The organism is Bacillus sp. JJ1773 (assembly GCF_036962035.1).
GTDB lineage: Bacteria > Bacillota > Bacilli > Bacillales > Cytobacillaceae > Cytobacillus.
On the sequence record NZ_JBALNX010000010.1, the window covers coordinates 38940 to 96610 of the forward strand.

The following is a 57671-nucleotide window of genomic DNA, read 5'->3' on the forward strand; positions in this document are numbered from 1 at the left end:
GGAGCGCCCGTATGAGAAACGCTCACTATGAAAGGTTTATGGCACTCGTTTTGTTGGACCTTTATGAAAAATCCTCGCCATGAAGGGTTCATGACTCGCGTTTTGGAGCGCCCGTATGAAAAACGCTCACTATGAAGGGTTCATGACTCGCGTTTCGGAGCGCCGTATGAGAAACGCTCACTATAAAGCGTTCATGGTACGCGTTCCGGAGCATCCGTATGAAAAACCCTCACCATGAAGCGTCCATGAAACGTGTCTAGAAGTATCCACATCAAAAACCCTCACCATGAATTTTTTACGGAACCATTTTAGATTAAATATCTGATTCCAGATCACTTTTTTACAAATTAAATAAATCTCCCGTAATTTCGGGAGATTCTAGAATTATGTGCCAAATCGCTTTGTCAGCTCAATATACTTCTTTGATAAATGAATAAATGCCGGTTTATTGCCTTCATCAAGGGAATGGTCAATTTCTTCCATGAGATGCTTTTTTTCCTTTGTCAGCAGCACTTCTGATAGCAACATGTCAATATAAAGATCTAAAACATAGGATTCCTTCAACTTTTTCCTTTTCATGGCGTTTTTTTTCATCAGCTCTGTGTATGATTTTTCATTCACGAAAATCACCTCAACGCTTTTTACTATTATATGGGGTTCCTCCTTTTTATTCACTTAATTTATAGAAATTTTCTAAAAATATTTATGAATATGAAAATTATGAACAATTTAAGAACTTTTTGAAGAAAGTGAGTTTATTTGGTAATAATCTGGTATGGTTGATGGAATATAACTTTTGAGGAGATGAGGTAATGGTAAAAATAATAACTCCCCCTTTGATTGAAGAATATGAAATTAATCCCGACACAATGATTATTATGCCTTTAACATATGGCAGCAAAGTTTACTCGCAAATTTGGGAGCTGGAGGATGAATATGTTTCACCATTTAAACCTATTGATATAATAAAGAAAGGGTGTATTTCCTTCGGGAGCAGTTATGAGGGCAGGAAAGAGGCGACTAAACAACTTACAGGAATTACCCACAAAGCACCCATCACAGTAGACTCCACAAACTCCATTTATTTTTTTCCAACGACATCTCCGACTAACTCTCAATGCATATGGATATCTCAAGAGCATGTCCTTTTACATCGCCGTGAAGACGCAGCCAATACAAAAATTTTATTTAACAATAAAAGAACTTTGACTTTACCGGTTTCCTACAACTCCATTAATAATCAAATACTACGAACGGCTTTGTTGAAAACTACGCTTAGCAGAAGGATCGAAAATTTAGAGCGAAAGGACTGGTATTTCATTAGCGGAAGAAGAAATCTAAATGCTTCCGAGCATACTGGCAAGTATAGTGCAGGAGAAAAGGAATACAAATAATTAGTGAGGGTGATCTTAGGGGATATTCCCTATGAGTACCCCACTTTTTTTTCACTCTGTAATTCGTGAAGGTGACGCCGATATAAATAAAATTCTAATAACTCCTGAACTCTATTGCGAATACGGGGATTAAAATAATTATGCTGTTCTTCATAGCCCTTATATAGAAAAATGAACATCGTAAACGCCTCATCCCGCTTCAGCTGTTCAACCTTCAGTTTATTTTTATACATATATTGTTTTACATCTTTCAATTCCTTTTGAATAACTTTCATGGTCTCCTCAATTAAATTTAGATATGGCTGTTTAAGCTTAAAAGGGCTCTTATTAATAACGTTAAGATCCCGATTTAAAACCGTTAGTACCATCGGCAAATAAATAGCCTGCTCAATAATATTTCGATCCTCCTCAGGAATTCTTGTCATTATGCATGCCTCCCTTAGTTATACAAAAAATAAAATTTATACGAATGGGAACGTGTGTTCTGTAATTATTTTATATTTAAATATCATAATTTGCAAGTGCCTTACTTTGTCGAATATCTATACTCAGCATTTCCCAAAAATTTTAAAAAACGATCTTATCTTCAAAATAAAAAAAGAAGGGAAAATATTTCTAGTGTCGAAATAAAAAGGAGCTATATAAATGGCTAGCTCCAGAGCCCAGTGCATACGGTGCTTTACCCTAAACTAATAGGAGGGAAAAGGAATGAAGGAAAAAAGAACGATTACCCCAGAGGATCTGTATAAGCTCAAATCTGTATCAGATCCTCAGCTTGCAGCAAATGGGGAGGATTGTTTATTTGTAGAAACACAAATGCTTGAGAAGGAAAATAAATATTGCTCCAATTTGTTTTACATAAACACGAAAGAAAAGAATAAGCCTGTTCAATGGACATTTGGGGAAAACAGAAATTCCTCCCCACGCTGGTCTCCGGATGGAACGAAAATTGCTTTTGTTTCGGACCGGAGCGGAAAAGGACAAATTTATGTCATGGATGCTAAAGGAGGGGAGGCACGCCAGCTAACGAAATGTCCAAATGGAGCATCGAATCCGGTATGGTCTCCTGATGGCACTAGAATTGCCTTTAATGCAGCGCTCAAAAAAGATGAATCGGTCACTTCAGCTGAAAAGAAAGAAAAGAAGGAAGACCAACCCCCTGTTCCGCTTGAAGTTGAAAAAATGAAATACAAATCAGATGCCTCAGGATTTTGGGACGGAAAATATACTCATATCGCTTTTGTTGAAGTGGAAAATGGAAAGATCGAGCTGCTTACATCTGAAGAAAATGATTTTCAGCTTCATAGCTGGTCTCCTTGTGGAAAAAAACTAGCTATCACAGCAGATTTAAGTGAGGAAAAGGACACATCCTTTATAAATGATGTTTTTTTTATTGATATTGAAACAAAGAAGCTCCAGAAAATCACAAGTGGAACCGGAAGCTTCGGCCATGTTACATGGTCACCTAACGGAAAGTATCTTGGTATGTTTGGACACGAAAAAGAATTCAAAAATGCCACGCTATCAAAGATTTGGATTTACGAAACAGAAATGGAGAAGCTTCATTGCCTGACTGCTGATTCAGACTTATTAGTTGGCGATTATGCAATTGGTGATTTCCAACAGGGTGCTGTCACCCCGGGAATTTTGTGGGGTGAGGATAATCACAGCTTCTATTTCCTAGCAACAGACCATGGCAATACAGTTGTTTACTATGGAACTATAGATGGAGAACTTTATCCGGCTCTTTTGGATCGCCAGCATGTATACGGACTTACAACCGGCGGGAAAATTGATCGGGCGGTTGTTGCTATTAGTAGACCAGCAAAGCCAGGAGATCTGCATTTCCTTAATGTGTCAACAGGTGAGTTGGAGCAGCTGACAAATGTGAATGAAGAATTCCTTAATGGCATTGACCTTGCAGAAGCAGAGCCATTCGAGTTTCAATCTTCGGATAACTGGAATTTACATGGCTGGATGATGAAGCCGGTGAACTTTAAGGAAGGAGAGAAATACCCGCTTATTCTCGAAATTCATGGTGGACCTCATGCGATGTATGCCAATACATATTTTCATGAATTTCAAAGTCTTGCGGCACAAGGATTTGCCGTCTTATTTATCAATCCTCGCGGAAGCCATGGCTATGGACAGACTTTCGTTGACGCTGTAAGAGGGGATTATGGCGGAAAAGATTATGAGGATATTATGGATGCGGTCGATCATGTGTTAGTTTCCTTTGATTTTATTGACAGTGATCGTTTAGGGGTCACAGGCGGAAGTTACGGAGGATTTATGACCAACTGGATTGTCGGGCACACAAACCGTTTTAAAGCAGCAGTAACCCAGCGTTCAATTTCAAACTGGATTAGCTTTTACGGAGTCAGTGATATTGGCTATTATTTCACTGATTGGCAAATCAAAAGCGGTCTTCATGATGTGACAACATTGTGGAAGCATTCTCCGCTTGCCTATGTCGACAATATTGAAACACCGCTGCTAATTCTTCATAGCGAGAAGGATTTCAGATGCCCAATCGAACAGGCTGAACAATTATTTATTGCATTAAAGGATCGTAAAAAACCAACAAAGTTTATTCGCTTTCCGGAAGCTAATCATGAGCTTTCAAGAAGCGGCAAGCCGAACTTAAGAATTAGCCGTTTAAACTATATTATCGGATGGTTTAAAGACTATTTATAGGATACTAGATTCAAAGCCGCAAGCCTAAAGCAGGTTTGTGGTTTTTATTTTTTAAGAATAACGAAATACAATAAATACCAGCCTAAAATAAGAAACTTTTTAACTATGAAAGCAGTCTTATATGTTTGAAAGTAAATAACCTAAATTAAAAGGAAGGACTAGTAAAATGAGATCAGATCGATACCAACAGAAAAAACAAAAAAAGAAGAAGTGGAAATCAATTGTCCTCATTCTTTTTCTAATATGTTTCGGACTTATTGGCTATTCCTATTTTCAATATAAACAAGGGGTTTCACAATCCTTAAAGAAGGCAAACATAGAAACGAAGGAGTTTGAATTTCACGGAGACAAGGATCAGTATGGCGGCACAAATATTCTTCTTCTTGGCAGTGATGCACGCGGAAATGAAAAATCTAGAGCAGACACCATTATGATTGCTCAATACCATCCGGATAAAGGCACATATAAAGTCATTTCTATTATGAGAGATAGTTATGTAAATATTCCAGGGTATGGAAAACACAAGATTAATGCTGCTTTGGCTTTTGGAGGTCCGGAATTATTAAGAAAAACGATTAAGGAAAACTTTGATATAGACATTAAATATTACTCTATTGTTGACTTTAATGGTTTCGTTCATCTAATTGATGAAGCATTTCCACAAGGTGTAGAAATTGAGGTAGAGAAAGCAATGTCAGCCTATATCGGAGTAAATTTACAACCAGGATTACAACGGCTTGATGGCAAGCATTTACTTGGCTATGTCCGATTCCGCCATGATGCGGTTGGTGACTTCGGCAGGGTTGAAAGACAGCAAAAGGTAATTAAGGAAGTCGGGTCACAATTAAAGAGCATTCAAACAATTGCGAAGCTGCCAAAATTAGTCGGTGTGATGACACCGTTTGTGAATACAAACATGGATACAACTGATATTCTTTATATAGGCAAGGATTTTATTTCAAAAGACATTCAGGATATTGGGACTTTACGAATTCCTGTAGATGGTTCTTACAGCAATCAAAGAGTTAGCGGTTCTGGATCTGTTCTAGCAATAGATCTTGAAAGAAATAAGCAGGCAATTCACGAATTTTTGGCAAAATAACATTCTTTTTCCCAAAAATGGGTGTACAATTAAATAGAAAGAGGTAAAAATATATACGATTACACACAACAACAGCTCGAAAGTAACAAGGAGACATTAAATGGAGTTAGAATGGCTTAAAGACTGGTTTACACTTGAACATATAATGGAATTAATAGATAAATATCGTTCCTTTGGCCCGCTTCCAGGTATTTTGTTGCCCATGCTCGAAGCCTTCTTGCCATTTCTTCCGTTATTTTTATTTGTAATGGCGAATGCAAATGCTTTTGGTTTATGGCTAGGCTTCCTATTTTCATGGATTGGGGCAACAATAGGAGCGTTGTTAGTTTTCATATTAGTGCGGAAGTATGGACAGCGCCGGGTGCTGAGGATGCTTAAAAGGCATTCGCAAGTCCAAAAGCTTATGGCCTGGGTGGAAAGACATGGATTTGGTCCATTATTTATTCTTTTATGCTTCCCTTTCACGCCTTCAGCGGTAGTAAATATTGTTGCAGGTCTATCAAAAATTAGCATCGCTCAATATATGCTTGCGGTCTTAACAGGAAAGCTTGTCATGATATTTACGATCAGCTTTATTGGATCTGATATTAAATCACTGGTCACACAGCCGATTCGGTCTGCGATTGTAGGAGTTATTATCTTTATCCTTTGGTATGTTGGAAAAAGAATTGAAATAAAAATGAATTTAAAGATGGAAAGGGAAAGGGATTACCAAGAGTAAAGGCTGGAAGGGAGGAGAAAAGATGAATGAGGGAATAAAAAAGGAAGGAATTGAGTGGATAAAGGCATTTGCTATCGGAATTATTATTTTTGCTTTTATACGAACCTTTTTCTTTTCTAATTATATAGTTGAAGGTGAATCCATGATGCCGACCCTTGAAAATGGCAATAAATTAATTGTCAACAAGATTGGAACTCAGATTGGTGAGTTGCACCGGTTTGATGTCATTGTCTTTCACCATAGCAAGGAAGAAGATTTTGTGAAAAGGGTTATTGGTTTGCCGGGAGATAAGATTGAATACCATAATGATGAGCTCTATATTAATGGAGAAAAAGTATATGAACCATACCTCGAAAAGTTTCGAAAAGAGGCAATTGGAAGTATGCTGACTGGAGATTTCACTTTAATGGAAGTTACTGGTACTGAGACGGTCCCAGAAGGAAAGATTTTTGTTCTAGGAGATAACCGTGCAAAAAGCTGGGATAGCCGTCATTATGGATTAATATCTGTTGATCAAGTAGTCGGAAAAGTAAACCTTAGATATTGGCCGATTGATGAAATGGATATTTCTTTTTAAACTGCTAGCTAATATTTTCTGCGCTGGACTCGAAAACTCGAGTCCTTTTTTTGAAGGAAAATGTCTGCTCTATAGCGAAGTTAAAATAAATAATATTTTTTTAGAAAAAAGTAATCGGAAAATTAAGACTTTTGGAAGCGAGGGAAGTAATTTGTTCAAATCTATGCCTATTATCAGAACGAAGCTTCTCGTTCCAGATGTTAAAATAGAATCCATTAGAAGAGCAGCCTTAACGAAAAAAATGAAATCAATTTCGCGTTATCCTTTGACCATTATTCATTCGGGAGCAGGCTACGGGAAAAGTACGGCACTGGCACTTTTTGTTAACGATGAGAAAAAAGACTGCAGCTGGTATTCAATTTCCGCTGCTGATGATGATATTCTTCCTTTTCTGTCCTATTTAATTTCCTCGATTCAATTTTCTTTTCCAGAGTTCGGCAAGAACCTCGCTTTCATGATGAAGGATATGGACAGGTATATTAGAGATGAAGAAATCAATACGCTTAGTTCCCTATTTATTAACGAACTGCTATCTATCGAAAAAGAACTATTTATCATTTTAGATGATTTTCATCAAATTGAACAATCATATACAATCAATCGGTGGATGGAAAAATTGCTTGATCACATTCCTTCGAATATTCATTTTATTATTTCCAGCAGAAGCCGTCCCATGTGGAAACAGCTGACGAAAATGAAGGTATGTAATCAGTTAATGGAAATCACGAAAGACGATCTCATCATGACAATGGATGAGGCAGAGCTTCTGCTAAATGACTATTATGATATAAATGTTAACGAAGAGGAATTAGCACAAATTTATGCGTTAACTGAGGGATGGGTCATTGCCATTGGGATGATTGCACAGCAAATTCCGGAAAACGGTGATTTTTCGAACTTACATTCAAAATCATCACAATCTCTCCAAGATTTATTTCAATATTTGGCTTTGGAGGTTTTTGCGAAACAGCCGCCAATTATCCAGCAATTCTTAGAACAGACGTGTATTTTCGATGAACTAAGTGAAGAGATTTGTGACTCTGTATTAGGCATAACGGGTTCATCCTCAATCCTTAATCAAATTATTGAAAGGAATTTGTTTATTTATCGTATCGGAGAAAAGCAATTTAAATATCACGCATTATTTAAAGAGTTTTTAGAGAATCAATTAAAGGTAAAGGATCCAGAAACTTTTCGGTCTATGCATGAGCGAACCGCCCGTTTTTTTGAACGAAAAAAACAGTGGGAGGAGGCCTTGCTGCATTATGAGAAAATCCAGTATAGCGATGCCGTTGCTTCCGTCTTAAATGAAGTTGGCTTTAGGATGCTAGAGAACGGGAAGCTTGAAAATCTCTATGACCGGCTCATGTTTATTTCAGATACGGAAAAAGACAAATTTTATCCCCTTTGGTTTTTGCAAGGGGAGGTTTTGCGGTATTGTTCCAAATACAACGAGGCAGAGGCATGTTATATCAAAGCTGCGCAAATAGCTGAAGAAAAAAATAATTTGCTCGAAAAAAGCCGAGCACTTGAAGGACAGGCAAAAATCTATCTAGACACGATTCAGCCGCATAAAGCCGAAAGAATTCTTTTTCAGGCAATTGAAATAAGAGAAAAATATGATATTCAGTCCAAGGATGAAACGGCCAAACTCTATCACCTTCTTGCAGAAAACTTGTTAAACTCCGGTCAGTATATGAAAGCAGAAAAATGGATCAAAAGAGCCGGCAATCTGAAGGGACCTCATTTTAATAACAGCCTTGAGGCGAGATTATATTTGCGAACTGGAAGATTCAGTAAAGCTAGGAATATATTATTGAATGATAAAAAGAGAGAAGGCTCAGAAAAAACGCCCTTGCCGCAATCTCATCGGGAAACAGATATTCTTCTTTCTCTAATTGAGGGACTTACCGGAAACGGAAATCAAGCGAAGTCACTTGCACAGGAAGGGATTCAGCATGGAATAAGCATAAAAGCCCCTTACGTGGAGGCGTGTGGCTGGATGAGAATGGGTCATGCCATTCAAATTGTTAATGATTATGACCTAAGCTTAGCAGAGAAGTGCTATGAAACAGCACTTGAAATAATGACCCGGCTGCGAATCGAGAGAGGCAAGGCAGAGCCTCTTATGGGGCTTTGCTTACTATATGGGAGCAAAGGGGAATTCGAAAGAGCAATAGCAGCAGGTGATGCCGCCCTTGTCGAAACGGAAAATGTAAAGGATATTTGGTTATCGGCTCTTATTCAGCTTGCGATGGGTATATCTGCTGTTTACAGCAAGCATTATTCTTATGGATCTAAATATATTCAAAAGGCATCCAGCCATTTTAACGAGTGCGGAGATCAATATGGAAGCATGCTCTGCCTTTACTGGCAAACGTATATCTCCTTTAGCCAAAATGAACTTCCATCCCTTTTGGAACTGCTGCCCATTTTATTAAAAGAAGTGCAAACAGGAGAATATGAGTTTATTTTTAATAAAAGGACTATGTTTGGTCCAAGGGATTTGCAAATGTTTGCTCCTATTCTTATTGAGGCACAGAGACAAAAAGTCATGCCGCAATTGGTAGCAAGGCTGCTGCAGGAGATGAATTTATCAAAGGTTGACTTTCACCCTGGCTATACACTTAAAGTCAGTACTCTTGGAAGGTTTCAAATATGGCTAGGTGAAAAAGAGGTGGAAGAGAAGGATTGGCAGAGGGGAAAGGCTAAAGAATTACTGCAATTATTTATTACCCATCCTCATAAATTGATTCCAAAGGAGCAAATTTATCAGCTTCTATGGACGGATCAGGATGAAAAAAGCGCGGCACGAGATTTCAAAGTGGCATTAAATGCTCTTAATAACGTCCTTGAACCGAACCGGAAAGCAAGAAGAACACCCTTTTTTATCATGAGGGAAGGAGCAGCATACGGGTTAAATCCTCATGCCGTTCTTGAAGTCGATAGCCTGGTTTTTGAACATTGGGTGACAGCTGGTTTGGAAGAAAAGAAAACAGAAATGGCTATGAATTATTTAGAAAAGGGACTTAAGATGTACAGAGGAGACTATTTGCCAGAGCGCAGATTTGATGATTGGTGCCTGAATGAGAAAGAAAGATTATCCGTCTTTTTTATTAGGGCAGCGGAAAAGCTAGCTCAGCTTTATGTGAGAAGTGAGGAGTATGACAAAGCTATACATTGGTGCAGTAAAATACTAGAGAAGGACCGCACATGGGAGGAAGCCTATCGACTGACGATGTATTGCTATTACAGGAAAAACAACCGCCCCTTCGCACTTAAATGGTACCAAAAATGCTGTGAAATATTGGAGGAGGAGCTTGGCGTTCCCCCGCTGGATCCAACACGTCATATGTATGAAATGATTCTAGAATCAGGTAACACACTAAACTCAGTTAGGCAGCCATAAAGGCTGCCTTTTTCTGTACCCAATCGCTTCCGTTTTTCAGATGTCTAGCTCTAGCGCCTAGAGCATATGCTAGTCCTGAATACATTCAATAGACAATTCTATACTAGGTTTTCGTCACCGGTCTCTCCGAAACACTTACATTGGACAAATCAATGTTAGGGCTTAAGTCTAGATTTCTCCAAAACCCTTACATTGAAAACTTTTATGTTAGGGTTTATACTCCTCACTTCCATAAACCTGTGCATTGGATTCTAAACAAGGAACTCTCTGCTTTTCTATTTCTGTAACTCATTTGTAACCACCTGAGTTTATGATGGTTTCAATGCTAGGTTTTTATTTTGAAAAGTAGAAGGGGGAAGGAAGATGACAGCAATGTCGCGTAAAATGGGTTTTATTTGCATGCTGATCCTAGTGATGCTATTCACTAGCGCCTGCAGCGGAACAGAGAAGACTGGAAACACTGGAAACGAAAAAACGAACACAAACACAAATAATAATAACACAAGCGAGCCTGAAGAAACGAAAAACAGTGAGCCAATCAAGATCGGTGTGCTCGCCTCACAGACAGGAGGCCTTGAATCCTATGGAAAGCAAACTTTACAAGGATTCGAACTAGGTCTTGATTACGCAACGAATGGCACGAGAGAGGTAGCAGGAAGAAAGATTGAAGTATTCATAGAAGATACGGAAACAAAACCTGAAGTTGCCGTTCAAAAGGCAACGAAGCTTCTTGAAGAAAATGGAGTGGATTTCTTAGTAGGATCTTCGAGCTCAGGAGATACACTTGCTGTCCTCCCGCTTGCGGAAGAATATGAAAAGATAATGGTTGTTGAACCAGCGGTGGCAGACACGATTACTGGATCTGAATTTAATAAATATATTTTCCGGACAGCTCGTAACTCCTCCCAAGATGCAGTGGCAGGGGCAGCAGCGATTGCAGGAGATGGTGTTAAAATTGCAACTCTCGCACCAGATTATTCGTTCGGACGGGATGGGGTAGAAGCTTTTAAGGAAGCAGCAATTAAGCTTGGAGCGGAGATTATTCATGAAGAGTATGCCGATCCCGCTGCTACAGATTTCACGTCAAATATTCAAAAAATCATTGATGCTAAACCAGATTATTTATTTGTTGTCTGGGCAGGTGCAAACTCCCCATGGAATCAAATCGCTGATATGAAGGTTCAGGAAAAAGGAATAAAGATTTCGACAGGGGCGCCAGATATTCCTGCTTTATCTACAATGGAGCCGCTGATTGGCATGGAAGGATTTACCGTATACTATCATGATTTGCCAACGAATGATATTAACAAATGGCTAGTAGAAGAACATAAAAAACGCTTTAACGGTGAAGTTCCTGACTTATTTACTCCAGGTGGAATGACCGCAGCTATCGCCATTGTCGAGGCATTGAAGAAAACAGAAGGAAAAGCAGATGCCGATACATTAATTGCAGCAATGGAAGGAATGAGCTTTGAAACGCCGAAAGGAAAGATGACTTTCCGTCCAGAAGATCATCAAGCACTACAAACGCTATATGCTATTAGGCTGGAGAAGAAGGATGGAGTCTCTTATCCCGTTCCAGTGTTAATTCGCGAACTAAGCCCTGAAGAAACTGAACCGCCAATCAGAAACTAAGAATGACGGGAGATTTCCCACAGAAACAATGAACTTCGGTGTTATACCGAGGTTCATTGTTTCTATAACTAATTAAAAAGCCAGGTGGTGAATGAGAGTGAAACCAATTATAGAGACAAAGGATTTATCCATTACATTTGGCGGCCATACAGCTGTGGACCGTGTAAGTATAGCAGTTCCTGAAAACCACTTTAAGTCTATTATTGGCCCCAATGGAGCTGGTAAAACAACTTTCTTTAATCTATTAAGCGGACAGCTAATGCCAACGGAGGGGCAGATTTTTTTCAGAGAAAAAGAGATTACTAAAATGTCAACGACAGAAAGAACACGTCTAGGAATTGGAAGGTCCTTTCAAATTACAAATGTTTTTCCTAATTTAACTGTTCTGGAGAATGTCAGGCTGGCAGTACAGTCCCAAGCGGGAACACGCCTTCAAATGCTTGCTCATTATCGGAAATATAAAGTTTTTGAGGAAAAGGCAGAAGAATGGCTAGAGCTCGTTCTTCTCCAAAATAAAAAAGAGATTTTAGCTAAAAACTTAGCCCATGGGGAAAAAAGAAAGCTGGAAATTGCCATGCTATTAGCCTTGAATACAGAGGTTCTTCTCCTTGACGAGCCGACAGCTGGAATGTCCGTTGAAGAGGTGCCTGCTATCTTGGAGGTTATGAAAAAAATAAAGCAAGGGAAGGATCGAACAATCATCTTAATTGAACACAAAATGGATATGATTCTGGATTTATCTGACACTGTCATGGTTCTATTCAATGGGAGATTACTAGCAGACGGAACTCCAGAGGAAATCATGAAAAACGAGACTGTTCAGTCCGCGTATTTAGGGGGTCTGTACGATGACAGTTCAATTAAAGCTTAATGACATTGAGACGCATATTGGACAATATCATATTTTGCAGGGAGTTTCATTTGAAGCGCGAAAAGGAGAAGTAACAGTACTGCTTGGGAGAAATGGTGCAGGAAAAACGACAACCCTAAGAACCATTATGGGACTGAATCCTCCGTCAAAAGGGACGATTTTTTACAAAGGGGAAGGAATCGAAGGCTTGCCAACATACAGTGTGGCACAGAAAGGGATTGGGTACGTCCCTGAGGATCAAGGGATTTTTGCTGGCTTGACGGTTGAGGAAAATATGAAGGTAGCAATGAAAAATGAAGATGATGAAACGAAGGCAAGGCTTGAATGGATATTAGGCTTATTCCCTGATTTAAAGACATTTTGGAAGAAGCAGGGAGGGCTTTTAAGTGGTGGGCAAAAACAAATGCTGTCTATTGCGAGAGCCTATATTAATGATAATGATTTTCTTTTAATAGACGAGCCAAGCAAGGGTCTGGCACCAATTGTAGTGGAAAAGGTGATGGAAACCATTCTGCAAATGAAGGAGCAGACAACCATTGTCCTCGTTGAACAAAATTTTATAATGGCCAGTACAATTGGCGATCAATTCTACATTATTGACGATGGCCGGACAGTGAGCGAAGGACATATGGCCCAGTTAAAAGAAGATGCAGACATGCGGAGAAAGTATTTAGGAATTGCATAAAGAAAGGAGGAAAAGATGTGGATGTTTTAATCACTCTGACATTAAACGGATTAGCGACTGGAATGCTTATATTTCTGCTTGCCGCTGGTTTAACGTTAATTTTTGGTCTCATGGATGTATTAAACTTTGCTCATGGCGGGCTTTTTGCATGGGGAGCCTATAGCGGGACTTGGCTATATGCGACAACAGGCAGTTTCTTCATTGCGATTGCAGGTGCTATTGTTACAGGACTTATTCTCGGATTGCTTACTGAAAGATGGATTATCAAACCGGTCTACGGAAATCATATTCAGCAAATTTTAATTACTCTTGGCCTCATGCTAGTCTTGTCCGAGTTATTAAAGGTTGTGTGGGGACCTAATCAATTATCTGCTGCACCACCCCCATATTTGGCTGGAAGCTGGGAGATTGGAAACGTCATCATTATTAAATATCGAGTATTTATTATCGCCATTGGCTTGCTCGTGTTCGGAATTGTTCAATATATTTTGAAAAACACAAAAATTGGATTGATCGTAAGGGCTGGTGTCATGGATAAAGAAATGGTGCAATCGCTTGGCATTAACATTAAGAGAGTGTTTATGTTTGTTTTTATGGTTGGTGCGGGAATGGCAGCTCTTGGAGGAGTTATGCTTGGTCCTTATTCGGGTGTCATCTACGCAGAGATGGGCCTCGAGTTTGCTATTTTAGCTTTCATTGTTGTTGTTATTGGAGGGATGGGCAGCTTTCCGGGCTCAATTTTAGCTGCCATATTAGTAGGCTTATCCGGATCATTTATGGCGTATTACGTTCCTTCACTTTCTTTAGCTGTCAATATGCTGTTAATGGCAATCGTATTAATTTTTAGACCACAGGGCTTGTTTGGATTAAAGGGGTGAGGAAGATGAGAATATTAGCTGCAAGCAGAATGAATTTTGTGTACTTAATAACGGCAATATTTCTCCTTGCTTTGCCATTTGTCTATGAATCTAGAACACTGTTAATTTTGCTGACACAAGTGTTTATATTTGCGATTTTTGCGATGAGCTATGATATTTTACTAGGCTTTACCGGAATTGTTTCCTTCGGTCATGCCATGTTTTTTGGAATTGGCGCTTACACAATAGGCGTCTTTATGAAACGGTTTGATCCAACTATTCCGTATCTTTTATTAGCTGTTTTAGTAACGATTATTTTAACATCCATTGTGAGCTTGATACTGGGACTGCTAACTTTAAGGCTAAAAAGTCATTTCTATGCGATGTTAACACTTGCATTCTCGGGGCTTTTCCTCGTTTTGGCTGAAAAGTGGCGAACGGTTACGTATGGCAATGACGGCTTTACCTTTCGAATTCCAGAATTATTTAAAGACCGGACCGATTTTTATCTCATTTGTCTTGTCATGATGATTTTGGTATTTGCGATTCTTAAAAGATTCACGAATTCCCCTTTAGGAAGAGTCCTGCAGGCCATTCGGGAAAATGAACAAAGAACAGAATCCCTCGGCTACAGCATCCTCCATTATAAGGTCATTGCGAGTGTCATATCGGGGGTAATAGCGGGAATGGCTGGTCTTCTCTATTCTATGTCACTGCGATTTGTTAATACGAGTGTGTTTACAATGGATATAACACTTGATGCATTGCTCATGACTATAATTGGAGGAGTGGGAACGTTAGTCGGTGCGATCATTGGGGCTGGACTAATAGAATTTGCCCATCACTGGCTAACTGAATTGGCAAAGGTCCACTGGATCTTTGAACGCTGGATCATCTTCTTCGGGATTATTTATATTTTGGCCGTTATGTTCTTCCCTATGGGGATTGTAGGAACGTTAAAAAAGCTGAAACTAACGCGAAAGAAGAAAGAGGAGAGTAAAGAAGAAGAGAAAATTGCCAGTTAGGGGGAGCAGGATGGAGCAGAAACAAATTGCCTCTTTCATCGTCCGCTTTCATTTAGCAGACATTGATGAACATACCGGAAAGAAAAAATGGCGCATTAAAGTATCCCATGTTCAAGAGGATATAGAAATACTATTCGAATCAATCGAAGATGCGATGAATTTCATGAAAAATATTATTGGGGATTAATAGAAAAGCGGGGGCACCGGTACGAGATAATGAGGAATGAGGTGAGAACGTGAATATCGGCATTCTTAGTACTGGAATCTATCTGCCCGAAGAATATATAACTGGTGAAGAAATTGCATTGATGGCAGGAATTCCGCAAGAGATTGTTGAAGGTAAAATGGGGATAAAAAGGAAGACCATTCCTGGACCGGAAGATCACACATGTCTAATGGGAATTAGAGCTGCAGAAAAAGCGATTAAAAAAGCGAATTTAGATCCATTAACTATTGATCTCGTCATCTACATTGGCGAGGAATATAAGGAATATCCGCTTTGGACAGCAGGTATTAAGCTGCAGGAGGAAATTGGTGCGTTAAATGCCTATGCTTTCGATGTGGCACTTCGCTGTGGAACGACCGTCATGGCGCTAAAGGTAGCAAAAAATATGATGATCGCAGATCCGGCAATCAATACTGTTCTTTTAGCCGGCGGTTATCGGAATGGGGATTTTATTGATTACCATAACCCTCGGACAAGATTTATGTATAATCTTGGGGCAGGCGGAGGGGCGATTATTTTACAAAAAGACTGCAAGAGGAATTTATTATTGGAGACGGAGCTGCTGACAGACGGTTCTTTTTCCGAGGATGTTGTCGTTGTGGCAGGCGGGACGAAAAATCCGCTGACAAGGGAAGCGTTAGAGGAAGGGAAATATAAACTTGATGTTCTTGATCCTGCTGGCATGAGAGAGCGCCTCGAAAAAAAATCGATGAAGAACTTCCTGCATGTTATTCGTGAATCTGTCCGGAAAAGCGGATACAAGGAGAAGGATATTTCCTATATCGGGATGCTTCATATGAAGAAGTCTGCTCATGATTATGTTTTAAAGGAGTTAGGATTAACTGAAGAAGATTCAATCTATTTAGAGGAATATGGGCATATAGGTCAAATTGATCAAATTTTATCTTTAGAGCTTGCTGAAAGATCTGGGAAATTGAAAAACGGTGATGTCATTGTGCTAGTCAGTGCTGGTATTGGCTATGCTTGGGGAGCTTCTACAATTAGATGGGGAGAGTGATTCAGAAGTGACAGAAATAATGATAAAAAACGTAAGTCTGCCGAATGGGGAAACGATTTTCTATCGTGAAAGATTAGGTGGAACTAAAAAAGTTCTGCTTGTCCACGGCAATATGAATTCCTCAAAGCATTGGGATGTTGTTCTTGAAAACATGGATCCTAAATACAAGCTTTATGCAATCGATCAGAGAGGCTTTGGACTATCAAGCTATCAAAATCCGATCTATTCAATTAAAGAGCTAGCCGATGATATTGACCATTTTACGAAGGCAATTGAATTGAAGGATTTTTCAATAATCGGATGGTCTACGGGAGGCACTGTTAGTATGCAATACGTTGCCGACCATCCCGAAATGTGCGATAAAATGATCTTGCTAGCATCAGGTTCCACAAGGGGATATCCACTATATGAATCAGATGAAAAGGGGGTGCCTGACTTAAATCGGCGTGTTGAAACTTATGCCCAGACAAAGAGCGAGAAAGCAAAAGTCATCACTACCGAGCAAGCATACGCAACGAGAAATCGTGAATTATTAAGAATGATTTATGATGCTGTTATTTATACAAAAAACAAACCTGAACCAGAACGCTACGAAGAGTATATAGATGATATGCTTACCCAAAGAAATTATGCTGAAATTCTCCATGCCTTGAATACGTTTAATATTAGTCAGACATTTAATGGATTAATAGAAGGAACAGGGGATGCAGGGAAAATCAAAATACCAACACTCGTCCTCTTAGGTGACAGGGATTTAGTGATCACGAGACAAATGAATGAAGAAATCATGGAGGATATTGGGGAGAATGCAAGCTTTGTAGAATTAAAGGATTGCGGTCATTCCCCGCTGATCGATGATTGGGAGCAGTTGCTTCAAGTGATGTCGGAATTTTTAGATAGATGAAGGAGTTGAAAACATGAGACTTAAAGATAAGGTCGCCATTATTACTGGGGCTGCCAATGGAATTGGACTTGCTGCCGCACAAATTTTTGCAAGGGAAGGCGCAGCTGTAGTACTCGCTGATTTTGATGCAGATTTAGGAGCCGAAAGAGCTAGAGAGCTGAAGGAGCAAGGATATCATGTTCAGTTTTTTCAGGTAAATGTGGCGGACCGAGAAAGCATCGATCAAATGGTTGCAGCTGTGAAAAATACTTTCGGCAAAATAGATATTTTAATCAATAATGCAGGGATTACAAGAGATGGCATGCTATCAAAGCTGTCTGCAGAAGATTTTCAGTCTGTTCTTGATGTGAATTTAACAGGGGTTTTCCATTGTACACAAGCAGTACTGCCTTTCATGATTGAACAAGGAAAAGGGAAAATCATTAATACTTCATCTGTTTCAGGTGTATATGGCAATATTGGCCAAACAAATTATGCTGCGACTAAAGCGGGAGTAGTCGGGATGACAAAAACGTGGGCAAAGGAGCTTGGTCGTAAAGGGATTAATGTTAACGCAGTAGCCCCAGGGTTTATTGACACCGGTATGACGGCTAAGGTCCCAGAAAAGGTGATCGGACAAATGAAAATGATGATACCGCTAGGGCATCTCGGAAGTCCCGAGGATATTGCCAACGCTTATTTATTCTTAGCCTCTAATGAATCGGATTATGTTAATGGTACGGTTCTTCATGTAGATGGCGGGATTATGATGTAACTTCTATGTAACTCTCTTTCTTTAATATAATGGTATCTTGATTGAAGGAGAGATTATAGTGGGGTGGGAACTCGATTGGCTGGAGAATAGAGCGAGATTATCACCGGCTTCTGTTGCCATCATTGAAGCCGATACGAATCTGAAGCGGACATATGATGAAGTAAATAAGCGTGCCCAAGCAATAGCCTGTTGGCTGAATCATCAAGGGGTGAAAAAGGGCGATCGGGTAGCTTTACTATCACCTAATCATATAAGTTATTTTGATTTTTTGTTTGCTTGCGGTAAGCTTGGAGCAGTATTTGTACCGGTCAATTGGCGATTATCTGGTGAAGAGATTAAATATATACTTAACGATTGTAATCCTAAAATCATTGGCTGTCATAGCGATTTTACAGAACTGCTGAAGGGCAATTGCATGGATGGAACTCAATTGATGCAAATCAATAGCGAGCAGTATGAAGAGTTAGCAACTGGAGATAGAGTAGATAGGATTGAAAGTCATTTAAGCGAAACAGATCCTTTAGTCATTATCTATACGGGAGGGACAACAGGGAATCCAAAGGGGGTTGTTCTTTCACATCAATCTATTTTATGGAATGCTATGAATACCATTATAAGCTGGAATTTGACGAACAGAGATAAAACCCTTACGTATTTGCCACTATTCCATACTGGAGGATTGAACGCTCTTTCAATTCCTTTACTAATGATTGGCGGGACAGTAGTTATTGCTGATTATTTTGAACCTGTAAAAGCGATACAGTTCTTAAATTTGTATAAATGCACAATCGTTTTGTTTGTACCGACCATGTACCATATGATAACGGAATCACCTGAATTTACAAAAACCAGCTTTCCCTATACAAAAGTATTTCTTTCTGGAGGGGCACCTTGCCCGTTGGAAATCTATGAAAAGTTCAAACAAAAAGGACTTCCATTTAAAGAAGGCTACGGATTATCAGAGGCCGGTCCGAATAATTTTTTTATTACAACTGATCAAGCAGTCGTAAAAAAGGGGTCAGTAGGAAGGCCAATGATTTTCAATGAAATCATGCTTGCTAAAGAAGATGGGTCAGAAGCAAATATCGATGAGGTCGGAGAGGTACTGATAAAGGGAAAGCACGCCTTCAGTCATTATTGGAACAATGAAAAAGCAACAAAGGAAACCGTTAAGGATGGCTGGCTTTATACAGGCGATATAGCGAGAAAAGATTCAGATGGATTTTTCTATATAGTAGGCAGGAAGAAAGAAATAATTATAACAGGGGGAGAAAATGTATATCCCCTAGAGGTTGAGCAATGGTTATCTGCACATCCAGAAGTCAATGAAGCTGCAGTTATTGGGCTTCCTGATCGAAAATGGGGGGAAGCAGTTTCTGCCTTCCTCACTCTCAAAGACAAGGCTGTTATTACAGATGAGGAAATTAGAATCTATTGCCGTACCAAATTAGGCAAATATAAAATCCCAAGAAACATTTTTGTCTTAAAGGAAATGCCCAAAACGCCTGTCGGTAAAGTGGATAAAAAAGAATTAAAGCGGATTGGGATTGAAAATTCCATAGTGAAAGATTGTTAGCAGCGCGATCATCAGTCGCGCTTTTTGTATTTTTCGGCATTTTATTTACCATTAATTTAACTTCGGTCAATCCAAACAAATGCTCTCCTATATGTTAAAATATTTAATAGAATATGGAACGTAATGTCGAAAGGAAGAGAGGCTATCTATGTCCGTTCGTTTATTAATTGGCCGCTCAGGGAGTGGAAAAACAGACTATTGTTTAAATGAAATAAGGGCTGAATTAAAAAGGGATCCAATTGGGGAGCCGCCACTTATTTACTTAGTCCCTGAGCAAATGACATTTCTATCAGAATATAAATTAATTTCAACACCGGGACTTGGCGGTATGATCCGCAGTCAAGTATATTCCTTCACTCGCCTTGCCTGGAAAATACTTCAGGAAACAGGCGGTATTGGCCGCTATCATTTAAACAGTGTCGGGATTAATATGTTAATTCGAAAAATCATTGACGAGAAAAAGGATAGTCTAAAGCTTTTTCAGCGTGCTGCCGATAAAAATGGATTTATTCAGCAAATAGAACAAATGATGACGGAATTTAAAAGATATTGTGTTCAACCTGAAGAGCTTGCAGAGAAACAAGGTCAACTAACACAAGGGGATAAAACAAATAAGGCTCTCCACGATAAACTTCACGACCTTGAGCTCATTTACAGAAGCTTTGAAGAATCACTTATTGATAAATATGTAGATTCCGAGGATTATTTTCGACTCTTAGCGGAAAAAGCGGCACAGTCTGAATATTTACAGAGAGCAGAAGTCTATATTGATGGGTTTTATAGCTTTACACCCCAAGAATTTATGATTGTTGAGCAGTTGATAAAACATTGTAAGAAAGTAACGATCGCTTTAACCCTAGATCAGCCATTTAAGCACAACCCACCTAATGAACTGCATCTCTTTAGAATGACAGGCGAAACTTGCCAGACTATTTATGAAATCGCTGCACGAAACGGACTTCAAGTAGAAGAAGTAATCTTAAACGGCCAGAATAGATGGGAAAAGCAATCTTTAAAGCATCTTGAAGAAAAGTTCGAATCACGCCCAGCGGAAGGATATAAAGGGGAGACAGCTGTTCATATAGGCCATGCAGCAAATCGCAGGGCAGAGATTGAAGGCATTGCCAGAAAAATAAATCAGCTTGTGCGACTAGAAGGGCTTCGATATCGTGATATTGCCATATTATCAAGAAATGGCCAGGATTATTTTGATATCATCGGAACGATCTTACATGATTATCAAATACCTTATTTTATCGATCAAAAAAGAACGATGCTGCATCATCCGCTTGTTGAGTTAATACGTTCCACTCTTGAAGTGATAAACGGAAATTGGAGATATGAGCCGATTTTTAGAGCAGTAAAAACAGAATTATTATTTCCGGCAAAAGTAAATGCTCAACATTTACGGGAACAAATGGACAGGCTTGAGAACTATTGCTTAGCCTATGGCATTCAAGGAGATAAATGGACGAACAAGAAAAGATGGATTTATCGAAGAATTAGAGGGCTAGAGTTTGAAAGCTTTGCACAAACGGATGCAGAAAAAGAAATCGAGCAGGAGCTAAATGATCTAAGAGATATAATAACGGGTCCAATCCTCAGACTATCACGCCGCTTAAAGAAAGCTCATTCGGGGCGGCAATACTGTGAAGCTGTCTATTTATACCTCGAAGAATTAGACGTTCCGGCTAAAATGGAGCGCTGGAAGCTTGAAGAAGATGAGAAGGGCAATCTAGTGAAATCCCGTGAACACGAGCAGTCTTGGAATGCCATTATGGAGCTGCTTGACCAATATGTAGAAATGCTCGGGGAAGAGGAACCTACATTGAAGCAGTTTGCTTCCATCCTTGAAGCTGGAATGGAGTCTCTTCGTTTTACCCTAATCCCGCCAGCATTGGATCAGGTTATGGCTGCTGATTTGGACATGTCGCGTCTTTCTGATATTAAAGCAGCCTTTATCATCGGAATGAATGATGGTGTTTTTCCAGCTAAATTTTCTGAGGATGGGCTGTTAGCTGACAGTGATCGGGAACAGCTCCTTGTTAACGGATTAAAAATTGCTCCTGCCAGCAAAACACGGCTGCTAGATGAAGAATTTATAGCCTATAAAGCATTTGCCACACCTTCTGATTGGCTATTTATCAGCTATCCGCTTGCCAATGAGGAAGGAAAAGCATTGCTCCCGTCTTCCTATATAAAAAGATTAACAGATTTATTGCCTGATTGCGTCCACCATGATTATTTATCAGATCCTGCAGAGCTGCCGGAAATAGAACAGCTGGAGTATGCAGCAAATCTGCACACGTCCTTAGCTTATTTAACATCCCAAATGCAGCTAAAGAAAAGAAATTATCCGATTTATGATTTCTGGTGGGATATTTATAATTATTTCTTACAACATGAACAATGGAGAGGTCAGGCTCTTAAAGTTTTATCAAGTTTAAATTTCGAGAATCATACAAAGCCATTAGGAGAAGAATTGAGCAAGGATTTATATGGAGATGTCATTCAAGCAAGTGTTTCAAGAATGGAGCTATTTCACGGATGTCCTTTTTCACATTTTGCCCAGCATGGATTAAAGCTAAGAGAACGTCAAGTATTCCGTCTTGAAGCTCCCGATATCGGGGAATTATTTCATGCTGCGTTAAAATACATCGCCGAAACCGTAATGAGCAACAAGCTTTCCTGGACTGATTTAACTAGACAGCAATGTGAAATCCTAGCGCAAGAGGCGGTCGAAATGCTCGCTCCAAAATTACAAAATGAAATCCTGCTCAGCTCCAATCGTCATTATTATATTAAAAGGAAGCTGGAGCAAATTATTAGCCGTGCCTCTTATGTATTAAGTGAGCATGCAAAGATGAGCGGATTTTCACCAATAGGTCTTGAACTCGGCTTTGGACCTAAGGGGGATCTGCCTCCTCTTACATTCCCGCTAAAAAATGGCTCGAAAATGGAGCTAATTGGCAGGATCGACCGTGTGGATAAAGCAATGGACAAGGATGGTGTATTTTTAAGAGTCATAGACTACAAATCGAGTTCGAAGGATATAAACGTTAATGAAGTCTACTATGGCTTAGCCCTGCAGATGTTGACTTACTTAGATATTATTATCTCCCATTCTCATACATTGATTGGGACTGAAGCTAGTCCAGCAGGGATTTTATATTTCCATGTCCACAATCCTATGATCAGCACTTCAAAAATGCTCACATTAGATGATATTGAGCAGGAGATATTTAAAAAGTTTAAAATGAATGGCCTCATATTAGGGGAAGAAAATGTAATTAAGCTAATGGATCAGACTTTAGATAACGGTGACTCGTCCATCATTTCTGCAGGCTTTAAGAAGGACGGCACGCTGTCTAAACGCTCCAAAATCGCAAGCAAGCAAGAATTTGATCATCTCCGTCAGTATGTCCGTAAAATGTATACAAAGACAGGAAATCAAATTACAGAAGGAAAAGTGGACATTTCTCCTTATAAAATGAAGGATAAAACACCTTGTACATTTTGTTCCTTTAAGCCTGTATGCCAATTCGATGAGTCACTAGGAGCAAATGAATACCGTAAGCTAGTTTCTCAGCCGAAAGATGAAGTGCTTGCTAGTATTCGAAAGGAGGTAGGGAAGGATGAAATTAACTATTCCAGCTAAGCCAGCGAATGTTACATGGACCGATGATCAATGGAAAGCGATTATGGCAAAGGGCCAGGACATTCTTGTTGCAGCAGCAGCAGGTTCCGGGAAAACGGCTGTCCTTGTTGAAAGAATCATTAATAAAATTGTATCTGAGGAAGATTCAATCAATGTGGATGAGCTGCTAGTTGTGACATTTACGAATGCCTCGGCAGCAGAAATGAGACACCGGATTGGAGAAGCCCTTGATAAAGCGATTAATGCAAATCCTAAATCTGCCCATTTACGAAAGCAGCTGAGCCTCTTAAATAAAGCATCAATCTCTACACTTCACTCTTTTTGTTTGGAAATGGTCAGAAAATATTACTATTTGCTCGATATTGATCCTAGCTTTCGAATTGCTGACGATACAGAGGCACAGCTTTTAAGAGATGAAGTGCTTGAAGATCTTTTCGAAGAGGAGTATGGAAAAGAAGGCAACGATCCGTTTTATGCTCTTGTTGATACTTTTACGAATGATAGAAGCGACACTGCCTTACAAGATATTATCAGGGATATATATGATTTTGCACGCTCAAATCCTTCACCTGATGATTACCTTGATTCCATCATCGAAATGTATAACGTTGATGAAAATAGTGAAATCGAACAGATGCCTTTTGTACAGTCCCTATTACAGGATATGGAACTTCAGCTGAAAGGGGCAAAGCAGCTTCTTGAATATGGGCTTGAGCTAACAAAGCTGCCTGGAGGCCCTGCACCAAGAGCAGAAAACTTTGTTGACGACCTTCATGTTGTCCATACACTAATGGAAGCTAAAAAAGACTCCTGGGAAACGCTTTACGAGGCGATGCAATCTTGGTCATTTGGCAGAGCAAAAAATTGCAAGGGCGATGAGTATGATAGCGAATTAATTGAAAAGGCCAAGAAGCTGAGAGATAAGGCCAAAAAAATCATTCAAGATCTTCAGGATGAGCTTTTTGCCCGCAAGCCAGAAAGCTTTCTGCGAGATATGAAGGAAATGAAGCAACATATTGAGACACTCGTCTATATTGTGAAGGAATTTTCCAGTCGGTTTAATCAAATAAAGACAGAAAAAGGTTTAGTGGATTTTGCTGATCTTGAGCATTTCTGTTTATATATACTTTCTGAAAAGAGTGACGATGGAATTTTAACACCTTCAGATGCAGCCGTTGCCTGCAGAAATCAGTTTAAGGAAGTTCTTGTTGATGAGTATCAGGATGTGAATATGGTCCAGGAAGCGATACTTCAGCTAGTGACCCTAGACTCAGAGCATTCGGGAAACCTTTTTATGGTGGGGGATGTGAAGCAATCTATTTACCGTTTCCGGCTTGCAGAACCGAATCTATTCTTAAGCAAGTACAACAGGTTTGAGAAAAATGGAGAAGAAGCTGGCTTAAGAATTGATCTTGCCAGAAACTTTAGAAGCCGTAAAGAAGTGCTGCACGGAACGAACTATATTTTTAAACAAATTATGGGCGTTTCTGTTGGTGAAATTGAATATGACGAAGCCGCGGAGCTGAAAGCAGGTGCTCCATATCCAGAAGATGACTCCTACCCAATTGAATTAACGGTTATCGATTTAGAAGGGACGGAAGAGGAAGAGCCGCAGGACAAAGAGCAGGAAGGGTTTGACGCAGAAGAGCTTGCCCAGTCCCAGCTGGAAGCGAGATTTATGGCGGCAAAAATTAAAGAAATCATTTCTGAGCGGAAGGGCGTATACAATCCAAAAACCAAATCAGGGCGTCCGGCTCAGTATCGGGATATCGTCATTTTGCTGCGCTCGATGACATGGGCGCCTCAGATCATGGAGGAATTTAAGCAACAGGGAATTCCTGTATATGCAAATTTATCAACGGGTTATTTCGAGGCCACTGAAGTATCCATCATGATGTCACTATTAAAAATAATTGACAATCCGTATCAGGATATCCCACTTGCAGCTGTATTAAGGTCCCCTATTGTCGGCTTGACTGAGGAAGACCTGTCCCAAATAAGAATTCAGCATAAGAAGGCTTCGTTTTATGAGGCAATGGCTTCATTTTGTAAGAACAGGCCTGCAATTGATCATGAATCATTGTATGAAAAAGTCCGGCCATTCTTTGATCAGCTAATGGATTGGCGCGTAATGGCAAGGCAAGGCTCTCTATCTGAACTCATCTGGCAGTTATATAGAGAAACGAGGTTTTATGATTTCGTAGGCGGAATGCCTGGCGGGAAACAAAGACAGGCGAATCTTCGGGCATTTTATGATCGTGCACGGCAATATGAAGCTACATCGTTTAGAGGATTATTCAGGTTTTTAAGATTTATAGAACGCATGCGGGATAGAGGAGATGATCTCGGTGCTGCACGTGCCTTAGGAGAACAGGAGGATGTTGTTCGCCTGATGACGATTCATAGCAGCAAGGGGCTTGAGTTTCCTTTCGTATTTATAGCTGGGCTTGGACGGAATTTTAATACGATGGACTTGAAAAAAGCCTATATGCTTGATAAGGATTACGGATTTGCAGCAAAATACGTAAATGCTGAAAAACGAATATCGTATCCATCTCTTCCACAAATTGCTTTTAAAAGGAAAAAGAAGATGGAAATGCTTTCGGAAGAAATGCGCGTTCTATATGTAGCTTTAACGAGGGCAAAGGAAAAGCTTTACTTAGTATCTTCAGTAAAAAAGGCTGAGAAAAAGGTAAACCAATGGCTGCAATCTGCCGAAAATCCAAATTGGCTTTTAAATGAATTTGATCGTGCATCTGCGACAAGCTTTCTTGATTGGGTTGGTCCAGCACTAGTGAGGCATAGAGATTATGAAAGCAGCGTAAGCCCGCTTATTTCCAGTGACATTACCGACCATCCTTCAACATGGAATGTTCAGATTATTAACAGTGAAGAGGTTGCAAACCTTGTTGAAGTGATAGAAACGGAAAAAGACACTTATTTGCAAATGGTATTCTCAGGTGAAGCAGTGCCGGTACAATCGCCATTTAATAGTATGGTTGAGGACCAGTTATCATGGAAATATTCACATTTAGAAGCTTCCAAGAATCGTTCTAAGCAGTCAGTTTCTGAAGTGAAAAGACAAAAGGAAATATTTTCCCAAGAAGATAGTGGGCTAGAAATCATTCATCCAATCAAAAAGCCTTTATTTAACCGGCCACAATTTATGCAAGAAAAGTCATTATCTCCAGCAGAGCGGGGAACTGCCATGCATATGGTCATGCAGCACATTAGCTTTAAAGAACAGGTCACTGTAAAATCAATTGCAGCTAAAATGGATGAAATGGTCCAGAAAGAATTGCTGACAGAAGAGCAGCTTAGAGCCATTGACCCTTCATTAATTGAGCAGTTTTTCCATACTGAGCTAGGGAAAAGAATGATGCAGGCTAGAGAGATTAACCGAGAAATTCCTTTCAGTATTTCTTTGCCTGCAAGCGATATATATCCGGAATGGAAGGGTGAAGAGGAGGCTGTGTTAATCCAAGGGATCATTGACTGTCTTTTTGAAGATGAACACGGCTTCGTATTAGTTGACTATAAAACCGATCAAATTACCGGCCGTTTTAAAGGCGGAATTGACGAAGCAAAAACGGTACTGGAGGACCGTTACCGAGTTCAAATTAATATGTATGCAAGAGCTTTGGAACAAATATTAAAAAGAGACATTCAAGAGAGATACTTATTCTTTTTTGATGGAGCACATATTATTAAATTATAGAAGCGACCGGATAAGGATGTGAGTCCTTATCCGGCCGCTTTTCTTAATTATTCCCTATAATAGGCTGGTCAATTAAGTTTGTATCAAGGACATTGGTACCACTTATACCATTGTTCGTAATAATCAATGCGCCGGTATTTAATGCACCTTGGCCAGAATAGGTTTTCACACTAGTTTTAGGCGATACATTTAGAGCATCTCCAAATTGTACAATACCGCCATCAACATTCATAATTTGTACTGGACCAACAATGGCTGGCATATGAACTCTTCCTTTTACAATTTTTTTATTTTCCCATCTTGCTCTTCATTCAAGCTGTAGCAACTGCCGGATATGCTTAACTCTTGCTTCCATAGAAATATGCTTGCTGCTGCCGATATGGACAACGGAAGATGTAGATATCCCATTAATATCAATATTATTAACCTTAATGGCAGGGTTTAAATGCATGGTTTGCATAGATATGACTTCTTCAATGGGGACGAGGGGAACGCTTATCGTGAAAGCTTTGAAAGATAAGAAATTCCCCTCATTTCCAAAAAAGGTATCTGCTTCACGATGCACGGCTAGGGCACGGGAAAATCCATGAACATAGGTTGAATCGCCAATTTCAATAACAGATGAAAAGATAAGAGTATCTGCCTTAAACTGATCAACAATTGAGGTTCTGCTAAGCATGGCTCATCACTTCGGTGCTAATGGAACAAATGGTCCGACTATTAACGATTCAGGAGGCGTATCAAAAACAGAAGCAAGCTGGATTGTTTGCGTGTCTCCTACCATTAAGAGTGAAGAGCTTGCTACCCCGATAACTCGAATATTACCAACGCAAATATCTCGGTTATACACTTCAAAATTCATTCGTTTCCATTCCTTTCTCTGGTTCTGGCAAATGGCTGATAAAGGTGTGAACCCCGTTTTTAATTTCTTTCTTTAACTTCACCAATATTTCTTCATTGAAATCAGGTACTGTACCTTGTTCCCTATTTGTTGCAGCAAGTTGTTGCTTAAGATGGTAATCAATGCGGTTAGGCAGTTGCTTTTTTATATCTTCCTTAATGAATAAAATATATGATTCATCTACAGATTTATTTAGTGAAAGGGCTGTTTCCTCAATTACGCTCTGTAATTCATTTTCCAAAAATTTATTGATTTCATCCTCGATTTCCATTGATCTTTGGAAATGGGCTTTTGGCTGAAAGGGAGTCTGAATCCCCTTATTATTAATGGCAAAATCCTCAATTTCCTGAAGTTCGGATGGATTTAATCCAATATTTAATGTTCCGTCTAATGATTCAACCTTCAATTGGTCGAATTTATATTCAATTCTATCTACAGTTATTGGTGGTCGTGTCTTCAATTCCTGCGTCTGTTTCTCTAATTCTCTTACCTTTTTTTCTAGGTAAATAATTCTTTTTTCTTGTGCTTCTATAAAAATATGCATTTTTTGCAGGTAAGAGTATAATGTCTGATCCATCCATACCACCTCACTTTTTTCGGAACATCATTGCCACACATTATCTTCCTGCAGAATGTAAAGGCACTGCAGGTGCTTCTAGTGTTGGTTCTCCGCTAATAACACCTACCCCAGGCAGGAGGTGATGAGGAGCAGGCCCTGTAAATCCTCCTGTATTATATAGATAGGAAGCGGGTTTAATAATGCCAGCACTGCCTATCTGCAATACTGAGGAGTTAGTAATACCGCCGATCTTTATGAAATTAATATGAATGGATTGATTAATGTAGAAGTTCATTCTCTTCACCCTACTATTAAACATTTAATAAAATTCCTTGATCCAAACTGTCTGAATCATAGGTGTTCGTACTGCTCTGTTGATTATAAATAGTTAGACCATCACCTGTGTTAAAGGAACCTGCACCAGAAAATGTTTTCGCATTGGCTAGTGGCATGATCTTATAAACATCTCCGATATGAAATACTCCGCTGCTCCCAATAGAAACGACCTGAACGACTCCAACGATAGCTGGCATCTTTGACATCCTTTACACTAATTTCTCTTTATATCCTATGTGCCTATATACAGATTGTGCCTAGAAATATTTGGCTGGACAATTGAATGGTATTTCTCCTATGATAATAGTGTGAATTACATTTTTTTCTCCAAATATGATATGATTGTATCGATTTTAGATAAGGGGGCCATACGATGATTCACGCACACATAACAACATGGGTTTTAGCACTTGTATTATTCTTTGTAGCTTTAGGATTACATAAGAGCGGAAAAGCTAGAGCCTTGAAAGTAGTTCAAATGATATTAAGGCTTTTCTATTTATTAATTATTATTACAGGTGTAGTAATATTAAGTAAAATTAACATCAGTTCGCTTTATATCTTAAAGTCATTACTTGGAATTGTAGTAATCGGTATGATGGAAATGATTATTGTCCGTTCGGTTAAGGGAAAGAAAACTACACTGTTTTGGTTATTGTTCCTTGTAACTTTTATCCTCGTTCTTTATTTAGGATTTGTTAAACTTCCATTAACTTTCCTCATGTAAAACAATTTTTGATAAAAATTGTCAATTTTCTAGTAAAAAGCTGCTAAAAAGGCAGCTTTTTCTTTTTTTAGACATATCAACATTTCGGTTTTTATGGTATTTTTATCATATAAATATGTAACAGAATTAGTGGTGGAGCTATGGCGAAAACAATAACATGTATTTATGAAGATGAACATCAATTAAATAGCTTTATAGATATGCATGAACTAAAAGAATACCCTAGCCTCCTTGTTCAAGTTTTTTCAGGGATAGAAGACAGGGATTCTCTATTTAACTTGCAAAGCATCATAAAAAAAATGGTGCCTCTTGCTGCAGTTATTGGGTGTTCAGCATCAGGTGAGATTTTTGAAGGAAATATCACAGAAAATAAGACGATTCTTTCTTTTACTGTATTTGATAAAACAGAAGTAAAGTCTACTTTGCTTCATCAGGAATCTTTTGAAAACAGTTATGACATGGGAAAAAGGTTAGCTGAGCAAATTATCGATTTTGATACGAAAGTACTGATTATTTTTCCTGTTGGAGATAAAATCGATTCTCAATCACTATTAGAAGGGATCCTTGATGGTAATCCGCAGCTTATCGTGTCAGGCGGTCTTGCAGGAAATACAGGCGCGAATTCAGATTCCTTTTCAATAGCGGGAGAGGATTTGACGAGCCAGGGAGTTGCAGGAGTAGCTCTTCGAAGCAAACAGCTTTTTGCACAGGTTCAAAGCCATTTTGAATGGCAGGAAGTTGGAAAGGCTTTTACCGTTACGAAGTCGAATGGTGATATTGTCTATTCATTAGATAAGAAAAAACCTTTGCAAATCTTAAAACATTATTTGGGCGAAGGCTTTATTAAAGATATTTCTAATTCAAGATTTGAATTCCCTTTCATGATTAGTCAAAAAGATGGGAAAGTCTCTTTATTTATAATGGATATTTTGAAAAATGGGGCCATTCGTGTCAGCAGGAATGTATCCGAAGGAGATAAACTTACTTTCTCCTTCCCAAATATAGAAGCAACTATTGATCAAACATTACAGGGGTTTAGGCAATTAGCAAAAAAAACGGTAGAAACTATTTTTGTCTACAATAGCTTGTCGAGAAAACGGTTTGCCCGAGATTTTTCAGAAAAAGAACTAATGATGCTTCAGAGTATTGCTCCAGCTAATGGTTTCTTCTCAAATGGGGAGGTAATAGCGGGAAACGAAGGAAAGGCCCAGCTTGGAGGCCAATCTCTTACGTACTTATCCCTGTCAGAACAATCGCTTGAAAAGCGGGAGAATCGTGGTCTTTCATTTAAATATTCGATGCCTGAACAGTTGAAAACCTTAGCATCACTTACACGTTTGATGGAATCCTCGCAAGAAGATTTTCAGCAATTGCATGAAAGCTTGACTATTTCTGAGCAATACCATCAATCTCTTTTTAATAATCATACAGATATTGTTTATTCAACTGATTTACAAGGACACTTTACAAATGTGAATCCTTCATTTGACGACATGTTTGGCTATCGTCATGATGAGATAACGGGTGCATCATCTTTTAAAATTGTATTAAGCGAGGACATTCCAAAGGTAAGAATGCACTTTTTCAGAGCGATAAAGGGCAAAGAACAATACTATAATGCTACTCTCATATCCAAATCAGGGGAAATGAATTTATTTCAATTTAAAAATATTCCCATTACAGTTAATGGCGAATGTGTCGGAATATATGTTATTGGAAAAAACATGACAGAGCAAAAAAAGATCGAAGAAAAGATTACAGAACTAGCGAATTTTGACCATGATACAGGACTTCCAAATCGAATGAGATTTACTGAGCAGCTTGAACAAATGCTTCAGCGGGCAAAAAGGAAAAAGCGCATGCTTTCCGTTCTTTCTATCGACATTGATCGTTTTAAGTTAATCAATGATAGCCTTGGACATTTTGCGGGAGATATGATTTTAAAAGATATAGCTTTTCGAATTGAAAAAGTTCTCCCGAGCGGATCATACATTGGGAGATTTGGCGGAGATAAGTTTACAGTCATACTCACAAAGGAAGCGCAAGTAGAAGAGGTAATGAAAGCAGCGAAATCTATTTTATTGGAAATTTCAAAACCAGTTCACCATGAAAATCAAGAATTCTTTGTTACCGCAAGTATTGGGGTCAGTTTTTATCCAGAGGATGGTACAGATGAACATGAGCTTCTGAAAAATGCCGATATTGCGACAAATCGTTCAAAAGACAAGGGTGGAAATCAAATTACCTTTTTCTCGACTGAAATGAATGAGCAGGCGCTGAATAGACTCGAGCTCGAGAGCTACTTACGTAAAGCTTTGCAGAAAAATGAATTCTATCTAATGTTTCAGCCGTTAATCGATTTAGAATCCGGGAAAATCTTTGGCAGTGAAGCGCTTATTCGGTGGAATCATCCAAAGCTTGGTCTCGTATCTCCAGCAGATTTTATCCCTCTTGCAGAAGAGACGGGCATTATTCAAGAGATTGGAAGATGGGTGCTACGGACAGCCTGTTTGCAGAATAAAAAGTGGCAAACACTTGGAAGTAATCAGTTATCAGTTGCAGTGAATGTGTCAGCATACCAGTTTCAGCAGCCAGGCTTTATGAATGATGTAAAACAAGCTTTAAGCGAATCCAAACTAGAGCCTCAGTATTTAACACTTGAGCTGACAGAGAGTACAATGCTAACGAATATTGATTATAGTATTCCGATCATGAGGGAGCTTCAAAAACTCGGAGTTAAGGTGTCGATCGATGACTTTGGAACAGGTTATTCTTCATTAAGCTACCTAAAGGATTTGCCTATTAACACTTTAAAAATTGATCGTTCATTCATAAATAATTTGCGCGTGGATACGTATGATATTGCTATTGTGAAGGCAATTATTACAATGGGGCATGGCTTAGAAGTGAAGGTAGTGGCTGAAGGAGTCGAAACGAAGGAACAAATTGAACTTCTGAAAGAATTAAATTGCCATTATGCTCAAGGCTTCTATATTCATAAACCGCTAAACATAACTGAATTTGAAAAAGGATTAAAGGAAAAAGTAGAAATAACATAACAAAAAGGTGGCTCTTAGGAGTCACCTTTTATGTCTAGTTCCAGCGCCTACCCCCAACGTACAGGACGTACTAGTGTCGACAATGCGACAGGACAAGGAAAGCTTCGGAAGCGTAATCATCGCACGACCAAAAGTGAAGCTTTTGGGAGGACGTCGCGTTTTTGTCGACCTCGAGGTCACAAGCCAATCCTGAAAGGTAGAGCTCACCTTTCCGAGAGGCTCGTCTTGTGCTTGTCGGGGGTGACCACAAAGGAAAGCATCAGCGAATATTCATCGCAGGAACATTCGCCCTTTGATGTTCCGAAGGCGCTTATACTTTTCTTTGTTAAGATGATATTTTCTCAATCACCATTCTTTTTCCGCTATTTAATGTAAATTCAAAGCGGTCATTCATTTTTTCGAAGTAACTAAAATGATGCTGTACACTGCAAATATGTTCCTGGTTGTCAAATACGATAAAATTAACACCGCTTTTTCTCTCATTTCGATCAAGGAAGGAGAGCTGATTATAGCAGTAGATGCAATCATATATAGAGAACCTCAAGGAATTTAATGTTGTGATAAATTGGAAAAAAGCATCATCATTCATTCCCTCTAGTAATTTTTCTAATGAAAATACAAGGTGCTTTCTAATTCTTACAGAGTCTTGATCTTTCAAAAGAAGGATTTCTTTGTCCACTGCGAGTTTCCCATCTTCAGATAATATCCCTTTTTTCCAGCGTTTAAATCGAAAAATCTCTACTTCCTGGTGGAGGAATTCTTCCAATAATGATGCTTCATCCGTTTCTTTATCAAAGAAAACCCATTGATCATTAATATATTCAATAGATCCTTCGGTAAAGGCACGTGTTTGATATTCAATCAGTTTCGTTCGCTGCTGTCTATTCATAATAAACCTCCATCTGATTCCCTCAACAATCTTTTTAGACAGTTTCCTCTCATTTTATAACCAGATCTAAATAATTCTTCATTCATTATGGATAAAAAAGTTTCCCCTATAAAAAGCATATTCTCACAATCGGTTTTATGAAATGGATAAACACCTAATTTCATTTGGATAAATCGCAGAAAACTAGGTAATTTCACATCAAATATTTGACTGCACAAGGGAAAAAAGGCTAATCTATAGGAGTTGCATAATAGCTTGTTTGTTTAAAGAGGGGGGAGGAGCGGAGATGGTAAAAAGAGTGTGGACTCTTATCTTAATTCCGTTGCTTCTTTTTTACGCTCAGCCTGTAGGAGCAGTTGAAAAAGAAGATCGAAAATGGCAAGATGAATCCGTTTACTTTTTAATGGTGGATCGATTTGATAATGGGGATTTTAAAAATGATTATCATGTGAATGTAAAGGATCCGCAAAGCTTCCATGGCGGTGATTTCCAAGGAATCATAAAAAAGCTCGATTACATAAAGGATATGGGCTTTACAGCTATTTGGCTGACACCAATTTTTGATAATGAAGAAAACGGATATCATGGGTATTGGGTTAAAGACTTTTACAATACTGAGGAGCATTTTGGTACTATCGATGAATTTAAAATGCTTGTGACAGAAATTCATAAACGAAATTTGAAAGTGATGATGGATTTCCCTATTAATCATGTTGGCACAAAACATGAATGGCTAAAGGATCCTACTAAGAAGGATTGGTTTAAAACCGAGCAATCACCAATTCAGCAGGATCTGGGAAATGAGTGGCTAAATGAACTTCCTAGCTTGAATCACGATAATCCAGAAGTTCAGGGCTATTTGCTGGATGCTGCAAAATGGTGGATTAATGAAACGAATATAGACGGGTATTACCTTGATGAAGTCGATGGGGTTTCAAAAAAATTCCTTACTGATTTTGTTCAACAGTCTAAAGCTGCAAAGAAGGATTTTTATTTACTCGGTGAAGTAAGGTCAAATGATCCTCATTTCATTTCTGAATATGAGGAAACTGGAATTGATGGATTTCTGGACTTTCCATTAACCGAAACATTAAGGCCAGCCTTTGACCAAGTTGATCAACCACTAAATGAACTAAAAACTCGCAAAGATGAATTGATGTCAACCTACAAAAACCCATATTTAATGGGCTCATTAATGGATGACCATAAATTAGTACGGTATACGAGGGATATGGTTGAACAAAATCAGCATCCTGGTCCAAGATGGAAGCTTGCTTTGACCTATCTTTATACTTCGCCGGGAATTCCTATCGTTTATTATGGCAGTGAAATAGCCTTGGATGGCGGTTTAGGGCATGATAATCATAAACAGATGGATTTCAGAACAGATAAGGATTTAATTGATTACATCACAAATCTGGGAAAACTACGTAATAATTTCCCTAGCCTAACCAGGGGAGAGATGAAGCTGATTGCCGAGGAAAATGGTGTTCTTGCTTACAAACGTACTTATAATGATGAAACGACTGTTATTGTTATTAACAATAGTTCTGAATCTCGTCATGTTACGATAAATGAAGATGAATTTGCTGATGATAAAGAGCTGAGAGGCTTATTAACGAATGATCTTGTAAAGAACAATGATCATCAATATAAGATTTTTATTGATCGGGAAGAAGCTGAAATATATGTATTATCCCAAAAATCTGGGATGAATCTTCCCTATGTAACCGCAACTATTATTGTGTGGGGTGCCTTTATTGCGTTTATCATTGCTGTATGGAGAAGATCTAAAAAGAAACGGTCCCAGGAATAGTTAAATAGTAAAAGCCAAAGGGAATTTCTTCCTTTGGCTTTTACTATAGATTTTATTAACGGTAATTAACAAACTGCACCTCTACGGTTAGGCTCGCTTCCTTAATAGCGGCAATGATCTGTTGCAGATCGTCACGGTTTTTTCCAGTAACTCGAATTTGATCATCTTGTATTTGGCTTTTTACTTTTAAACCGCTGTTTTTAATGAGTGTATTAATTTTCTTTGCATTTTCCTTATCGATTCCTTGGGCAATCTTGGCTCTTTGCCGTACTGTTCCTCCTGAAGCCCCTTCAATTTTTCCATAATCTAAATTTTTTATTGGAATGCCTCTTCTAATCATTTTACTTAATAGCACATCTTTAAGCTGACCAAGCTTATACTCATCGTCTGAAATTAGTACAAGCTCCTCTTTGTCCAGAGAAACGTGGCTTTTGCTTCCTTTAAAATCATAGCGGGTTTGAATCTCTTTCATGGCAATACTAATAGCATTGGTAACTTCTGAAAAGTCAACCTTGGATACAATATCAAATGAACTCTCTTTAGACATAATTGCCTCCTTAAGCTTCGTTTCTTTTCAAAAAGCTATCAATAATTATGATGTCCTTTTGAAAAGAGGTTTTACTTTACTTATAATTATAGTAAAACACAACATGTTTTTAAACCCTAATACCATTAGGATTTGGAAGGGAGATTTGAAAAACCTCCCCCAAAACCTCCCCCAAATTATATACTCAACGCTTGCTCAAAGGCTAAAACTGATTCTTCTTCAAGGTCTTTGAAGGAATGCCCGTATATGTCTAAAATCATTTGGGGGGTATTACCTAAGCGGTCAGCGATCACTTTGACCGGTATTCGCTGACCAATTAATATAGTTGCATGAGTGTGTCTTAAACCATGGGGAGTTATTCGTTTACACTCTGTTTTTTCTATAATCTTATTCATCGTAAATACAAGCAGGTTTTCTGAAATAGGCTTTCCAGTTTGATATGAGATAAAAACAAAGGCGTCATTAGAAAAGGGAATTCCAAAAGATAACATCGTTTCTTTACACCATATCTTATATGTTTTCAATTGAGCGATTAAAGTATCGTCAATTAATATAGTTCGGTAACTATTTTTTGTTTTTGGTGTTCTTGCTCCTCTATTATCCCTAGTGCGTTCTACAGTTAGGGTTTTTGTTTCAACATCAATATTATTCCACTTTAAACCAAGAGCTTCTCCCTTTCTTAATCCAGTAAAAGCGAGTAGTAAGATTAAAGTGTAGTTTGTAATATTTCCAAGCTTCTTTACATCGGCAAGAAACTTTTTTAATTCTACAGCCGTTAAAAAATTATCACTTTTTTTATCCATTTCAATTGTGATCCTGTTGAAGCGATTCCTTGGGATAATTTCATTATCAACAGCAGCATTAATGGCAATCTTAAATATCCGATGATATAACTGGACTGAGCTAGGTGCGTATTTTTTTAACAAAGCATTAATATAAACACGTTTGTATGTTGTCTTATCCAATTCTGCCAGTCTATATTTTCCAAGCAATGGTTTCATCTGATTTTTAATTGCATCTTCTCGTTGAACCTGAGTGGATATTTCCCAATCGGTTTTATGGGTTTCATACCAAATATCAAGCCATTCTGAAATAGTTAAATTTGAATGTTCAACATGCTTTACATCACCATTAACAATACTTGTTTTAACTTCAAGTAAGGCTCTATAAGCGTCATTTTCGCTTTCAAAACCTTGCTTCGACTTTTCTCTACGATTGTTTAAACTATCGTAATATCGATGACGGTAACACCAACGCTTTTCATTCTTAGCATTGAAGTAATAATACAACTCTGGATCCTTTTTAGTTTTAAATAGTTTCATCGTTTCTCTTCCCTTTCTTACGTGGACAGACGCTTAAGGGAGATCTTTTGATGTTCGCACCACCTCCTTATAGCTCAAAATACAAATTACTTAAGCACAAGACTCATTTTTTGTACTGTAGGTAATAGCTCTATAAAATTTTCTAATTCTGGAGTTGGTATTATTAGTTGACGAACTACATCAGGATCTACACCATAGCTTTCAATTCGTTTTCTAATAGAATATAAATTAATGCCTATTTGTTCTGGCAGGTTATGGTTAAAAACTAAATCTGATAGATGGATAGACATACTAATAACTGATTCATCAAAATCTCCCCTTTCAATATATTCAAAAGGCTTAATGACATCGTAATAAAATACGTGCTTGTCCCAGTTAAGTTCACAAGGAGAGAAGGTAAGGACATACCAGTATGGAATTAATTGCTGATCTACATATTCGTAATACATTCGTTGCTGAGGCATTAAAACGCAACCTTCTTTCTTTCTAATTGTCGGTATAACTTATCTAATATTTCATTTGTTTCAGCAGAATAGGGAGGAGCCTTAGGATATCTTGAATCCATATATTGCCGGTGCTCTTCATCGGATTTTCCAAGCAAAACCTGATTATGAAACCGAATCAATCGTTTTTTTGCGAATTCTTCTGTAACATTAAAAACATTTGAAACAAATACGCTGCCTTCATCAATATTTTCAAAGTTTGATATTTCATATTCCAAGAGCATGAAAGTCGGGACACAGAAATGGTACATAAAGTTATTAGATTGGCTTTCTTGCATTCTTCTAAAAGGCTTATTCATCTTATGTTGATTTCCTACATGTCTAACGACATGTCCCAATTCATGAGCAAAATCTTGCCATTCTTCCTGGGGGGATAATTGATCATTTAGCAAAATATAATATTGGCCTTTAAATTTAGTCGCCTTACTCTCTTCTTCGTGATGATGAATCCATATATCAAGACCGTCAGCGATGTGATACATATCAATCTCAGTTGGAGAGAGTATTTCAACCTGTTTATAGATTCTCTGTATATTCTCTTCTAATAAAGTCATTATGTAGTTCATGCGGCACCTCTTTTAAGGGAATGTATGTTCTGTTTGGAGTTTAAAAGAAAAGCCCAAAAAGGGCAATTCAGATCTTTATCTCTTAATATCATAGCCACCAAAAACTTTAGGAGTAGCCAAATCCTTTCCATAACTATCCACAAAATAAACCATCACAACATTTTCATCTGTTTTACTAAAATTAATAACCAAGTTTTGTACTATCTCTCCGAGAGTTTCAGCAAAACGTTCTTTTTCGTGATCTGCAGAATAATACCAGGTATCACTTACAACAACATTAACCATTTTCCACTCATTATCATATCTCGGTGATACATCTAAGATAAGTCCATTACCGGTATTTATAATCTCATCGATTGCTGCATCAAAACCTTTCTCTTGCTCGGCTAAAACAGCTTCTTCGCTTGGATATGCAACTGTTTTTGTTTCTAATACAGCATTTTTCCCATTTTGATTATGTTCCACTGCTAATTTACCAGAAAGCTTCTCGCCGTTATTTCCGTACAAGTTTTTAATATGCTCGGGCTGGGGATGTTCAGGTAAATTAAATCTGAACATGGCCATAGTGCCAATATGCCCAACACCCCAATCTTTTGGGATCTCAAAATCCTTGTTAACTTTTCCATCTTTTATTTCTAAGAAATCGCTTAGAACATTAAAATTACCATCCACTAAAGATACTTCAAAAATTCCTCCATCAGGCACATTTGAATCTATAGAAACAGTTATTTTATTTCCATTAACCGATGCTGCTATTTTACCTTCAAAATTCAATTGTTTTTTTAATTTTTGTTCAGTCTCTTTTTTCGTTTCTTCCTCAGCTTTTTTTTGTTTTTCTTCTTCACTTAACTCGTTTTTTGGATTTGTATTATTTTCATTTGCATTAACTTCTTCTTTAGGAGTACCGGAAGCTTCCTTAACTGCAGAGTCATCTTCGGAAAAAGCACCAACAATCATTAATGTAATTATTAAATAAGTTAAGCTAGCGGTTATCATTTTCCATTTCTTTTTTGAACGAAATCCAAGTATTTTGTTGTACCATTTACGTTCAATAAAAGTGATATGAATCCCGTTGGATTGAAGGCTTTTGGTTAGATCGTCAAAAACATCAACTTTTAGAATAAACCCATTGTCAAATTCATAGTTCGTGGATAACGCAAACTTATCTATTTTTACTGAATTGAAATCTTCCCATATGTACGCTTTAATAAGTCGAACTTTGTCCAATACTTCCTCGTTATCAACAACCATTTTAGTTGCTAAATAAATTTCAAAACCTTGATCTGTAATGATCATATAGTCCGCGGTTTTAGAAACATTCGATTTATCAGTTACCCGAAATACTTTCTTTCTAAAATGATCCGAAAGTAATTTCTCAATTGGCACACTCTTAGTTTTTTGTTTTTTAGTTGCCAAAACTCATTCCTCTCCTTAATAAAATTATGAAATTATGGGCATGAATCCCAGTAATGCCTAAAAAAAATAAACCAACTTACCAGATAGTTAAAACCTCATGCGATAAAACACCTAACATTTATGTAAAAAAACAAGAGATTAAAACTACTATTTTATTGAAAAAGAAAAAAAGATAGCCAAAGGTAAATTATTTCTTCTTACTTTTCCCTTTGGCAGCTTCTCGGACTTTCTCAACATCTTTCATCATTTCAATAAAATCAAGTACCTTTTGTTTACTTTCCTCACTAAGCTCTTGCGCACTCCGCATAGCGTACATAAAGTCAGGATCCTCGTATATCTCTTCACTAGTTATTTCATTCGGGTTATCTGTTCTCCCCAGAAGATAATCCGTAGTAACTCCGAAAAAATCAGCAATTTTTTTGAGGGTATCTGTATCCGGGTTTCGGATCCCGTTTTCATACCCAGAGATAGATACTTTTGTAACATTTATTTTCTTTCCTAATTCTTCTTGGGTAATTTTTCTTTCCTTACGCAGCTTTTTTATTCGTTCACCAAGCACTCCGGTACACCTCTCTTCTATAATCAATTATAAGTTAACATGTAGCTAACAAAAAGAGTAATATGCAAAAGTTAACTAAAAAGAAATTATTTTTAAAATAACACTTGAAAGTTAACATCAGGTTAATTATAATAAAGTTAACAACAGGTTAACTGAAGGGAGGGCATAAAAGAGTGGCGCTTCAAAAACTTAAGGAATTTCGCCTAAAAGAGGGTTTGACTTACCAACAAGTGGCTGATAAAGTCGGAATCTCCAAGGAATATTACTGGATGATAGAAAACGGTAAGCGCCGTCTAAGTTACGAATTGTCTGTGAAAATTGCTAAAGCATTTAAAACAAATCCAGACGATATTTTTTTATCCATCTAGTTAACTAGAAGTGAACTTTTGGTGAAGGATGGTGGAACATGGATAACCTTCAAGAAAGGAGGCGGTAGGAATAAGCAACTTATCTACTGGAGAGCAGCGGCGTATTCAAATTGCAGTAACACACCGTGTCTTTGAATTATCAAAAAATAAGAAAGATGTTGCTGATCTGTATAAAGAATTATATCGCGGCATTAAAAAGACATTTGGGGTAGCTAGCTATAAAGAGGTTAATCGCAGGAATCTTTTATCCGCAATAAATTACATTGAACAATGGCTTCCTTAACTATTATTCTAGCAAGCTTCCCTAAAACGAAGTATTCCAATTTGGAATATGAAGGGGGTGATACATAGTATGAAATTCGGCGCGATCTTGAAGGCGTGTCGGACCAGGGCTGGGTTCAGCCAAGAAGAATTAGCAGAAAGATTATTCATCAATCAGTCCGACATTTCCAAATACGAATCGGACAGAAAAGAACCAACAATGTCCATATTCCAAGCATGGATGGCAAACACTCAAACTCCAGAGGTTGCTGTGGCGTTCATGTACGGACTTGACGGGATTAATTTAATCCAGCAGCTGATGCCGTTAATAGGGGGATTTATTTTTTACTCATTTATATAAAAAGGAGATGGGGAAATGTCTACTATTCCAAGCAGTATTGCGAGAGATCGTTATTGGAGAGGTGTTATTCATTTATTTCAAAACAACTTGAAACTTAAAAGCGTTTTTACTACAAAGTACTTTGATTTAGAAGCAGGGAGTATAAAGATTACTTCTCTAAAAAGAGTGGCAGCACCTTGGTCTCACTCGGAAAAATTTATGCTCAACTTAGCTCTACACCTATATAACGAGCGTAACAAAGTAAACCTTAGTGACATCGATTATCTGGACGAATATAACAAAAAGCTGGCTATGGAAGCAATAAAGATGAGGTTTTTCTAGGAGGGAAGTTTATGAGAATCAAAGTAGGGGAATGGAACCGACTTACATTGATGCAAAAGCAATGCCTTTTAAAAGCAAAAGCAAAACAAAAAGCAGCCAGTGCTGGAACACTAACTGCTCAGAATCAACCTACAATACAACGATAATTATATTCTAACTTAATTTGAATATAACGGCAAGAACTTTTGTTCTTACCGTTGAGGTTAGGAAGGCAATCTACCCCACACCCCCACCGCCCTTTCTAACTTCAACGGTGCGAACGAAGCACCTTTACAAAAAATTAAGGAGGTGGTAGAAATGCCTATCGCTGAAATTGCCTTAAATATTAATCATGACGAGGTAAGGAAGTATATAAACGAAAAAATAGACAGTTCCCTTCGAACCTCTTTCTTTACCTGGGATCTTGATCAAATGGCAAAACTAACTTGCATGAGTAAATCATTTTTAGAGAATGAAATTTTACGCGATCCAAGGATGAAAATTCTCGAAAGACGCAAGGAAAAAGGTAAACGTTATTGGTTTTATGAGGAAAGTCTTGCGGCCATGAGGGAGATCATGGACGAGTGGTAAATAAAATAAAAAAAATACGCGTGGACAGACGCATATTCTTTAAAAATTTTTCTGATTATAACACAATTATAATTCTTTATTAAATATATGCAAGTAGGTGGACAAGTTATGCTTTTTTCAGTAGATTTTTCTATCCAACTTAATGGCGATTTCCACACTATTCATTCTGCATTTATACATGCTGAAAACGTCACTGAGTGCAAGAAAATGGCTGAAAAAATCAAAGGTGAGCTACCTGAGAATAAACACTATCACGTCCATATTTTCATTGGGGAATAGGGTGGAATTATGCTGACAAACCAAACAAAAGTGTTGCTTCCTGAGTGGCTGCTTAGGACAAAAAACGAGTTATCGCAAAACGAATACCTGAACTTAGTTCATGGGTATTTAAGGCGTTATCCAAATTATCAATTCATTCGATTAGAGGAATGCTTTGCAATCTGTGATAGAAATTAATTTTTATAAAGGATGAGTAACCATGTATAACTGTGGACATGAAATCGTGGACACCATTGGAAGGTTAAATTTTGAAGGGAATGTCATACCAAATTCATGGTATCAAACTTTAAAAAAAGAGAATGGGAAACCTGATTTAAACGCAATGATTCTTTTGTCTGATTTCGTTTATTGGTATAGACCAACTATCGAAAGGGATGAACAAACCGGGTTAGTTAAAGAGGTCAAAAAAAAGTTTAAATCAGACCTGCTACAAAGAAGCTATAAGCAAATCGAAGAACAATTCGGATTGACCATGAAACAGGCCAAAGAAACACTTGTAAGGCTAGAAAACAAAAACGTAATAAAACGGGTGTTTCGGACTGTTGATACAACTCAAGGGAGATTACCAAATATCATGTTCATCGAACTTAACATCAGGGGATTGGTAGAAATCACCTTTCCGGAAAGTACAGACGTATGTACAAAAAAGTACGGATACCCGTCCCGGAAAGTACAGATGCCCGTCCCAGAAAGTACGGACATTACAGAGATTACTACAGATTTTGAAGAAGAAGAAAAGGCACCTGCGGAGAGCCCAATTAATTTTTATGAGCAGAACGGATTTGGGACCATCGGCAGCCACATATCAGAAAAAATTTTCATGTGGTGTGACGATCTATCCAGCGAGCTTGTTCTTGAAGCTATGAAACTAGCAGTTGAGCGCGGAGCTAAAAGTTGGAGTTATGTCGAGAAAATATTAATTAGCTGGTCCGAGAAGAAAATCAAAACAGTTCAACAAGCCCAGGCATTAATTAATGAGCACCTTGAAAAGCGTGGAAAAGCACGGGACAAGCCTTCTGGCAAAAGCCAATCAGGTAGGGATATACCAGACTTTAACTTTGATCTCAATGCAGGGGAGGAAGAAGATTGAAAGCTGAAAATGCATTACTTGGTAGCTTCCTAAAAGCGAATTATTTACTAAAAGATACAAACATCCGACCAGAACATTTAGCAGATAGCAGAAACAAACAACTTTTAAAAGCGTTCTTGGATATGACTAATCAGGGAAGAACAGTTGACATTATTTCTCTATCAACGTTGAAAGACCTAGAGTCATATGGCGGAATTTCCTATCTGAACGACATTCAATCGTACGGAAACCCCGAAAAATTTGAAGAGTTCGAGGATTTAGTTTTAGACGCCTGGAAGGAACGAGAGAAACGAAACATCTTAGCACAGGCCCAAAATGAGGACTGGCAAATAGACAAGATACAATCCTCTCTCGACTCCATTAACGAGGTAAAGCTCGATGATCACACATCAATCGTTGAAGCTTTGACCGATATGTACGAGGCGCCTTGGACTGAAAAGGCGGTAAAAAAAGGCGTTCAAACAGGGTTAATAAAACTGAACAATATGACAAACGGTTTTCAAGACTCTGAGGTTACTATAATCGCTGCAAGGCCAAGCATGGGGAAAACCGATGTACTGGTTCATTTTGCAAAGCAGGCTGGATGGCAAGGATATATGCCAATCATATTCTCCCTAGAGATGCCTGAAAAGTCTATTACCAATCGTCTAATTGCTTCGACTGGAAGAATAAACAGGATGCGAATGAGGAACTTGAACAAGGGTCTCACCGATAAACAAAAAAACATTTGGTTCGACATAATTGGTCGGGTATCAGAAACCAATATTCAAATCTTTGATGGAGCTGGCCAAACTATTCAAGAAATGAGAGCGAAAACAAGAAAGATGATTCATAGATTCCCTGATAAAAGGCCAATCATTTTTATAGATTATCTGACATTGATTAGATCGGCCGAGTTTTATGGCGGTAACGCTCACATGCAGGTTACCGAAATATCCAAAAACCTAAAAGCCATGGCAAAAGAGTTTAATTGCCCAGTAGTCTGTTTAGCGCAATTAAATCGTTCGGTTGAGCAACGACAAGATAAGCGTCCAATGATGTCAGATATTCGTGAATCTGGAAGTGTTGAACAGGACGCGGACGTGATTATGTTTCTATACCGGGAAAAGTATTATGACAAGAGTTCCAGCAGTGATGTGCTTGAGTTAATAATCGCAAAAAACAGAAACGGTCCTGTTGGAATAGTCCCTAGCCTTTACAACGAACACACAGGAGAGCTGACCGATGTCCTCGATCAGAAAGCTATATGAAAATGCAATAAAGTACGAGGAATCCACCTTAGCCCACTACATAGCTCATTTACTACAAGAGGGAAAAGTGAAACTGGAAGATGATGAGTCAACAATTGATTTCAAGCTGGCTGATCATGATAGAGTTCAACAAATGATTAACAAAAATGAACTTGGTTTTAGCAATGTAAAGCCTTTCGCATTGAAATATAGCAATAATTCCTTCGTTTTTGTTTATGCAAATAATCAACAAGAGGCAATAGAGCTTTTTCAAAGGACATTAAGAACTAGGCCGAAAAATTGCCATGAATACTCAATGGATTTTGTAATCGAGAAAGGGAATCGTTTTATTAGTTTCCGAGATCTTAAAAAAGAATTCACTAAATTTCCTGATTTAATTGGTTTTTACGAAAGGGAGATTGCTTATCAATGAGTGCTCAAATCGTCTTTGAAAATATGAAGTCCTATTATCTTGCTACTGGACAAGTGATGCAAAATGAGGAGTTTGTACAAAGAATTGCATCTAAATTCGATACAGACAAAATCATTGATGGTCTAATGGTATTCAACAAATACTTAGATGATCAAAGAAGGCAATCACCATGACCAAGAGAAATCCGGTAATTCAAAATGCCTTCGAGAGGGGAAAGAAGGAAGGATACCAGCTGGGATTAATCCATGGCGAAAATCGAGGGATCCAAAAGACAATCGGTTTTATTGCTGAAAAATTCGAAGTTCTTCAGGACACACCAGGTATTGGTCTTAAAACTTTAGAAAAATTCAAAACGGCTTTTGGTCCTGAATATTTCAAGGAGAAGAATACTAGTGAAAAATAGAGAAATTAATTTCGAGGATATTCTCAAACACGAGGTATCAAATAGATCTCTAGAAAATCTGAAAAAAGTCATGTATCAGCAAGATGATTTCGGGATTAAGAAGTATAAAGAGCCCCTGCAGCACTACATGAGTTATAACTGGTTAAGCATGGCTATCGAGGAAGTGGCTGACTTTTTAAAATATCTTCAATGTGAGGCAGATAGAAAAGCATATGTCATTCAATTATTGAAAGCCGGCCAGAATTCCGAACAACCTAAAGAGTTTATTGAAATCGCCCTTCACCTTCTCACAGTGGAGGGAACAGGAAAATGAATCTTAGCAAAGCTAATTTAGGGCAGCTGCTATACATAGCCAGATATACAGAATTTAGAGCGACTGCAATTTTAGAAATTGGAAGGAGGATTAGGAATGATAAACCAACTATGTGAACAGGCTTACGAAACAGCAAAATCAAAAGGGTGGCATGATGAGCCAAGGGAAACAGGCACTTTGTTAGCTTTAATTCACAGTGAAGTCAGTGAAGCACTTGAGGCTGATCGCAAAGGAAATCACGAAAACTTCGCAGAGGAACTAGCAGATGTATGTATTCGAGTTTTTGATTTGTGCGGATCAAAAGGAATCGATTTAGAAAATGCCATTCTTAAGAAAATGGAGCATAACAAGGGAAGAACTTATAAACATGGCGGTAAAGCTTATTAAACTAGGAGGGTATTAAATTGCCAAATATCATTGATTTAAATACTTTTGCTGATGGAGCTCTTTCAGAAAGGGCAAATGTAGAGCTTCAAAAGATTCTTGAAAATATCGCGGATCCTAACACGGATGCAAAAGTTAAGAGAAATCTCACTTTAACTATTACTCTTTCAGCTGACGACAAAAGAGATGTTATTCTCACCAGCGTTGTCGCAAAAAGCAAACTAGCTCCAGCAAAGAAAATTGAAACCAAGTTAATCATGGATATGGATAACAAAGGTAAGATAACTGGTGCCGAACTTAAGTCTGGAGCAAAGGGTCAAACTTTTATTGATGTTGAGACTGGTGACATTCAGGATGATCGCGGAAATAAAATTGTGAATTTTAAAAATTAATTATTGGAGGAATGAAAAATGATTAAAGAAGCGTTTCAGTACATTATCGGTTTAGGAAATACAAAGGTTGAATATGAGAATGGACAAGTTTACTCCACGCAGCCTCTGCATCTATTAAAGGAGCCTATCGCAAGTGCTCTGGAAGTAAGAAGCCTTTCTGGTTTAGTGGAATATCTAATATCCGAATTCGATGCAGATGAAACATTAATGGTTCATGTTTGCAGTCCAACGGAAGTCATTGTGTTTGATTCATTAAATTCCAATCAAAACAGAAATGAATATATAAGAGCAAAAGCTATGATCCCATCTTTTACTTTTGATAGATTCTATGATTCAGAGGATTTCAATATTAAGCTGCAATCAGCATTTGTAAAAAACAATGACCGAGATATTATGTTAAAAGTTGTTGGAAACATCAAAGAGGAATCAGTTCAAACAGTTGGAGATGATGGTGTAAGCCAGTCAGTTGTAGCTAAAACAGGAGTGGCTACAGTAGGGAATGTATTAGTTCCAAACCCAGTGGTTCTAGCCCCATACCGTACATTTGTTGAAGTAGAACAACCTGAATCAGAGTTTATTTTCAGAATGCAAAAAGGTCCTGCTTGTGCATTATTCGAGGCAGATGGAGGCGCTTGGAAATTAAAAGCAATACAGAATATTAAGGACTATCTAAAAGCAGCTTTAGAAAAAGAAATTGAAAGCAGAAAGATTATTATTATTGCCTAATGATAACGGTAATTATTGCCGATGATCGTCCGAAGTGGATGCAGGAAGAAGATAGGAGAATGGCGTGTATGACACGCTGTTCTCTTTTCAAAAGATGTTCTTCTTCGCTTGGAATGGATTGTAAAAGTCTTGGAGGTACAGAGATTCCTAAATTGGGAGGTCGAACCAGTGGCAAACAAACAAAAACAGAAAAGGCGACTAAAAAAGGCTATCACTCAAAGAAAAAAAGAATTAGAAAAGGAAAAGTTTGAAAGGTTAGATAGGGCTTGGAGAAACATTTTTGTTAAGAATGGGGTTTTAAAAGGTTAATTTTAGCTATCAAGCTGAATTGACCAGATTGATAGCCTTGGGATTTAAAGGTTAGTTTTAAGCCAGTTTTGGTTTTGCTCACCAAAACGACCCCACCAATGCTTTTGCATTTCAACTACGAGGAGTTTGTCATCATTATCCAAATGTTGGTTTAAGTGATTATAAATCTCTTTAGCTCCTTTTTCTGATTTAACAAACCAAACTGATTGAAAGGGATGGAGTCTAGTTGGAAAGCTTTCAATAGCAACATATAAATCCTTATAGTCCTGTCTGGGGCTCATTAAATCATAGGTAATTAAATAAACAGCCATTATACCACCTCCTTTTACAAATAATATTCGACAAGGAGTTGGAAAATCCTACAATAATTTTGATTAAAAAGTAACAAAAGAATCATTATGTTTCCTTAAAGGAAAAGCCCCTATCTCACTAGGAGATAAGGACTTTTGCCAACTCAAGACAAGCGGTAATCAACTGAATGACTACCAACTTGTACAAGAGGGAATTATTACGCTGTTCCATAGCGACCTCCTTCTCTGTGCCCTAAGTTTCAGACACGGTAACGTTCTCGGGATAATAAAACTCCACCCATAAAACATTGGAGTTTAGAAGGTAATTAAAATATATCAATATTTTCGGTGTAAATCTACTAAAAATTTCTATTACTAGAAACAAAGGGTAAAGAAAGGGGTAGCCAGATGATTAAGATACTAGAATTATTCGGAGGCATTGGCGCGCCCCGTAAAGCGCTAATCAATCTTGGAGTAGATCATAAATGCATAGATTATGTGGAATGGCAGCCAAACAGGGTTAAAGCATATAACGCGCTATATGATCATCTTCACAAGCCGCAAGATGTTAGGGGATGGAATTTAAAGCCGGATATTTTAGTCCATGGTTCTCCATGTCAGGATAATTCTGCAGCTAACCTAAATGACGATAAAGGTCGTTCTAAATTAATGCTTGAAACAATCAGGATTATTCGTGAAATGGGAGATTGGCGGCCGAAAGTGGTTATTTGGGAGAATGTGCGTGGCGCCTTGTATAAAAAGAAACGTCCAATATTCAATGAATATTTACGTGATATGGAAGAGTTAGGTTATACAAACTCTTATCAGATATCAAATGCAATGGATAGAGGTATTCCTCAAACGAGAGAACGCGTATTTTGTATAAGCATATTAGAGAATAACGTTTTCGATTTCAGCAAAGTTAAAAAGAAATCATTGAGACCAATGAATGAATTTAAGCAGTCTGACGATGAAATCAAGAACATTGAAAAGTATGTTGTAAATATTCCATCGATGTTAAGTCGATTAGAAGATTTAGCTACTCCAGAAGAAATCGAGCGAAATAAATCAAAATTCCGTTATATAAAAACAATAACTGAGGTTTGTAACACCATTACAGAACGTCCAGATCGTTGTCCTAGTGCAGGTGTATTTAAAATGGCTGATGGTCGTTATAGATATCCAACAGAACGAGAATGGTGGAGGTTAATGGGGTTCGATGATACAGATTTTGATTTAATGCTTAAAGAATTTCCACAAAAAGAAAATTATCGAAGTGCTACGTTGTATGCACTGGCTGGTAATAGCATTGTTGTACAAGAGTTAGAGGCGATATTTGAAGTCATCATTAACGAAGATTATGGAACTGATTTGATAGCAGATTCATCGGGCCAGCTGCAGTTAATCTGCTAAACAAAAGAGTAACTGTTTAAATTAGATGATACCTGTGCCTTTTGATAGTTAGTTTAATCTAAGTTGTTATTTTTGGAGCGATCGGGGTTAGATCTAGGAATTCTTTTATTATTCATTCTCATTACATGATATCCGGGATACTGACCTTTTTCGATAGCATCTGCGAATTGCTTTCGAGTCATCTCTTTTTTGGTAGATGGATCTAAGAATTTTTGATTTAGACCAGAGTCACTTTCATGAACAACTTTAACCTTTTTTGTCGTCATAAGACACCTCATTTTGGCACAGGTATCATTAAGATTATATATTTTTTCATTATTAATTAATAGATTAATTGGAAGGAGCAATACTCATGAAATTAGTAAGCTGCAGTGAATGTCATAAATTAGTTCCCATAAAAAAAACAGACACTATCGATCATAAAAGGGTCTGTTGGGAATGCAAGAGTATAAGAAAGCACAAATAATTAAATCTAGAGGGGCGCAAATATAAAAAAGCCAGGATCTCTCCCGGCCACTCCAATTAAATTGTATCATATCGGAGGGGTCCAGGTGAACACTAATAAAGCTGAAATTGACTTGATGAAGAATGCGACATATATCGTTAAAGACGGAGTAATAACAGTTGTAGATGCCCCGCCAAAAGGATTTGGAAAACAAATAATTAATTGGCAGAGTGGTAAGCCTTCACATTATGAATTGAACTATACAAATAAATTATGAGTCTACTGGAACAACCAGGGACACTGAAACGGCTATTATTTATAGCTTGCTTCAGTGTCCTTTTTTATTCAAAAGGAGGTGTAAATATGAAAATAAGGAAACCAAAAGTTATTTGTTCAGGCTGTTTATGGCTTACAAGCGAAAAGCTCTGTCCCTTTGTACGTTGTGTGCGTTTTAACGGATTTTCAGCGAGCAAGAAAAAAGACACGGGGAATACCAGAACCGATAATAAGAGAGGTTGATTATATGATACAACTATCATTATTACCAGAGGTTGATGAGAAAAAAGTAAGAAGCACTGTAATAAAGGAACTAAAAGAATATAAAGCTTTAAGAATAGCCATGACTAACAAAAAGGAAATCGAGGACGAAGGAATTGAGAAGCTTTTCCCTACACTCGGTAACAAGGAAAAAGAGAAGCTCATAAAATACAAACAAATTAATCGGGCCATTACTCAAGCGTTAGATGACACTGAACGCCAAATAATTGAAAGAAAATATCTCGGTCCATCCAGAGTCAAGGATATAACAGTTTATATGGATATGGGAATAACAAAGGACCATTATTATATATGCAAAAAGCAGGCAATATTTCAAATCGCGACAGCACTCACAATCATTTGAGAGCTGTCTTTTTTTATACAAAAAACGCCGACAAAATCACGACAAAATTAGGGATAAAAAGAGGGATAAAATAGAGGACTATTTGTTTTCTGGAAAAAGGTACGATTTTCCTAGAGATAAAATTTTTAGGAGACGCATCTATCCTTTATCAATGGTGTACTCGATCAGCTGATGGTGTAGCGAGACTATACCTTAGCAGCATTGTCTGCATAGGTTGAAGGCGAGGCATGGAGGTAAAAGCACTCCGTAATTCAATTCTTTTTAGCTATTAGCATAAGGTGGTGCCTAGTCGAGAAAATGTTATATATAGGGTGTGATTTATATGAAAGTCGTTCAACCTATTCGCAATTTGGAAAAGCTTGCTGAAATATTATCTTATTTAAAAGCAACGAATGAACGTAATTATATTATGTTCATGCTAGGGATTCATACAGGTTTAAGAATTTCTGACATTCTCAAATTAAGAGTTAGAGATGTAAAAGGTAATTACATTGATATTAAAGAGGAAAAAAGGGATAAGAACAATAGAGTATTAATTATTTTTGATTTGAAGAAAGCTTTGAAATCTTTTATTTCCGGCAAACCAGATCATCATTTTCTAATAAAAAGCAGAAAAGGTAAGAACAAAGCAATCAGAAGAGAAACAGCTTACCAAATATTGAATGATGCAGCACGTCATTTTGGAGTGACTGAAATTGGAACTCACACATTAAGGAAAACTTTCGGATATCACTTCTATCAAGAAACAAAAGATATAGCTACTCTTCAAGATATATTAAACCATTCTAACCCTGATTATACTCTTAGATATATTGGAATTAACCAAGATAAAAAAGATACAGCAATGAAGGGATTCAGGTTTAAACTGCCTTCAACATAACATATTTTTTTGAATGTTAGATTGAAATATAAATGTTATGGAAACCCTTTAGTATCAATAGTTACAGCGTTAATGTGAATCTAACACAATATGGATTATAAAAGATTCAAAGAGATATTTTAGAGCACCAGATTAATGAGTCGAGAGAATAGTTTAGTAAATATCTCCCAAACCCTTGATACATAAGGGTTTATTAGTGTTTTAGGAGCTTTTTTCATTTTTAAAGGTTTTTAATAAATTTCCGAAGTTCCGAAAACCTTTTTGGGTCCCTCCTGACCCCTGGGGCCATGCGGGGACTGCGACGCCCACGGATTGGCTACATGATATAAAAAAAAAATACTTCGGAACTTCGGAAAAACGGGGTGATTATGAGATGGAAGGGTATAAGGAGAAAAATGGAGTTGTTCTTATTTCTACTGGAGCCCTTTGTGATCTGCTTGAAATAAGTGATCGAGCGCTAACCGATTGGAAGCGACAAGGACTTTCTCAACATAGCCGAGGCTGGTGGGACTTAAAGATGGTCCTTCAATGGAGAGGTCAATTACAAAGTGGCGAGGCTGAATTAAATAAAGCGGTTAATCTGCAGCAAAAGAAATTAGAGGCTGAAGTTGCATATAAGGAAGCACAAAGCGAATTGACCAGGATAAAAACGGATATTGCAAATGGGAGATACATTGACAAAGATTTGATTGAAGCAGAGTTATCTCGTTTCTTTTTGATTTTTAAGAAGTCGGCTATGTCACTTTCAAGAAAGCTTGCTGGTGAGGTAGGAAGGTTTGTTGAACCATTGGAGGCTAGAAAGATTGAAAAGGACTTGAGTGAAACAATAAATGATGCTCTCGAGCAAATGAGTGTGGATGGTGTGTATCATGCTAAAAAGAAAAAAGCATGATTTGCCAAATTTTATTAAAAACACACTCCGACATTTAAAGCCTCCAGAGAATCTCTTTGTCAGTGAATGGGCTGAAAAGCATCGAGTTCTTGATAGTCGTTCTTCAGCGATACCTGGAAGATGGAATAATGCTATAACCCCTTATTTAAATGACATCATGAACGAATTTAATAATATTGAAACAGAAGAAATAACATTCGTTAAGCCTACACAAGTTGGAGGAACAGAAGCTTTACACAACATGTTAGGTTATGTAGTTATGCAAGATCCTAGTCCAGTAATGATTGTATATCCAACAGATGCGCTTGCAGAAAGCGTCTCAGAAAACCGAATTCAGCCAATGTTTAATGTATCCAAAGGACTAAAAGATAAGTTTAAAAAACTTGAATCAAGTCGATTAGAACTTCAATGTGACGGTATGTTTATTAGTTTGAATGGAGCAAATTCACCATCTTCTTTGGCTAGTAAACCTATTCGCTTTCTGTTTTTGGATGAAATAGATAAGTATCCGGGCGCAAGTAAAAAAGAAGCTGATCCAATTAAGCTGGCAAAGGAAAGAACGAAAACTTTCCCTAACAAGAAAATATTTCAAACTTCCACCCCTACATTGAAAACAGGCCACATTTGGAAAGCAAAAGAAAATGCTGATCTAGTCAAACATTATAAGGTTCCTTGTCCTCATTGTGGCGATTATATTGAATTATTGTTTAAACAAATAAAATGGCCGAATAAAAAGGATTTAAGTTACGCAGATAGGGCGGAATTCGCAAACTATGTATGTCAAGAATGCGGCTGCATAATTACTGATCAACAAAAGTCACAAATGCTACTTTACGGACGTTGGGAAGTTGTAGAACAACGTACTCAGTTTCCGCGGAAGGTAGCATACTGGATGAATACCCTGTACTCTCCATTTGTTCGATTTAGTGAGATTGCAAAAGAGTTCCTAACTACAAAAGATGATCCAGAAGCTTTCCAGAACTTCGTTAACTCCTGGCTTGCTGAGCCTTGGGAAGATACTAAATTAAAAACAAATGCAGACCTTGTTCTTGAAAGACAAACAGAACATGAAGCGTTTGAAGTACCAGATTGGGCAGTTATGCTAACTGGCGGCGTAGACGTTCAGGAAACGAGCTTGTATTGGACAATTAGAGCATGGGGGCCATATTTAACCAGCCAGAATATTGCACATGGACAAGCTTTAAGTTTTAGGGAAATTGAAAAGGTAATGAATGCTGAATATGAAAAAAGAAATGGCGATACCTTAATGGTTAATCTCTGTGGGGTTGACTCTGGGGACCAAACGGATGATGTATATGATTTTTGTGCAGATAATAGTGAATGGGCTATTCCGGTTAAAGGGGTAGGTGGAGGTTATTCGCATTTTAAGATAAGTACAATTAATAAAACCGGATCCAGGGCATATGGGACTAGGCTTTTATTAGTAGATGGTGGAAAGTATAAGGACATGATTGCATCAAGGATGGCTAAGCCCAATGGTCAAGGGTCTTGGATGGTCTATAAAGGTTGCGATAAAGAATATGCTGAACAGGTAACTGCAGAGCATAAAGTGAATAGCAAAGGTGCAGGTGGAAAAGTAACTCAGGTGTGGGTTCCAAAAACAAGTCATGCTGACAACCATTATCTTGATTGTGAAGTTTATGCTCTAGCAGCTGCCGATGTTCTTCATGTTCGTAGCATTCACTTATTGCAAGAAGATGAGGAACAAGAGGAAGAACAGCAAGTAAATAATCAAACTATGAACTACAATAATAATTGGATAAAAAATAATAGCTGGCTGTAGGCGGTGATAGGTAATGACCTTAGAAGAACAATTAAAGCAAATTAATGAAGCTATAACTGCAATTGAAATCGGAGGACAGGAATACCAAATTGGTTCCAGAAGGCTTAAAAGGGCAGATCTGTCTTTGCTTTACAAGAGACAAAAGGAATTGGAAGCACAAATAAAGTATGAAAACGGCAATGAAAGTGGATTTGCTAATACATTTGTAAGTGTTTTTGACAGGAGGTAATGATTTTTGAGTTGGCTAGATAAAACTATAGCATTCATTTCTCCTGCGGCAGGATATAGACGTGAAGCTTGGAGAAAAGGATATGAGGAATTAAAAAGTTATGATGCCGGGACTCATGATCGATTGAATGCTGGTTGGCGCACAGTTAATGCATCTGCAGAACAAACAGACGGTGTATATAGAGATACCATTCGTGCGAGAGCAAGGGATTTAGAAAGGAATTCTGATATTCAAGAAAGCATTGTTGGTGCATTTGAGAGAAATGTGGTTGGAACTGGCTTTAAATTACAAGCAAAAACCGATGATGAAGAACTAAACTCTCGTATCGAGAAACTTTGGAAAGAATGGTGTAAACCACGAAACTGTGATGTAACATACCAGCAGAGTTTTGCTGAAATCTGCAGAATGGCAATAAGGCGTAAAAAGGTTGATGGCGGCATTATTATTATAAAAAGATATATCGCGGGTGGAGTCGTTCCCCTTTCATTACAAATTCGGGAAGTTGACGATTTAGACACGATGCAAACGAGTAAAGACTCTAAAAGAATAGTCAACGGAATTGAATACAACGAGTTTAATAGACCAATCGCATATTATTTTAAAAATTATGACATAAACGGATTCTATTCAGGTAAATCTGATCGAATTGAAGCCGGAGATGTCATTTTTTTATGGCATAAAAAGAGACCTACTCAAATTCGCGAAATGTCTGAAATGTCCCCTACTATCACAAGAATTAAAGACGTGAACTCTTACATGGAGGCTGTAAGTATTAAGGAAAGAGTAGCTGCCTGTCTTTCTGTCTTTATTAGGAGGCAAAGCCCTACTCCAGGAGGCGGATTTGGAAGGCAAGGAAAACAAGGTTCCACTAGCTACGAAGGAAAGACATTAAGCCCAGGGATGATTATGGAGCTTAATCCGGGCGATGACGTTTCTGTTGTTAATCCGCCAGCACAGGGAGCAAGTGCTGCAGACTTTGTAAGGCTCCAACAGAGACTAACAGGTAGTGGACAAGGGATCTCCTATGAAGCAACTGCAAGAGACATGTCTCAAGTGAATTACAGCAGTGCAAGGCAAGGGCTATTGGAAGATTTAAAGACCTATCAGATTGAACAGAAGTTTCTAATAGATCACATGTTGATCGAAATATATGAAACTTTCTTAATCTCTGCAGTATTAGCCGGAGCTATTCATATACCCGATTTTTGGGACAACAAAAAGGAATACTTAAACCATGAGTGGACTCCTCCAGGTATGAAATGGATAGATCCACTGAAGGAGGTAAATGCAAACAGAGTAGCTCTGGATACAAACCAAACAACACTAGCGGAGTTAGCTGCAACTTCTGGCCATGATTGGAGGGAAGTGATTGAACAGCGGGCACGGGAAATTGAATTTATGCGACAAAAGGGGGTGATAACAGATGTCTAAGCAAAAACAGAAAAACTTTCAACTTAGCCGAGATACGAGCATTAATTTTAAAGCGATTGATGATGAAACAAGACAAGTAGAATTAAGTTTTTCAAGTGAGGAGCCATATGATCGTTGGTTTGGTCCAGAGATCCTCAGTCATAGAAATGGAGCTTGTGATTTAACTAGATTAAATGAGATTGGCTGTCTCTTATTTAATCATTCAAGAGATAAAGTGATTGGAAGAATTGATAATGCTTGGATTGAAGGTGATAGAGGCCATGCATTAGTCACTTTTGATGAAGATGAAGAGAGCGAAAAAATCTATCAGAAGGTAAAAAACAAGACATTAAAAGGTGTCAGCGTTGGTTACCGGGTAGACAGTTGGGAAGAAGTAGGGGTAGGCAAGGTGTCCAGCGATGGGAGGTTTATTGGACCATGTAGCATTGCACTTAAATGGCTGCCTTTGGAGATTTCTATTGTTTCTATTCCTGCAGATGCAACGGTAGGGATTGGAAGGGAAATGGAGGACTTCCCATTTCACAAGCAAAAAGATAATCATCTTGAAAAAACAGAGCCAAAATCAATTTATTACAAGCAAATTCAGCTTAATAACAACTATTTAGGAGGCAATTAACTATGACATTAGAGCAAATGTTAGCAAGACAAAAAGCCATTGTGGATGCTGCTAAAGCCGCACAAAGAGACCTATCCGAAGATGAGCAAAGGGAATTTGATGATTTACAAAGAAGTATCGAGGCCTTAAGAGCAGCAAATCAAAATCCTTCCCCAGCTGCACCACTGAATACAGAGGATATTATTAAAAAAGCAATGGAAGATGAGCGAAAGCGGACAATGGACATTACAAACCTATGCCGCAGCTTTAATTATGATCCACAAGAGTACATTGCTGGTGGGAAATCTATTGAAGATGTACGTGCTCTTATCCTTGAAAAGCAGATTGCTGAAAGAGGGCCATCTAGCGTTGGAATCATTCAAGATGAGGGTGATAAATTCCGTGATGCTGCCAAAGATGGCCTGGCTTTACGTCTTGGCTTAACCGTAGAAAAGCCAGCTGCAGGCGCGACTGAATTGCGTAACATGTCTTTAAAAGAATTAGCAAAAGAAACTTTGCGTTTAGAGGGAATTCCTAACGCAACTCGTTTGAGTGATGATGAAATTTTACGTCAGTACATGACTCCAACAAGTTTATTTACAGGGATCATGGATCAGACTGCTCGCACAGTATTTGAAAAGGCATATACAGAAGCAGAAACTACTTACCAACATTGGACTAAACGAGGAACTTTGAAAGACTTTAGACCAACTAAAACATATCAAGTTGGGACTGCAGGTGAGCTTTTACAAGTATCTCAAAATGGTGAACTAAAGCACGACATGGTAAATGCAGAGGAAGGACCACAACGCCAGCTATTAACATTTGGGCGCCAATTTACAATGTCTCGCCAATCATTTATTAATGATGATGTTGATTTCATTGCAACTATTCCAGCATTATACGCTCAATCAGCAAGGCTGGGAATTAATCGACTAGTTTATCAAATGCTAGCGAAAAACCCAGCAATTTGGGACGGAAAAACACTATTCCATGCAGATCATAAAAATATTGCAGCTACCGGAGCCGCACCATCTGTTGAAACTTTATCAGATATGAGAATGAAACTTCGAAATCAGACTGCAGCCGGTGGAGAAGTTAAGTTAAATATCCCTGGCAAATTCTTAATTGTTCCTACTGCATTAGAAACATCTGTTGGTCAATTAGTCGGTTCTCCAGTCGACCCGGCACAAACAAATCCAAATATTAAAAACCCATTTTTTAACAATTTCACTATTATTAGTGACGCTGAATTGGATGATGCAACAGCTAATGGAGCGGTGGAATGGTATATGTCCGCTGATCAATTACGCAGTCCAATTCAG

65 protein-coding genes (1 of these 65 only partly in view) are annotated in these 57671 nt (G+C 38.0%); 48 read left to right on the forward strand and 17 right to left on the reverse strand.

The genetic code is table 11. The features are described from left to right. Window positions 1-384 precede the first annotated feature (384 nt). Window positions 385-594, reverse strand: a complete 210-nt coding sequence (locus V7127_RS02230) for an IDEAL domain-containing protein (protein ID WP_335483199.1) — start codon at window positions 592-594, stop codon at window positions 385-387. Window positions 595-812: 218 nt separating this feature from the next. Here V7127_RS02230 and V7127_RS02235 point away from each other — a divergent pair, with 218 nt between their 5' ends. Then, a complete protein-coding gene (locus V7127_RS02235; protein WP_335346084.1) occupies window positions 813-1394 on the forward strand; it encodes a competence protein ComK in 582 nt (193 codons plus the stop codon). A 29-nt stretch (window positions 1395-1423) separates the two neighbouring features. Here the strand turns inward: V7127_RS02235 and V7127_RS02240 are convergent, their stop codons facing one another. Then, the gene (locus V7127_RS02240; RefSeq protein ID WP_335483201.1) at window positions 1424-1819 is read right to left on the reverse strand and encodes a hypothetical protein; all 396 of its coding nucleotides are present in this window, start codon (window positions 1817-1819) and stop codon (window positions 1424-1426) included. A 283-nt stretch (window positions 1820-2102) separates the two neighbouring features. On the opposite strand from V7127_RS02240, the gene V7127_RS02245 reads away from it, so the two are divergent. The 17 genes from V7127_RS02245 to addA all read left to right on the forward strand — a co-directional run bounded on the left by V7127_RS02245 (window position 2103) and on the right by addA (window position 26827). Then, window positions 2103-4091 carry a S9 family peptidase gene (locus tag V7127_RS02245; protein WP_335483203.1) on the forward strand — a complete coding sequence of 663 codons (1989 nt, stop codon included), beginning with the start codon at window positions 2103-2105 and terminating at the stop codon, window positions 4089-4091. A gap of 166 nt (window positions 4092-4257) precedes the next feature. Further along, window positions 4258-5193, forward strand: a complete 936-nt coding sequence (locus V7127_RS02250; RefSeq protein ID WP_335346087.1) for an LCP family protein — start codon at window positions 4258-4260, stop codon at window positions 5191-5193. Between the two features lie 100 nt (window positions 5194-5293). Next, window positions 5294-5914, forward strand: a complete 621-nt coding sequence (locus V7127_RS02255) for a TVP38/TMEM64 family protein (protein WP_335346088.1) — start codon at window positions 5294-5296, stop codon at window positions 5912-5914. 22 nt (window positions 5915-5936) lie between these two features. After that, window positions 5937-6491: a signal peptidase I gene (gene lepB, locus V7127_RS02260; RefSeq protein ID WP_335346089.1), complete on the forward strand. Its 555-nt coding sequence runs from the start codon at window positions 5937-5939 to the stop codon at window positions 6489-6491. Window positions 6492-6654: 163 nt separating this feature from the next. Continuing rightward, window positions 6655-9900, forward strand: a complete 3246-nt coding sequence (locus V7127_RS02265) for a BTAD domain-containing putative transcriptional regulator (RefSeq protein WP_335483205.1) — start codon at window positions 6655-6657, stop codon at window positions 9898-9900. 372 nt (window positions 9901-10272) lie between these two features. Beyond that, window positions 10273-11535 (forward strand): substrate-binding domain-containing protein, encoded by a 1263-nt coding sequence (locus V7127_RS02270; RefSeq protein WP_438823958.1) that lies wholly within the window; start codon window positions 10273-10275, stop codon window positions 11533-11535. 97 nt (window positions 11536-11632) lie between these two features. Continuing rightward, window positions 11633-12406: an ABC transporter ATP-binding protein gene (locus tag V7127_RS02275; RefSeq protein WP_335483209.1), complete on the forward strand. Its 774-nt coding sequence runs from the start codon at window positions 11633-11635 to the stop codon at window positions 12404-12406. Next, entirely contained in the window at window positions 12384-13091 is a 708-nt protein-coding gene (locus V7127_RS02280) for an ABC transporter ATP-binding protein (RefSeq protein ID WP_335483211.1), read from the forward strand. The genes V7127_RS02275 and V7127_RS02280 overlap by 23 nt, the downstream gene beginning before the upstream one ends. A gap of 17 nt (window positions 13092-13108) precedes the next feature. Then, window positions 13109-13969, forward strand: a complete 861-nt coding sequence (locus V7127_RS02285; protein ID WP_335354656.1) for a branched-chain amino acid ABC transporter permease — start codon at window positions 13109-13111, stop codon at window positions 13967-13969. 5 nt (window positions 13970-13974) lie between these two features. Beyond that, window positions 13975-14973 (forward strand): branched-chain amino acid ABC transporter permease, encoded by a 999-nt coding sequence (locus tag V7127_RS02290; RefSeq protein ID WP_335483213.1) that lies wholly within the window; start codon window positions 13975-13977, stop codon window positions 14971-14973. A 10-nt stretch (window positions 14974-14983) separates the two neighbouring features. Beyond that, a complete protein-coding gene (locus V7127_RS02295) occupies window positions 14984-15160 on the forward strand; it encodes a hypothetical protein (RefSeq protein WP_335348250.1) in 177 nt (58 codons plus the stop codon). A 49-nt stretch (window positions 15161-15209) separates the two neighbouring features. Further along, the gene (locus V7127_RS02300; protein WP_335483215.1) at window positions 15210-16217 is read left to right on the forward strand and encodes a 3-oxoacyl-ACP synthase; all 1008 of its coding nucleotides are present in this window, start codon (window positions 15210-15212) and stop codon (window positions 16215-16217) included. A 19-nt stretch (window positions 16218-16236) separates the two neighbouring features. Beyond that, window positions 16237-17121, forward strand: coding sequence for an intracellular short-chain-length polyhydroxyalkanoate depolymerase (phaZ, locus tag V7127_RS02305; protein WP_335483217.1), 885 nt, complete (start codon window positions 16237-16239; stop codon window positions 17119-17121). Between the two features lie 13 nt (window positions 17122-17134). Continuing rightward, window positions 17135-17875, forward strand: coding sequence for a 3-oxoacyl-ACP reductase FabG (gene fabG, locus V7127_RS02310; protein WP_335483218.1), 741 nt, complete (start codon window positions 17135-17137; stop codon window positions 17873-17875). Window positions 17876-17933: 58 nt separating this feature from the next. After that, window positions 17934-19451 carry an acyl-CoA synthetase gene (locus tag V7127_RS02315; RefSeq protein WP_335483220.1) on the forward strand — a complete coding sequence of 506 codons (1518 nt, stop codon included), beginning with the start codon at window positions 17934-17936 and terminating at the stop codon, window positions 19449-19451. A 148-nt stretch (window positions 19452-19599) separates the two neighbouring features. Beyond that, the gene (gene addB / locus V7127_RS02320; RefSeq protein ID WP_335483222.1) at window positions 19600-23109 is read left to right on the forward strand and encodes a helicase-exonuclease AddAB subunit AddB; all 3510 of its coding nucleotides are present in this window, start codon (window positions 19600-19602) and stop codon (window positions 23107-23109) included. Then, the gene (addA, locus tag V7127_RS02325) at window positions 23087-26827 is read left to right on the forward strand and encodes a helicase-exonuclease AddAB subunit AddA (protein ID WP_335483224.1); all 3741 of its coding nucleotides are present in this window, start codon (window positions 23087-23089) and stop codon (window positions 26825-26827) included. The genes addB and addA overlap by 23 nt, the downstream gene beginning before the upstream one ends. 43 nt (window positions 26828-26870) lie before the next feature. Here addA and V7127_RS02330 read toward each other — a convergent pair whose 3' ends face one another. The 6 genes from V7127_RS02330 to V7127_RS02355 are packed head-to-tail and all read right to left on the reverse strand — an operon-like array spanning window position 26871 to window position 28820. Then, window positions 26871-27089 carry a spore germination protein gene (locus V7127_RS02330; RefSeq protein ID WP_335346022.1) on the reverse strand — a complete coding sequence of 73 codons (219 nt, stop codon included), beginning with the start codon at window positions 27087-27089 and terminating at the stop codon, window positions 26871-26873. Between the two features lie 45 nt (window positions 27090-27134). Beyond that, window positions 27135-27506, reverse strand: coding sequence for a spore germination protein GerPE (locus V7127_RS02335; RefSeq protein ID WP_335346021.1), 372 nt, complete (start codon window positions 27504-27506; stop codon window positions 27135-27137). Between the two features lie 6 nt (window positions 27507-27512). After that, window positions 27513-27689 (reverse strand): spore gernimation protein GerPD, encoded by a 177-nt coding sequence (locus tag V7127_RS02340; protein ID WP_335346020.1) that lies wholly within the window; start codon window positions 27687-27689, stop codon window positions 27513-27515. Next, a complete protein-coding gene (gene gerPC, locus V7127_RS02345) occupies window positions 27679-28305 on the reverse strand; it encodes a spore germination protein GerPC (protein ID WP_335346019.1) in 627 nt (208 codons plus the stop codon). The genes V7127_RS02340 and gerPC overlap by 11 nt, the downstream gene beginning before the upstream one ends. 40 nt (window positions 28306-28345) lie before the next feature. Beyond that, window positions 28346-28582: a spore germination protein GerPB gene (locus tag V7127_RS02350; RefSeq protein WP_335346018.1), complete on the reverse strand. Its 237-nt coding sequence runs from the start codon at window positions 28580-28582 to the stop codon at window positions 28346-28348. Window positions 28583-28598: 16 nt separating this feature from the next. Then, window positions 28599-28820: a spore germination protein gene (locus V7127_RS02355; protein ID WP_335346017.1), complete on the reverse strand. Its 222-nt coding sequence runs from the start codon at window positions 28818-28820 to the stop codon at window positions 28599-28601. Between the two features lie 176 nt (window positions 28821-28996). Between V7127_RS02355 and V7127_RS02360 the strand changes: the two genes are divergently transcribed. Together V7127_RS02360 and V7127_RS02365 are read left to right on the forward strand one after the other, a co-directional pair. Then, the gene (locus V7127_RS02360) at window positions 28997-29350 is read left to right on the forward strand and encodes a YisL family protein (protein WP_335483226.1); all 354 of its coding nucleotides are present in this window, start codon (window positions 28997-28999) and stop codon (window positions 29348-29350) included. Window positions 29351-29490: 140 nt separating this feature from the next. Beyond that, entirely contained in the window at window positions 29491-32409 is a 2919-nt protein-coding gene (locus tag V7127_RS02365) for an EAL domain-containing protein (protein ID WP_335483228.1), read from the forward strand. A gap of 325 nt (window positions 32410-32734) precedes the next feature. On the opposite strand, the gene V7127_RS02370 is transcribed toward V7127_RS02365, so the two are convergent. Continuing rightward, entirely contained in the window at window positions 32735-33298 is a 564-nt protein-coding gene (locus V7127_RS02370) for a DUF2777 domain-containing protein (protein ID WP_335483230.1), read from the reverse strand. 286 nt (window positions 33299-33584) lie between these two features. Between V7127_RS02370 and V7127_RS02375 the strand changes: the two genes are divergently transcribed. Continuing rightward, the gene (locus V7127_RS02375) at window positions 33585-35114 is read left to right on the forward strand and encodes an alpha-amylase family glycosyl hydrolase (RefSeq protein WP_335483233.1); all 1530 of its coding nucleotides are present in this window, start codon (window positions 33585-33587) and stop codon (window positions 35112-35114) included. A 55-nt stretch (window positions 35115-35169) separates the two neighbouring features. Here the strand turns inward: V7127_RS02375 and V7127_RS02380 are convergent, their stop codons facing one another. The 6 genes from V7127_RS02380 to V7127_RS02405 form a co-directional block, all read right to left on the reverse strand. Further along, on the reverse strand, window positions 35170-35661 hold the full coding sequence (locus V7127_RS02380; protein ID WP_335348065.1) for a YajQ family cyclic di-GMP-binding protein: 492 nt from the start codon (window positions 35659-35661) through the stop codon (window positions 35170-35172). A gap of 176 nt (window positions 35662-35837) precedes the next feature. Continuing rightward, a complete protein-coding gene (locus tag V7127_RS02385; RefSeq protein WP_335483235.1) occupies window positions 35838-36983 on the reverse strand; it encodes a tyrosine-type recombinase/integrase in 1146 nt (381 codons plus the stop codon). A gap of 86 nt (window positions 36984-37069) precedes the next feature. Further along, window positions 37070-37447, reverse strand: a complete 378-nt coding sequence (locus V7127_RS02390; protein ID WP_335483237.1) for a hypothetical protein — start codon at window positions 37445-37447, stop codon at window positions 37070-37072. After that, entirely contained in the window at window positions 37447-38052 is a 606-nt protein-coding gene (locus tag V7127_RS02395; RefSeq protein ID WP_335483239.1) for an ImmA/IrrE family metallo-endopeptidase, read from the reverse strand. The genes V7127_RS02390 and V7127_RS02395 overlap by 1 nt, the downstream gene beginning before the upstream one ends. A 75-nt stretch (window positions 38053-38127) precedes the next feature. Continuing rightward, on the reverse strand, window positions 38128-39468 hold the full coding sequence (locus V7127_RS02400) for a hypothetical protein (protein ID WP_335483241.1): 1341 nt from the start codon (window positions 39466-39468) through the stop codon (window positions 38128-38130). A gap of 187 nt (window positions 39469-39655) precedes the next feature. After that, a complete protein-coding gene (locus V7127_RS02405) occupies window positions 39656-40027 on the reverse strand; it encodes a helix-turn-helix domain-containing protein (RefSeq protein WP_335483243.1) in 372 nt (123 codons plus the stop codon). Window positions 40028-40200: 173 nt separating this feature from the next. Here V7127_RS02405 and V7127_RS02410 point away from each other — a divergent pair, with 173 nt between their 5' ends. From V7127_RS02410 to V7127_RS02485, 17 genes are all read left to right on the forward strand, one after another. Further along, window positions 40201-40395 (forward strand): helix-turn-helix transcriptional regulator, encoded by a 195-nt coding sequence (locus tag V7127_RS02410; RefSeq protein WP_335483245.1) that lies wholly within the window; start codon window positions 40201-40203, stop codon window positions 40393-40395. A 70-nt stretch (window positions 40396-40465) separates the two neighbouring features. After that, a complete protein-coding gene (locus tag V7127_RS25835) occupies window positions 40466-40678 on the forward strand; it encodes an ORF6C domain-containing protein (protein WP_438823959.1) in 213 nt (70 codons plus the stop codon). Between the two features lie 69 nt (window positions 40679-40747). Next, entirely contained in the window at window positions 40748-41017 is a 270-nt protein-coding gene (locus V7127_RS02415; RefSeq protein ID WP_335483248.1) for a helix-turn-helix domain-containing protein, read from the forward strand. Between the two features lie 15 nt (window positions 41018-41032). After that, on the forward strand, window positions 41033-41338 hold the full coding sequence (locus tag V7127_RS02420) for a hypothetical protein (protein WP_335483250.1): 306 nt from the start codon (window positions 41033-41035) through the stop codon (window positions 41336-41338). An 11-nt stretch (window positions 41339-41349) separates the two neighbouring features. Then, a complete protein-coding gene (locus V7127_RS02425) occupies window positions 41350-41484 on the forward strand; it encodes a hypothetical protein (protein ID WP_335483252.1) in 135 nt (44 codons plus the stop codon). A gap of 151 nt (window positions 41485-41635) precedes the next feature. Next, entirely contained in the window at window positions 41636-41908 is a 273-nt protein-coding gene (locus V7127_RS02430; RefSeq protein ID WP_335483255.1) for a hypothetical protein, read from the forward strand. A 108-nt stretch (window positions 41909-42016) separates the two neighbouring features. Further along, window positions 42017-42187 (forward strand): hypothetical protein, encoded by a 171-nt coding sequence (locus tag V7127_RS02435; RefSeq protein WP_335483257.1) that lies wholly within the window; start codon window positions 42017-42019, stop codon window positions 42185-42187. A 199-nt stretch (window positions 42188-42386) separates the two neighbouring features. Continuing rightward, window positions 42387-43277 (forward strand): DnaD domain-containing protein, encoded by an 891-nt coding sequence (locus tag V7127_RS02440; RefSeq protein WP_335483260.1) that lies wholly within the window; start codon window positions 42387-42389, stop codon window positions 43275-43277. Beyond that, window positions 43274-44527, forward strand: a complete 1254-nt coding sequence (locus V7127_RS02445) for a replicative DNA helicase (protein ID WP_335483262.1) — start codon at window positions 43274-43276, stop codon at window positions 44525-44527. Before V7127_RS02440 ends, V7127_RS02445 begins: the two co-directional genes overlap by 4 nt. Next, entirely contained in the window at window positions 44502-44939 is a 438-nt protein-coding gene (locus V7127_RS02450; protein WP_335483264.1) for a hypothetical protein, read from the forward strand. The genes V7127_RS02445 and V7127_RS02450 overlap by 26 nt, the downstream gene beginning before the upstream one ends. Then, window positions 44936-45112: a hypothetical protein gene (locus tag V7127_RS02455; RefSeq protein WP_335483266.1), complete on the forward strand. Its 177-nt coding sequence runs from the start codon at window positions 44936-44938 to the stop codon at window positions 45110-45112. The genes V7127_RS02450 and V7127_RS02455 overlap by 4 nt, the downstream gene beginning before the upstream one ends. Continuing rightward, window positions 45109-45342, forward strand: a complete 234-nt coding sequence (locus V7127_RS02460; protein ID WP_335483269.1) for a hypothetical protein — start codon at window positions 45109-45111, stop codon at window positions 45340-45342. Before V7127_RS02455 ends, V7127_RS02460 begins: the two co-directional genes overlap by 4 nt. Beyond that, entirely contained in the window at window positions 45332-45655 is a 324-nt protein-coding gene (locus V7127_RS02465; RefSeq protein ID WP_335483271.1) for a hypothetical protein, read from the forward strand. The genes V7127_RS02460 and V7127_RS02465 overlap by 11 nt, the downstream gene beginning before the upstream one ends. A 96-nt stretch (window positions 45656-45751) precedes the next feature. Continuing rightward, the gene (locus tag V7127_RS02470; RefSeq protein WP_335483273.1) at window positions 45752-46042 is read left to right on the forward strand and encodes a MazG nucleotide pyrophosphohydrolase domain-containing protein; all 291 of its coding nucleotides are present in this window, start codon (window positions 45752-45754) and stop codon (window positions 46040-46042) included. Window positions 46043-46059: 17 nt separating this feature from the next. Then, window positions 46060-46431 carry a replication terminator protein gene (locus tag V7127_RS02475; protein ID WP_335483275.1) on the forward strand — a complete coding sequence of 124 codons (372 nt, stop codon included), beginning with the start codon at window positions 46060-46062 and terminating at the stop codon, window positions 46429-46431. Window positions 46432-46449: 18 nt separating this feature from the next. Then, the gene (locus V7127_RS02480) at window positions 46450-47157 is read left to right on the forward strand and encodes a hypothetical protein (RefSeq protein ID WP_335483277.1); all 708 of its coding nucleotides are present in this window, start codon (window positions 46450-46452) and stop codon (window positions 47155-47157) included. Window positions 47158-47325: 168 nt separating this feature from the next. Further along, window positions 47326-47466 carry a DUF3983 domain-containing protein gene (locus V7127_RS02485; RefSeq protein WP_335483279.1) on the forward strand — a complete coding sequence of 47 codons (141 nt, stop codon included), beginning with the start codon at window positions 47326-47328 and terminating at the stop codon, window positions 47464-47466. Window positions 47467-47510: 44 nt separating this feature from the next. On the opposite strand, the gene V7127_RS02490 is transcribed toward V7127_RS02485, so the two are convergent. Further along, window positions 47511-47777: a hypothetical protein gene (locus V7127_RS02490; protein ID WP_335483281.1), complete on the reverse strand. Its 267-nt coding sequence runs from the start codon at window positions 47775-47777 to the stop codon at window positions 47511-47513. A 387-nt stretch (window positions 47778-48164) separates the two neighbouring features. On the opposite strand from V7127_RS02490, the gene V7127_RS02495 reads away from it, so the two are divergent. Beyond that, the gene (locus V7127_RS02495) at window positions 48165-49169 is read left to right on the forward strand and encodes a DNA cytosine methyltransferase (RefSeq protein WP_335483283.1); all 1005 of its coding nucleotides are present in this window, start codon (window positions 48165-48167) and stop codon (window positions 49167-49169) included. A gap of 53 nt (window positions 49170-49222) precedes the next feature. On the opposite strand, the gene V7127_RS02500 is transcribed toward V7127_RS02495, so the two are convergent. Then, on the reverse strand, window positions 49223-49435 hold the full coding sequence (locus tag V7127_RS02500; protein WP_335483285.1) for a DUF3892 domain-containing protein: 213 nt from the start codon (window positions 49433-49435) through the stop codon (window positions 49223-49225). Between the two features lie 285 nt (window positions 49436-49720). On the opposite strand from V7127_RS02500, the gene V7127_RS02505 reads away from it, so the two are divergent. The 9 genes from V7127_RS02505 to V7127_RS02545 all read left to right on the forward strand — a co-directional run. Continuing rightward, complete coding sequence (locus V7127_RS02505) at window positions 49721-49891, forward strand: DUF3954 domain-containing protein (protein ID WP_335483287.1); 171 nt, start codon at window positions 49721-49723, stop codon at window positions 49889-49891. A gap of 246 nt (window positions 49892-50137) precedes the next feature. Next, a complete protein-coding gene (locus tag V7127_RS02510) occupies window positions 50138-50515 on the forward strand; it encodes an ArpU family phage packaging/lysis transcriptional regulator (protein WP_335483289.1) in 378 nt (125 codons plus the stop codon). Window positions 50516-50837: 322 nt separating this feature from the next. Continuing rightward, window positions 50838-51395, forward strand: coding sequence for a tyrosine-type recombinase/integrase (locus V7127_RS02515; RefSeq protein WP_335483291.1), 558 nt, complete (start codon window positions 50838-50840; stop codon window positions 51393-51395). Window positions 51396-51768: 373 nt separating this feature from the next. Then, window positions 51769-52287 carry a hypothetical protein gene (locus V7127_RS02520; RefSeq protein WP_335483293.1) on the forward strand — a complete coding sequence of 173 codons (519 nt, stop codon included), beginning with the start codon at window positions 51769-51771 and terminating at the stop codon, window positions 52285-52287. Further along, a complete protein-coding gene (locus V7127_RS02525) occupies window positions 52265-54091 on the forward strand; it encodes a phage terminase large subunit family protein (RefSeq protein WP_335483295.1) in 1827 nt (608 codons plus the stop codon). The genes V7127_RS02520 and V7127_RS02525 overlap by 23 nt, the downstream gene beginning before the upstream one ends. Before the next feature lie 13 nt (window positions 54092-54104). Continuing rightward, entirely contained in the window at window positions 54105-54320 is a 216-nt protein-coding gene (locus V7127_RS02530; RefSeq protein WP_335483297.1) for a peptidylprolyl isomerase, read from the forward strand. A gap of 6 nt (window positions 54321-54326) precedes the next feature. Beyond that, complete coding sequence (locus V7127_RS02535) at window positions 54327-55751, forward strand: phage portal protein (RefSeq protein ID WP_335483300.1); 1425 nt, start codon at window positions 54327-54329, stop codon at window positions 55749-55751. Then, a complete protein-coding gene (locus tag V7127_RS02540; protein ID WP_335483302.1) occupies window positions 55744-56367 on the forward strand; it encodes an HK97 family phage prohead protease in 624 nt (207 codons plus the stop codon). Before V7127_RS02535 ends, V7127_RS02540 begins: the two co-directional genes overlap by 8 nt. Before the next feature lie 2 nt (window positions 56368-56369). Next, window positions 56370-57671: the 5' portion of a phage major capsid protein gene (locus V7127_RS02545; RefSeq protein WP_335483304.1), read on the forward strand. The gene runs 147 nt beyond the window's last position; the window shows 1302 of its 1449 coding nt (coding positions 1-1302); the start codon lies at window positions 56370-56372; its stop codon lies off the right edge, out of view.

What these genes read in the sequence shown, in the direction of transcription:
- V7127_RS02230 (WP_335483199.1), bottom strand. Translation starts at nt 594, where the DNA reads ATGAAAAAAAACGCCATGAAAAGGAAAAAGTTGAAGGAATCCTATGTT.
- V7127_RS02235 (WP_335346084.1), top strand. Translation starts at nt 813, where the DNA reads ATGGTAAAAATAATAACTCCCCCTTTGATTGAAGAATATGAAATTAAT.
- V7127_RS02240 (WP_335483201.1), bottom strand. Translation starts at nt 1,819, where the DNA reads ATGACAAGAATTCCTGAGGAGGATCGAAATATTATTGAGCAGGCTATT.
- V7127_RS02245 (WP_335483203.1), top strand. Translation starts at nt 2,103, where the DNA reads ATGAAGGAAAAAAGAACGATTACCCCAGAGGATCTGTATAAGCTCAAA.
- V7127_RS02250 (WP_335346087.1), top strand. Translation starts at nt 4,258, where the DNA reads ATGAGATCAGATCGATACCAACAGAAAAAACAAAAAAAGAAGAAGTGG.
- V7127_RS02255 (WP_335346088.1), top strand. Translation starts at nt 5,294, where the DNA reads ATGGAGTTAGAATGGCTTAAAGACTGGTTTACACTTGAACATATAATG.
- lepB (WP_335346089.1), top strand. Translation starts at nt 5,937, where the DNA reads ATGAATGAGGGAATAAAAAAGGAAGGAATTGAGTGGATAAAGGCATTT.
- V7127_RS02265 (WP_335483205.1), top strand. Translation starts at nt 6,655, where the DNA reads ATGCCTATTATCAGAACGAAGCTTCTCGTTCCAGATGTTAAAATAGAA.
- V7127_RS02270 (WP_438823958.1), top strand. Translation starts at nt 10,273, where the DNA reads ATGTCGCGTAAAATGGGTTTTATTTGCATGCTGATCCTAGTGATGCTA.
- V7127_RS02280 (WP_335483211.1), top strand. Translation starts at nt 12,384, where the DNA reads ATGACAGTTCAATTAAAGCTTAATGACATTGAGACGCATATTGGACAA.
- V7127_RS02290 (WP_335483213.1), top strand. Translation starts at nt 13,975, where the DNA reads ATGAGAATATTAGCTGCAAGCAGAATGAATTTTGTGTACTTAATAACG.
- V7127_RS02295 (WP_335348250.1), top strand. Translation starts at nt 14,984, where the DNA reads ATGGAGCAGAAACAAATTGCCTCTTTCATCGTCCGCTTTCATTTAGCA.
- phaZ (WP_335483217.1), top strand. Translation starts at nt 16,237, where the DNA reads ATGATAAAAAACGTAAGTCTGCCGAATGGGGAAACGATTTTCTATCGT.
- fabG (WP_335483218.1), top strand. Translation starts at nt 17,135, where the DNA reads ATGAGACTTAAAGATAAGGTCGCCATTATTACTGGGGCTGCCAATGGA.
- addB (WP_335483222.1), top strand. Translation starts at nt 19,600, where the DNA reads ATGTCCGTTCGTTTATTAATTGGCCGCTCAGGGAGTGGAAAAACAGAC.
- addA (WP_335483224.1), top strand. Translation starts at nt 23,087, where the DNA reads ATGAAATTAACTATTCCAGCTAAGCCAGCGAATGTTACATGGACCGAT.
- V7127_RS02330 (WP_335346022.1), bottom strand. Translation starts at nt 27,089, where the DNA reads ATGCCAGCCATTGTTGGTCCAGTACAAATTATGAATGTTGATGGCGGT.
- V7127_RS02335 (WP_335346021.1), bottom strand. Translation starts at nt 27,506, where the DNA reads ATGCTTAGCAGAACCTCAATTGTTGATCAGTTTAAGGCAGATACTCTT.
- V7127_RS02340 (WP_335346020.1), bottom strand. Translation starts at nt 27,689, where the DNA reads ATGAATTTTGAAGTGTATAACCGAGATATTTGCGTTGGTAATATTCGA.
- gerPC (WP_335346019.1), bottom strand. Translation starts at nt 28,305, where the DNA reads ATGGATCAGACATTATACTCTTACCTGCAAAAAATGCATATTTTTATA.
- V7127_RS02350 (WP_335346018.1), bottom strand. Translation starts at nt 28,582, where the DNA reads ATGAACTTCTACATTAATCAATCCATTCATATTAATTTCATAAAGATC.
- V7127_RS02355 (WP_335346017.1), bottom strand. Translation starts at nt 28,820, where the DNA reads ATGCCAGCTATCGTTGGAGTCGTTCAGGTCGTTTCTATTGGGAGCAGC.
- V7127_RS02360 (WP_335483226.1), top strand. Translation starts at nt 28,997, where the DNA reads ATGATTCACGCACACATAACAACATGGGTTTTAGCACTTGTATTATTC.
- V7127_RS02365 (WP_335483228.1), top strand. Translation starts at nt 29,491, where the DNA reads ATGGCGAAAACAATAACATGTATTTATGAAGATGAACATCAATTAAAT.
- V7127_RS02370 (WP_335483230.1), bottom strand. Translation starts at nt 33,298, where the DNA reads ATGAATAGACAGCAGCGAACGAAACTGATTGAATATCAAACACGTGCC.
- V7127_RS02375 (WP_335483233.1), top strand. Translation starts at nt 33,585, where the DNA reads ATGGTAAAAAGAGTGTGGACTCTTATCTTAATTCCGTTGCTTCTTTTT.
- V7127_RS02380 (WP_335348065.1), bottom strand. Translation starts at nt 35,661, where the DNA reads ATGTCTAAAGAGAGTTCATTTGATATTGTATCCAAGGTTGACTTTTCA.
- V7127_RS02385 (WP_335483235.1), bottom strand. Translation starts at nt 36,983, where the DNA reads ATGAAACTATTTAAAACTAAAAAGGATCCAGAGTTGTATTATTACTTC.
- V7127_RS02390 (WP_335483237.1), bottom strand. Translation starts at nt 37,447, where the DNA reads ATGCCTCAGCAACGAATGTATTACGAATATGTAGATCAGCAATTAATT.
- V7127_RS02395 (WP_335483239.1), bottom strand. Translation starts at nt 38,052, where the DNA reads ATGAACTACATAATGACTTTATTAGAAGAGAATATACAGAGAATCTAT.
- V7127_RS02415 (WP_335483248.1), top strand. Translation starts at nt 40,748, where the DNA reads ATGAAATTCGGCGCGATCTTGAAGGCGTGTCGGACCAGGGCTGGGTTC.
- V7127_RS02420 (WP_335483250.1), top strand. Translation starts at nt 41,033, where the DNA reads ATGTCTACTATTCCAAGCAGTATTGCGAGAGATCGTTATTGGAGAGGT.
- V7127_RS02425 (WP_335483252.1), top strand. Translation starts at nt 41,350, where the DNA reads ATGAGAATCAAAGTAGGGGAATGGAACCGACTTACATTGATGCAAAAG.
- V7127_RS02430 (WP_335483255.1), top strand. Translation starts at nt 41,636, where the DNA reads ATGCCTATCGCTGAAATTGCCTTAAATATTAATCATGACGAGGTAAGG.
- V7127_RS02435 (WP_335483257.1), top strand. Translation starts at nt 42,017, where the DNA reads ATGCTTTTTTCAGTAGATTTTTCTATCCAACTTAATGGCGATTTCCAC.
- V7127_RS02440 (WP_335483260.1), top strand. Translation starts at nt 42,387, where the DNA reads ATGTATAACTGTGGACATGAAATCGTGGACACCATTGGAAGGTTAAAT.
- V7127_RS02450 (WP_335483264.1), top strand. Translation starts at nt 44,502, where the DNA reads ATGTCCTCGATCAGAAAGCTATATGAAAATGCAATAAAGTACGAGGAA.
- V7127_RS02455 (WP_335483266.1), top strand. Translation starts at nt 44,936, where the DNA reads ATGAGTGCTCAAATCGTCTTTGAAAATATGAAGTCCTATTATCTTGCT.
- V7127_RS02460 (WP_335483269.1), top strand. Translation starts at nt 45,109, where the DNA reads ATGACCAAGAGAAATCCGGTAATTCAAAATGCCTTCGAGAGGGGAAAG.
- V7127_RS02470 (WP_335483273.1), top strand. Translation starts at nt 45,752, where the DNA reads ATGATAAACCAACTATGTGAACAGGCTTACGAAACAGCAAAATCAAAA.
- V7127_RS02480 (WP_335483277.1), top strand. Translation starts at nt 46,450, where the DNA reads ATGATTAAAGAAGCGTTTCAGTACATTATCGGTTTAGGAAATACAAAG.
- V7127_RS02490 (WP_335483281.1), bottom strand. Translation starts at nt 47,777, where the DNA reads ATGGCTGTTTATTTAATTACCTATGATTTAATGAGCCCCAGACAGGAC.
- V7127_RS02495 (WP_335483283.1), top strand. Translation starts at nt 48,165, where the DNA reads ATGATTAAGATACTAGAATTATTCGGAGGCATTGGCGCGCCCCGTAAA.
- V7127_RS02500 (WP_335483285.1), bottom strand. Translation starts at nt 49,435, where the DNA reads ATGACGACAAAAAAGGTTAAAGTTGTTCATGAAAGTGACTCTGGTCTA.
- V7127_RS02510 (WP_335483289.1), top strand. Translation starts at nt 50,138, where the DNA reads ATGATACAACTATCATTATTACCAGAGGTTGATGAGAAAAAAGTAAGA.
- V7127_RS02515 (WP_335483291.1), top strand. Translation starts at nt 50,838, where the DNA reads ATGAAAGTCGTTCAACCTATTCGCAATTTGGAAAAGCTTGCTGAAATA.
- V7127_RS02520 (WP_335483293.1), top strand. Translation starts at nt 51,769, where the DNA reads ATGGAAGGGTATAAGGAGAAAAATGGAGTTGTTCTTATTTCTACTGGA.
- V7127_RS02525 (WP_335483295.1), top strand. Translation starts at nt 52,265, where the DNA reads ATGCTAAAAAGAAAAAAGCATGATTTGCCAAATTTTATTAAAAACACA.
- V7127_RS02530 (WP_335483297.1), top strand. Translation starts at nt 54,105, where the DNA reads ATGACCTTAGAAGAACAATTAAAGCAAATTAATGAAGCTATAACTGCA.
- V7127_RS02540 (WP_335483302.1), top strand. Translation starts at nt 55,744, where the DNA reads ATGTCTAAGCAAAAACAGAAAAACTTTCAACTTAGCCGAGATACGAGC.